Source organism: Synechococcus sp. BL107 (assembly GCF_000153805.1).
Lineage (GTDB): Bacteria > Cyanobacteriota > Cyanobacteriia > PCC-6307 > Cyanobiaceae > Parasynechococcus.
Genome location: NZ_DS022298.1, coordinates 8,616 through 63,463, shown reverse-complemented (window position 1 = coordinate 63,463; position 54,848 = coordinate 8,616). Strand labels below are relative to the sequence as shown.

The 54,848-nt window shown below is 56.4% G+C and carries 59 protein-coding genes, 1 tRNA gene and 1 pseudogene (1 of these 61 only partly in view); 29 read left to right on the top strand and 32 right to left on the bottom strand.

Annotated features, from left to right (window positions below; all coding sequences use genetic code 11):
- A protein-coding gene (gene pds, locus BL107_RS00340; RefSeq protein WP_009788257.1) for a 15-cis-phytoene desaturase crosses the window boundary here: on the top strand, positions 1-263 show its end. Its footprint begins 1,156 nt before the window's first position; 263 of the gene's 1,419 nt are visible here — the last part of the coding sequence; its start codon lies off the left edge, out of view; its stop codon occupies positions 261-263.
- A gap of 4 nt (positions 264-267) precedes the next feature.
- Positions 268-1,182, top strand: coding sequence for a phytoene synthase (locus BL107_RS00335; protein ID WP_037987803.1), 915 nt, complete (start codon positions 268-270; stop codon positions 1,180-1,182).
- Positions 1,183-1,256: 74 nt separating this feature from the next.
- On the opposite strand, the gene BL107_RS00330 is transcribed toward BL107_RS00335, so the two are convergent.
- The gene (locus BL107_RS00330; RefSeq protein ID WP_009788255.1) at positions 1,257-1,694 is read right to left on the bottom strand and encodes an RNA-binding protein; all 438 of its coding nucleotides are present in this window, start codon (positions 1,692-1,694) and stop codon (positions 1,257-1,259) included.
- Between the two features lie 55 nt (positions 1,695-1,749).
- Positions 1,750-2,946, bottom strand: a complete 1,197-nt coding sequence (locus tag BL107_RS00325) for a CCA tRNA nucleotidyltransferase (RefSeq protein ID WP_156779349.1) — start codon at positions 2,944-2,946, stop codon at positions 1,750-1,752.
- 31 nt (positions 2,947-2,977) lie between these two features.
- On the opposite strand from BL107_RS00325, the gene BL107_RS00320 reads away from it, so the two are divergent.
- The 3 genes from BL107_RS00320 to BL107_RS00310 are packed head-to-tail and all read left to right on the top strand — an operon-like array spanning position 2,978 to position 4,424.
- Positions 2,978-3,229, top strand: coding sequence for a Ycf34 family protein (locus BL107_RS00320; protein ID WP_006169872.1), 252 nt, complete (start codon positions 2,978-2,980; stop codon positions 3,227-3,229).
- Positions 3,226-3,849, top strand: coding sequence for a tRNA (adenosine(37)-N6)-threonylcarbamoyltransferase complex dimerization subunit type 1 TsaB (gene tsaB, locus BL107_RS00315; RefSeq protein ID WP_009788253.1), 624 nt, complete (start codon positions 3,226-3,228; stop codon positions 3,847-3,849). Before BL107_RS00320 ends, tsaB begins: the two co-directional genes overlap by 4 nt.
- Positions 3,849-4,424, top strand: a complete 576-nt coding sequence (locus BL107_RS00310) for a YdcF family protein (protein ID WP_037987801.1) — start codon at positions 3,849-3,851, stop codon at positions 4,422-4,424. Before tsaB ends, BL107_RS00310 begins: the two co-directional genes overlap by 1 nt.
- Here BL107_RS00310 and BL107_RS00305 read toward each other — a convergent pair.
- The 5 genes from BL107_RS00305 to rpaB are packed head-to-tail and all read right to left on the bottom strand — an operon-like array spanning position 4,387 to position 9,048.
- The gene (locus BL107_RS00305) at positions 4,387-5,046 is read right to left on the bottom strand and encodes a 1-acyl-sn-glycerol-3-phosphate acyltransferase (RefSeq protein WP_009788251.1); all 660 of its coding nucleotides are present in this window, start codon (positions 5,044-5,046) and stop codon (positions 4,387-4,389) included. The two genes, BL107_RS00310 and BL107_RS00305, sit on opposite strands and share 38 nt — an antisense overlap.
- Positions 5,043-5,939, bottom strand: a complete 897-nt coding sequence (gene fabD / locus BL107_RS00300) for an ACP S-malonyltransferase (protein WP_009788250.1) — start codon at positions 5,937-5,939, stop codon at positions 5,043-5,045. The genes BL107_RS00305 and fabD overlap by 4 nt, the downstream gene beginning before the upstream one ends.
- Positions 5,940-5,967: 28 nt before the next feature.
- The gene (locus tag BL107_RS00295) at positions 5,968-7,017 is read right to left on the bottom strand and encodes a beta-ketoacyl-ACP synthase III (protein WP_009788249.1); all 1,050 of its coding nucleotides are present in this window, start codon (positions 7,015-7,017) and stop codon (positions 5,968-5,970) included.
- Complete coding sequence (gene plsX / locus BL107_RS00290; protein WP_009788248.1) at positions 7,014-8,321, bottom strand: phosphate acyltransferase PlsX; 1,308 nt, start codon at positions 8,319-8,321, stop codon at positions 7,014-7,016. Before plsX ends, BL107_RS00295 begins: the two co-directional genes overlap by 4 nt.
- On the bottom strand, positions 8,302-9,048 hold the full coding sequence (gene rpaB / locus BL107_RS00285; protein WP_009788247.1) for a response regulator transcription factor RpaB: 747 nt from the start codon (positions 9,046-9,048) through the stop codon (positions 8,302-8,304). Before rpaB ends, plsX begins: the two co-directional genes overlap by 20 nt.
- 89 nt (positions 9,049-9,137) lie before the next feature.
- On the opposite strand from rpaB, the gene radA reads away from it, so the two are divergent.
- The gene (gene radA, locus BL107_RS00280; RefSeq protein ID WP_037987799.1) at positions 9,138-10,535 is read left to right on the top strand and encodes a DNA repair protein RadA; all 1,398 of its coding nucleotides are present in this window, start codon (positions 9,138-9,140) and stop codon (positions 10,533-10,535) included.
- 4 nt (positions 10,536-10,539) lie between these two features.
- On the opposite strand, the gene BL107_RS00275 is transcribed toward radA, so the two are convergent.
- A complete protein-coding gene (locus BL107_RS00275) occupies positions 10,540-11,103 on the bottom strand; it encodes a photosystem I assembly protein Ycf3 (RefSeq protein WP_011359140.1) in 564 nt (187 codons plus the stop codon).
- A gap of 45 nt (positions 11,104-11,148) precedes the next feature.
- On the opposite strand from BL107_RS00275, the gene BL107_RS00270 reads away from it, so the two are divergent.
- The 3 genes from BL107_RS00270 to BL107_RS00260 are packed head-to-tail and all read left to right on the top strand — an operon-like array spanning position 11,149 to position 15,043.
- A complete protein-coding gene (locus BL107_RS00270; RefSeq protein WP_009788245.1) occupies positions 11,149-13,464 on the top strand; it encodes a cation-translocating P-type ATPase in 2,316 nt (771 codons plus the stop codon).
- Positions 13,461-14,090, top strand: coding sequence for a dTMP kinase (gene tmk / locus BL107_RS00265; protein ID WP_009788244.1), 630 nt, complete (start codon positions 13,461-13,463; stop codon positions 14,088-14,090). Before BL107_RS00270 ends, tmk begins: the two co-directional genes overlap by 4 nt.
- Positions 14,087-15,043, top strand: a complete 957-nt coding sequence (locus BL107_RS00260; RefSeq protein WP_009788243.1) for a DNA polymerase III subunit delta' — start codon at positions 14,087-14,089, stop codon at positions 15,041-15,043. Before tmk ends, BL107_RS00260 begins: the two co-directional genes overlap by 4 nt.
- A 5-nt stretch (positions 15,044-15,048) precedes the next feature.
- Here the strand turns inward: BL107_RS00260 and BL107_RS00255 are convergent, their stop codons facing one another.
- The 4 genes from BL107_RS00255 to BL107_RS00240 all read right to left on the bottom strand — a co-directional run bounded on the left by BL107_RS00255 (position 15,049) and on the right by BL107_RS00240 (position 17,145).
- On the bottom strand, positions 15,049-15,828 hold the full coding sequence (locus BL107_RS00255; RefSeq protein WP_009788242.1) for a response regulator transcription factor: 780 nt from the start codon (positions 15,826-15,828) through the stop codon (positions 15,049-15,051).
- A 286-nt stretch (positions 15,829-16,114) separates the two neighbouring features.
- Positions 16,115-16,186: transfer RNA gene (locus BL107_RS00250), tRNA-Asn, on the bottom strand.
- A gap of 16 nt (positions 16,187-16,202) precedes the next feature.
- Entirely contained in the window at positions 16,203-16,892 is a 690-nt protein-coding gene (locus BL107_RS00245; protein ID WP_009788241.1) for an ABC transporter ATP-binding protein, read from the bottom strand.
- Positions 16,882-17,145: a hypothetical protein gene (locus BL107_RS00240; RefSeq protein ID WP_037987794.1), complete on the bottom strand. Its 264-nt coding sequence runs from the start codon at positions 17,143-17,145 to the stop codon at positions 16,882-16,884. Before BL107_RS00240 ends, BL107_RS00245 begins: the two co-directional genes overlap by 11 nt.
- 165 nt (positions 17,146-17,310) lie before the next feature.
- Between BL107_RS00240 and psbD the strand changes: the two genes are divergently transcribed.
- Both psbD and BL107_RS11985 read left to right on the top strand, forming a co-directional pair.
- On the top strand, positions 17,311-18,366 hold the full coding sequence (gene psbD / locus BL107_RS00235; protein WP_009788239.1) for a photosystem II D2 protein (photosystem q(a) protein): 1,056 nt from the start codon (positions 17,311-17,313) through the stop codon (positions 18,364-18,366).
- Between the two features lie 29 nt (positions 18,367-18,395).
- Entirely contained in the window at positions 18,396-19,013 is a 618-nt protein-coding gene (locus tag BL107_RS11985; RefSeq protein ID WP_156779348.1) for a TIGR02466 family protein, read from the top strand.
- Between the two features lie 205 nt (positions 19,014-19,218).
- Here the strand turns inward: BL107_RS11985 and BL107_RS00225 are convergent, their stop codons facing one another.
- Positions 19,219-19,893: a hypothetical protein gene (locus tag BL107_RS00225; RefSeq protein ID WP_009788237.1), complete on the bottom strand. Its 675-nt coding sequence runs from the start codon at positions 19,891-19,893 to the stop codon at positions 19,219-19,221.
- Positions 19,894-19,962: 69 nt separating this feature from the next.
- On the opposite strand from BL107_RS00225, the gene BL107_RS00220 reads away from it, so the two are divergent.
- Positions 19,963-20,913: a hypothetical protein gene (locus tag BL107_RS00220; protein ID WP_009788236.1), complete on the top strand. Its 951-nt coding sequence runs from the start codon at positions 19,963-19,965 to the stop codon at positions 20,911-20,913.
- Positions 20,914-20,966: 53 nt separating this feature from the next.
- Here BL107_RS00220 and BL107_RS00215 read toward each other — a convergent pair whose 3' ends face one another.
- From BL107_RS00215 to BL107_RS00205, 3 genes are all read right to left on the bottom strand, one after another.
- Entirely contained in the window at positions 20,967-22,364 is a 1,398-nt protein-coding gene (locus BL107_RS00215; protein ID WP_037988602.1) for a DUF2079 domain-containing protein, read from the bottom strand.
- Positions 22,349-23,845: a glycosyltransferase family 39 protein gene (locus tag BL107_RS00210; protein WP_009788234.1), complete on the bottom strand. Its 1,497-nt coding sequence runs from the start codon at positions 23,843-23,845 to the stop codon at positions 22,349-22,351. Before BL107_RS00210 ends, BL107_RS00215 begins: the two co-directional genes overlap by 16 nt.
- Positions 23,846-24,127: 282 nt before the next feature.
- Positions 24,128-25,774, bottom strand: a complete 1,647-nt coding sequence (locus BL107_RS00205) for a DUF2079 domain-containing protein (protein WP_037987792.1) — start codon at positions 25,772-25,774, stop codon at positions 24,128-24,130.
- 354 nt (positions 25,775-26,128) lie between these two features.
- Between BL107_RS00205 and BL107_RS00200 the strand changes: the two genes are divergently transcribed.
- The 5 genes from BL107_RS00200 (at position 26,129) to BL107_RS00180 (ending at position 33,222) form a co-directional block, all read left to right on the top strand.
- Positions 26,129-27,670: an iron uptake porin gene (locus BL107_RS00200; protein ID WP_009788232.1), complete on the top strand. Its 1,542-nt coding sequence runs from the start codon at positions 26,129-26,131 to the stop codon at positions 27,668-27,670.
- Positions 27,671-27,887: 217 nt separating this feature from the next.
- Positions 27,888-29,435 carry an iron uptake porin gene (locus tag BL107_RS00195; protein WP_009788231.1) on the top strand — a complete coding sequence of 516 codons (1,548 nt, stop codon included), beginning with the start codon at positions 27,888-27,890 and terminating at the stop codon, positions 29,433-29,435.
- A 97-nt stretch (positions 29,436-29,532) separates the two neighbouring features.
- Complete coding sequence (cysK, locus tag BL107_RS00190) at positions 29,533-30,501, top strand: cysteine synthase A (protein WP_009788230.1); 969 nt, start codon at positions 29,533-29,535, stop codon at positions 30,499-30,501.
- A gap of 10 nt (positions 30,502-30,511) precedes the next feature.
- Complete coding sequence (locus tag BL107_RS00185; protein WP_009788229.1) at positions 30,512-31,180, top strand: J domain-containing protein; 669 nt, start codon at positions 30,512-30,514, stop codon at positions 31,178-31,180.
- On the top strand, positions 31,177-33,222 hold the full coding sequence (locus BL107_RS00180; RefSeq protein ID WP_037987789.1) for a glycosyltransferase family 39 protein: 2,046 nt from the start codon (positions 31,177-31,179) through the stop codon (positions 33,220-33,222). The genes BL107_RS00185 and BL107_RS00180 overlap by 4 nt, the downstream gene beginning before the upstream one ends.
- Here BL107_RS00180 and BL107_RS00175 read toward each other — a convergent pair.
- Both BL107_RS00175 and BL107_RS13300 read right to left on the bottom strand, forming a co-directional pair.
- On the bottom strand, positions 33,213-33,467 hold the full coding sequence (locus BL107_RS00175) for an NAD(P)H-quinone oxidoreductase subunit O (RefSeq protein WP_009788227.1): 255 nt from the start codon (positions 33,465-33,467) through the stop codon (positions 33,213-33,215). The genes BL107_RS00180 and BL107_RS00175 overlap by 10 nt on opposite strands.
- 68 nt (positions 33,468-33,535) lie before the next feature.
- Positions 33,536-33,763, bottom strand: a complete 228-nt coding sequence (locus BL107_RS13300; RefSeq protein WP_369791558.1) for a hypothetical protein — start codon at positions 33,761-33,763, stop codon at positions 33,536-33,538.
- Positions 33,764-33,776: 13 nt separating this feature from the next.
- Between BL107_RS13300 and BL107_RS00170 the strand changes: the two genes are divergently transcribed.
- Together BL107_RS00170 and BL107_RS00165 are read left to right on the top strand one after the other, a co-directional pair.
- The gene (locus BL107_RS00170) at positions 33,777-34,757 is read left to right on the top strand and encodes a cation:proton antiporter (RefSeq protein ID WP_009788225.1); all 981 of its coding nucleotides are present in this window, start codon (positions 33,777-33,779) and stop codon (positions 34,755-34,757) included.
- 27 nt (positions 34,758-34,784) lie between these two features.
- Positions 34,785-35,714, top strand: a complete 930-nt coding sequence (locus BL107_RS00165; RefSeq protein WP_009788224.1) for a TIGR01777 family oxidoreductase — start codon at positions 34,785-34,787, stop codon at positions 35,712-35,714.
- Here the strand turns inward: BL107_RS00165 and BL107_RS00160 are convergent.
- The 5 genes from BL107_RS00160 to BL107_RS00145 all read right to left on the bottom strand — a co-directional run bounded on the left by BL107_RS00160 (position 35,662) and on the right by BL107_RS00145 (position 38,226).
- Positions 35,662-35,934 (bottom strand): hypothetical protein, encoded by a 273-nt coding sequence (locus BL107_RS00160; RefSeq protein WP_009788223.1) that lies wholly within the window; start codon positions 35,932-35,934, stop codon positions 35,662-35,664. The genes BL107_RS00165 and BL107_RS00160 overlap by 53 nt on opposite strands.
- On the bottom strand, positions 35,931-37,112 hold the full coding sequence (locus BL107_RS00155; protein ID WP_009788222.1) for a lipid-A-disaccharide synthase-related protein: 1,182 nt from the start codon (positions 37,110-37,112) through the stop codon (positions 35,931-35,933). The genes BL107_RS00160 and BL107_RS00155 overlap by 4 nt, the downstream gene beginning before the upstream one ends.
- Positions 37,113-37,271 carry a hypothetical protein gene (locus tag BL107_RS12810; protein WP_198002369.1) on the bottom strand — a complete coding sequence of 53 codons (159 nt, stop codon included), beginning with the start codon at positions 37,269-37,271 and terminating at the stop codon, positions 37,113-37,115.
- 86 nt (positions 37,272-37,357) lie between these two features.
- Positions 37,358-37,777, bottom strand: a complete 420-nt coding sequence (locus tag BL107_RS00150) for a hypothetical protein (RefSeq protein WP_009788220.1) — start codon at positions 37,775-37,777, stop codon at positions 37,358-37,360.
- A gap of 56 nt (positions 37,778-37,833) precedes the next feature.
- Complete coding sequence (locus BL107_RS00145) at positions 37,834-38,226, bottom strand: iron-sulfur cluster assembly accessory protein (protein ID WP_009788219.1); 393 nt, start codon at positions 38,224-38,226, stop codon at positions 37,834-37,836.
- Positions 38,227-38,296: 70 nt separating this feature from the next.
- Here BL107_RS00145 and zds point away from each other — a divergent pair, with 70 nt between their 5' ends.
- The 3 genes from zds to BL107_RS00130 are packed head-to-tail and all read left to right on the top strand — an operon-like array spanning position 38,297 to position 40,715.
- Entirely contained in the window at positions 38,297-39,763 is a 1,467-nt protein-coding gene (gene zds / locus BL107_RS00140; RefSeq protein ID WP_009788218.1) for a 9,9'-di-cis-zeta-carotene desaturase, read from the top strand.
- On the top strand, positions 39,764-40,204 hold the full coding sequence (locus BL107_RS00135; protein ID WP_009788217.1) for an SRPBCC family protein: 441 nt from the start codon (positions 39,764-39,766) through the stop codon (positions 40,202-40,204). It abuts the gene before it with no gap.
- On the top strand, positions 40,167-40,715 hold the full coding sequence (locus BL107_RS00130; protein ID WP_232192706.1) for a hypothetical protein: 549 nt from the start codon (positions 40,167-40,169) through the stop codon (positions 40,713-40,715). Before BL107_RS00135 ends, BL107_RS00130 begins: the two co-directional genes overlap by 38 nt.
- On the opposite strand, the gene BL107_RS00125 is transcribed toward BL107_RS00130, so the two are convergent.
- The 5 genes and pseudogenes from BL107_RS00125 to BL107_RS00105 form a co-directional block, all read right to left on the bottom strand.
- Positions 40,691-41,509, bottom strand: a complete 819-nt coding sequence (locus BL107_RS00125; RefSeq protein WP_009788215.1) for a uroporphyrinogen-III synthase — start codon at positions 41,507-41,509, stop codon at positions 40,691-40,693. The genes BL107_RS00130 and BL107_RS00125 overlap by 25 nt on opposite strands.
- Positions 41,506-42,708 carry a glycosyltransferase gene (locus tag BL107_RS00120; protein ID WP_009788214.1) on the bottom strand — a complete coding sequence of 401 codons (1,203 nt, stop codon included), beginning with the start codon at positions 42,706-42,708 and terminating at the stop codon, positions 41,506-41,508. Before BL107_RS00120 ends, BL107_RS00125 begins: the two co-directional genes overlap by 4 nt.
- Positions 42,709-42,744: 36 nt before the next feature.
- Positions 42,745-44,361 (bottom strand): annotated as a pseudogene (locus tag BL107_RS00115) (glycoside hydrolase family 3 N-terminal domain-containing protein).
- Positions 44,342-44,746 carry a 30S ribosome-binding factor RbfA gene (gene rbfA / locus BL107_RS00110; protein WP_009788211.1) on the bottom strand — a complete coding sequence of 135 codons (405 nt, stop codon included), beginning with the start codon at positions 44,744-44,746 and terminating at the stop codon, positions 44,342-44,344. Before rbfA ends, BL107_RS00115 begins: the two are co-directional and overlap by 20 nt.
- Positions 44,746-44,952: a DUF751 family protein gene (locus tag BL107_RS00105; RefSeq protein WP_009788210.1), complete on the bottom strand. Its 207-nt coding sequence runs from the start codon at positions 44,950-44,952 to the stop codon at positions 44,746-44,748. Before BL107_RS00105 ends, rbfA begins: the two co-directional genes overlap by 1 nt.
- 59 nt (positions 44,953-45,011) lie before the next feature.
- Here BL107_RS00105 and BL107_RS00100 point away from each other — a divergent pair, with 59 nt between their 5' ends.
- Positions 45,012-45,737 carry a glutathione S-transferase family protein gene (locus tag BL107_RS00100; RefSeq protein ID WP_037988599.1) on the top strand — a complete coding sequence of 242 codons (726 nt, stop codon included), beginning with the start codon at positions 45,012-45,014 and terminating at the stop codon, positions 45,735-45,737.
- On the opposite strand, the gene BL107_RS00095 is transcribed toward BL107_RS00100, so the two are convergent.
- Positions 45,703-46,377, bottom strand: coding sequence for a DUF6816 family protein (locus BL107_RS00095; protein WP_009788208.1), 675 nt, complete (start codon positions 46,375-46,377; stop codon positions 45,703-45,705). The two genes, BL107_RS00100 and BL107_RS00095, sit on opposite strands and share 35 nt — an antisense overlap.
- Here BL107_RS00095 and BL107_RS00090 point away from each other — a divergent pair.
- A complete protein-coding gene (locus tag BL107_RS00090; protein WP_009788207.1) occupies positions 46,376-46,636 on the top strand; it encodes a chlororespiratory reduction protein 7 in 261 nt (86 codons plus the stop codon). The two genes, BL107_RS00095 and BL107_RS00090, sit on opposite strands and share 2 nt — an antisense overlap.
- A 31-nt stretch (positions 46,637-46,667) precedes the next feature.
- Here BL107_RS00090 and BL107_RS00085 read toward each other — a convergent pair whose 3' ends face one another.
- Positions 46,668-47,243 carry a shikimate kinase gene (locus tag BL107_RS00085; RefSeq protein WP_009788206.1) on the bottom strand — a complete coding sequence of 192 codons (576 nt, stop codon included), beginning with the start codon at positions 47,241-47,243 and terminating at the stop codon, positions 46,668-46,670.
- A gap of 51 nt (positions 47,244-47,294) precedes the next feature.
- On the opposite strand from BL107_RS00085, the gene BL107_RS00080 reads away from it, so the two are divergent.
- The 4 genes from BL107_RS00080 (at position 47,295) to BL107_RS00065 (ending at position 50,770) form a co-directional block, all read left to right on the top strand.
- Positions 47,295-48,215 (top strand): 6-carboxytetrahydropterin synthase, encoded by a 921-nt coding sequence (locus BL107_RS00080; RefSeq protein ID WP_037987786.1) that lies wholly within the window; start codon positions 47,295-47,297, stop codon positions 48,213-48,215.
- The gene (locus tag BL107_RS00075; RefSeq protein ID WP_009788204.1) at positions 48,196-48,894 is read left to right on the top strand and encodes a dihydrofolate reductase family protein; all 699 of its coding nucleotides are present in this window, start codon (positions 48,196-48,198) and stop codon (positions 48,892-48,894) included. The genes BL107_RS00080 and BL107_RS00075 overlap by 20 nt, the downstream gene beginning before the upstream one ends.
- Positions 48,895-49,180: 286 nt before the next feature.
- Entirely contained in the window at positions 49,181-50,356 is a 1,176-nt protein-coding gene (locus tag BL107_RS00070; RefSeq protein ID WP_009788203.1) for a GNAT family N-acetyltransferase, read from the top strand.
- A 9-nt stretch (positions 50,357-50,365) separates the two neighbouring features.
- On the top strand, positions 50,366-50,770 hold the full coding sequence (locus BL107_RS00065; RefSeq protein WP_009788202.1) for a DUF4346 domain-containing protein: 405 nt from the start codon (positions 50,366-50,368) through the stop codon (positions 50,768-50,770).
- 306 nt (positions 50,771-51,076) lie between these two features.
- On the opposite strand, the gene BL107_RS00055 is transcribed toward BL107_RS00065, so the two are convergent.
- Both BL107_RS00055 and rimO read right to left on the bottom strand, forming a co-directional pair.
- On the bottom strand, positions 51,077-52,303 hold the full coding sequence (locus BL107_RS00055) for an MFS transporter (RefSeq protein ID WP_009788200.1): 1,227 nt from the start codon (positions 52,301-52,303) through the stop codon (positions 51,077-51,079).
- Positions 52,300-53,712 carry a 30S ribosomal protein S12 methylthiotransferase RimO gene (gene rimO, locus BL107_RS00050; protein WP_037987783.1) on the bottom strand — a complete coding sequence of 471 codons (1,413 nt, stop codon included), beginning with the start codon at positions 53,710-53,712 and terminating at the stop codon, positions 52,300-52,302. The genes BL107_RS00055 and rimO overlap by 4 nt, the downstream gene beginning before the upstream one ends.
- Positions 53,713-53,797: 85 nt before the next feature.
- Between rimO and BL107_RS00045 the strand changes: the two genes are divergently transcribed.
- Positions 53,798-54,727 (top strand): vitamin K epoxide reductase family protein, encoded by a 930-nt coding sequence (locus BL107_RS00045; RefSeq protein ID WP_009788198.1) that lies wholly within the window; start codon positions 53,798-53,800, stop codon positions 54,725-54,727.
- The last annotated feature ends 121 nt before the right edge of the window (positions 54,728-54,848 follow it).

Below are 54,848 nucleotides of genomic sequence, written 5' to 3'. Positions count from 1 at the left end.
ATAATCCAGCAAAATTGCGTAAATCTAAGGTCGTTAAAACTCCCTTATCGGTTTATAAGACAACCCCTGGTTGTCAGCAACTCCGCCCAGATCAAACTACTCCAATTAAAAATTTCTTCTTGGCTGGTGATTACACGATGCAGCGCTACCTCGCCTCGATGGAAGGTGCTGTACTCAGTGGCAAACTCTGTGCTGGTGCGGTTGATGCAAAGACAGATCAGCTGTCCCAGTCATCTTCTGTTGGCGAGCCTGTGACAGTCTGAAGCGATGCCAATCGCATCTATGGCCACGGACCTCGACGGTGCCTACGAAGCGTGTCGTCTCGAGACGGCTGAGTGGGCAAAAACCTTTTACCTCGGAACGCTGCTGTTACCGCTTGAGAAACGTCGGGCGATCTGGGCGATTTACGTCTGGTGTCGCCGCACTGATGAATTGATGGATAGCGTCGAGGCGCAATCACGCTCAGTGGAAGAACTAGCTGAGCGATTGGATTGCTGGGAGCAGCAAACGCGTGATCTTTTTAACGGTCGTGTGTCGAATGATCTCGACGCCGTCATGGCCGACACGCTGGAGCGTTTTCCGCAAGACATTCAGCCTTACCTCGACATGATTGAGGGGCAACGCATGGATCTCACGTGGACTCGATATCCCACGTTTGAAGATCTCAAGTTGTATTGCTATCGCGTCGCAGGGACGGTGGGTTTGATGACCCAAGGCGTGATGGGTGTGGATCAGGCCTATACCTCGGCTCCTTGGAGTGATAGTCCAGACACCTCGGATGCGGCGGTTGCTTTGGGGATTGCAAACCAGCTCACCAATATTCTCCGAGACGTTGGTGAAGATCGTGGCCGTGGTCGTATTTATCTTCCTCAGGAAGATTTAGATCGCTTTGGTTATTCAGAATCCGATTTGATGGCCGGGAAATTGAACGAAGCTTGGCGTGAGTTAATGGCTTTCCAGTTGGAACGGGCAAGAGAATGGTTCTCTCGTTCTGAGTCTGGGGTTCGTTGGCTTTCGGGTGATGCTCGCTGGCCAGTGTGGACGTCTCTTAGGTTGTATCGAGGCATTTTGGATGCCATCGAACGCATTGATTACGACGTCTTTAATCGACGTGCCTACGTTGGCAAGGTGTACAAATTGCTTGATTTACCTCGTTCCTATGCCCTAGCGCAATTCCGGTAAATCAATCAAATAAACGCGAATAAAAAATCCTGTCAGGGCCTCCCCTGACAGGATAAATCTGTGTTGGAAGTGATCTAAACGGCTGTTTTCTGGTTGCCAAGCAAATCTTTCAATTTGGAGAGCTCTCCGGCCCAGCGTGGGTCGGGTGCGCCTTCTCCAGGGGCATCGCTATGCACCACCTTGTTTACGGTTTTGCGTGCCACTTGAGGTTGGCCTGCGCCCATTGGTGCGGGGGCGCCACCACGGCGGTTGTTACCGCCAGATTCGCGGCGCTCGGAACGCTCAACACGAAGGGTGCTGCCGCCGAACTCTTTGCCGTTGAGTTGCTCGATGACTGCATCGGCAACCTTAGGGTCGTCAACGTTGGCGAAACCGAAACCACGGCAGCTACCCGTGTCTCGATCAAGCACTGACTTGAACCGGATCCCTTCTCCAATGCCTTTCAAAAGAGCCGCAAGCTCCTGTTCTTCAAAGGTTTGCGGCAAATTGCCGATGTAAAGGCGGATGCTCATGAAGGAGGGGAGGCGATCTGTCGGTGTCCGATTGTCATCATTGACACATGCAAAGTTAATCACAGACCGCCTCAATTTCGGCGCATAGGCGATGGGCCGTTTTGAGTGCTTCGTCGCGAGTCTGGATTCGTCCAAAGGCTCGCTCAAGGCGAAGTTGGGCGAGAACTTTCCCCATGGTCGGTCCAGCCGACAACCCCAGTTCTTTTTGAAGGCTGCCTCCATCGAGGGGCATGGTTGGGTGAAACAAGGGATCGTTTGGATCACGCCAGCGTTTCAGCCATTGCGGCTGCAGCTCCTTTGGTAGATCAAGGATCAAAGCTGCAAGATCGCCTTCGAGCTCCAGATGCAGTTGGAGTCGTTCCTGTTCTGGTAAGGCCTCAGGTTGCTGTTTTGCTTGCAGACCCCAGTGGCGCAGTCGTGCACAGCGCTGTTGCAGCATCTTGCTGGCCTTGAGCCGCTTGAGGCCGTCGTCGCTGATGAGCTTTGTTAAGCGAGCCAGGGGAAGGGCAATAGTCGCCTCCTCGGCGTTCAACAGCGTTGTGTCGTACGAAGCGGCTGTTGGTGTTGTTGTGGCCCATGGTTGGAGCAATGGCCATTGCTCCAGGAGGTGAAGGGCTTGGTCTGCATGGGGGCCTTTCACGAGCCGTTGCAGTTCAGCCAGGATGCGTTCAGGGGCTGACACCACGAGGGCTTGGCGATGTCGCTGGATCCACTCCCCCGTTTGGGCATCGAGCACCAGAGGGATCTCCGCCAGAAACCGCAGGCCTCTTAGAAGGCGTAGAGGGTCGTCGAGGAGGTTCTGTTCGCGTACAGCGCGCAAGCGTCCATGCTTCAGATCTTCTAAGCCTCCTGTCGGGTCACATAGCGGGGCAAGCGGCTGGAGTGGGAGAGCAAGGGCATTGAGGCTGTAATCACGTCTCCACAGGTCGTCTTCAAGGCCATCACCCTCCTGTCGGGCCACATCGATGGTCCATCCATTGATCACGAGTCGGGCGATGTCTCTCTGCTCATCCAGCACTACATGCTTGCCCCCGAAAGTCTTCGCAAGACGGGCGGAGTGTCGTAGAGCATCGCTGCGCACAACGAGATCAAGATCGGGATGTGGGTTGTGGCGGCCAAGAAATGCATCACGCACAGCACCGCCCACGAGAGCTGTGCCTTCCGGCAGCTGGTCGATGGAGATCGGCCAGGCGTCTGGATCGAGCTGTCTCAGCAAGAGCCGGGCCTGCTCGTCGGGAGCAGCGTCAGCCATCAGAATGGAATCTCTGTCGACATTGGGAGGCATGTGCATCTGCGTGGATTGCCGCTGGGTCGACCGTTGTCAGGCCTATCACGCAGTCGAGCGTCAGCATGGTGTTGATCACCTTTCTGCTGAGCCAGACCTGGAACCGAAAGCTCCCAAAATTCATATTTCTGTGATGGATTTACCCGATGGCCAGGTGGGGGTTGAGTGGGATGTCAGGGCTTGCGACAGCTTTGAGGCTGAAGTCGGTCGATGGCAGCGTCTACGCCCTGGTGAGGCGATTCCTACATGAGTGGTAACCCCCTTTTGATGGCGTTGCATAGCTCCACGGAGAGCTTTGGTGTCGCAGTGATTGATCCGACGTCGTCGACCGGCACTTCAGCTGTGGAGGTGTTCGATGACGGCCGTGGTTTGTCCAACACCTTGATCACCCGTGTTTCGGCGATGGTGCCGCGGGAACGTTGGACCAATTTCAAGGGTCTTGCTGTTGCGACCGGCCCCGGTGGATTTACTGGAACGCGTTTATCGGTGGTGATGGCCAGAACCTTGGCCGAACAGTTGCGCTGTCCGCTTCTAGGGATCAGCAGCTTTGCGTTGATGGCGCCACGCCTTCACAACCAGTTACCCAAAGAACAACGCGGTCAGCCGTTTTGGATTGCGCGGGAGCTGCCGCGTCGAGGCTTGGTGGCCGGTTGTTATTGCCTCGAGGGCAATGACGTCAACGAAATCGAGGAACCTTCTTTGGTGGCGAAGGGACGCTCGTTGGGCCCGATCGTTGAGGCGGCGGAGGATGTTCACGCCGATGTTTTGCGTTTATTGGAACTGTTGCGCCGTGCCCACTTAGCTGGCAAGGCGATGCCATGGTCGGAGGTGTTGCCGATTTATCCCACTTCACCCGTCGGCCAGGTCTGATGGCAGGCCTAAGGACAGGCATGGTCTTGGGCGTTGCCCTGACGGTTTGGTTGTTCGGTCCTGGCCCCATGGCCCCGTACAGGCGCGCTTTGTTGAATCGCCGCGCACCTGAGTTGGTTCTTGTGTTGGGCGGTGATGTGGATCGAGAGCGGATGGGAGCGCGATTGGCGCGCCAATTGGAGTTGCCCTTACTTGTGAGTGGGGGCAGTAATCGGGAATATGCCACCTGGCTGTTGCAGGAGGAACGCTTGAACCCTGAGCGGGTCACCCTCGATTACCGGGCTCGCGACACCCTCAGTAATTTCACCTCCCTTGTTGATGAGCTCCAGAGCGAGGGAATTCAGCATGTTCTGCTCGTTACGAGCGAAAACCATTTACCCCGATCGATGGCAGTGGGTCAGGTGGTGGCAGGCAGTCGGGGAATTCACCTCACTGGTGTGCCCGTGGCCTGTTCCCCAGATTGCGAGCAGGAGGGTCGCTTAAAACAAATCAGCGACTGGCTGCGAGCGATGGCTTGGGTCATCACAGGCCGAGATCTCAGGGATGCTGCAAACCCTGGTCCAGAAGCGCGTTAATGCGTTCTTGGAGAAGAGCGGTCGTTGCGTCGAGATCAGCACGACGTCGGCTGACTGGAGGCGGAATAGGCGTGCCGATCCGCAACTGAATTGGAACGAGGCGCGGCAAAAACTGACGACTCCCGAGGGCACGATGGCTGTTGAGAATCGCGACCGGCAGCAGTGGAGCACCGCTGCGTGCCGCGAGTAGGGCAGCCCCTGGTAACGGGGCGTTCACCCGTCCATTGGCCTGTCGGGTGCCATCGAGGAACACCCCCGTCGCCCAGCCGGCTTCGAGGGTGGCCGTTGCGGTTCGAATGGCCTCCCTGTCGCTGGCACCCCTACGGACGGGATAAGCCCCAAGGGCTCGAATCAGCCGTCCAAGCAACGGCACATCAAACAATTCAGCTTTGGCCATAAAAGCCACTGGGCGCCCTAGGGCATGCCCAAGGATTGGAGGATCAAGATGGGACCCATGGTTGGCCGCCACCACGAGAGCACCCTGCTTAGGAACATTCGCATTGCCATGGGTTGATCCCCGGAAGAGGCCCCGAAAGATGGGGAAAACCAAGAGTCCGCTCACCAGCCGATAGGTGAGGCTTGGCGACGGTGACGTGGACATGATCTGGGAGCTGTTGCTCATTGGCCGAGATCACCCGATGAACTGATTTGTGCTGTGGTGACGCCTTTCATGCTTCGTTTCGCCAGACCGCTGAGCACGTTGCCGGGGCCGATTTCCACCAGGGTGTCGACGCCTTGTTCGGTCATGGCTGCCATGGTTTCTCGCCAGCGCACACCTGTGGTCATCTGTTGTTTAAGCCGGTCTTTCAGTTCGCTCCCTGTGTTGGTGGCACGAGGGTCGCAGTTGCTCAACACCGGGATGCTGGTGTCGTGAAAGGCCATGGCATCCAGAGTGGCTGAGAATTGCTGTGCCGCTTCTGCCATGAACGGCGAGTGGAAGGCTCCCGATACCGCGAGGGGGATGGCACGTTTGCAGGTGAGTTGTTCGCTGACCGCTGCAACGGCATCGGGACGACCAGAAATCACCACTTGGGCGTCGCTGTTGTCGTTCGCGATGCTTACACCTTCCGTTGAACCCACAAGCTCCTCCAGCTGGTTTCGGTTAAAACCAATCACCGCTGTCATGGCGCCCCCACCAGCTGCAGCCATGAGCTCTGAACGCACCTTCATGAGCTGGAGGCCTGTCTCCAAGTTGAAGGCCCCTGCCCCATAGAGAGCCACGAGTTCTCCCAGGCTATGACCAGCAACCAAAGAGGCATCTCGGCCCTGCTGGATCAAATTGTCGACCAGAAGCGACTCGATGACAAAGAGAGCTGGTTGGGTGTTTCGGGTGTCGTTGAGGTCATCTGGACCCTCCCCACGGCCACTGTCTCCCTGGCAGATAGCGAGTAGATCGCGTCCGAGCAGCTCTGAAGCCTGGCTAAACCGTTCATTGGCCCCGCTCAAGCTGAGAAGAGGATCGGCCATGCCCACTTTCTGCGAGCCCTGACCAGGGAACACCCAGGCGATTGCCATCGTTGATCAACGCAGATAGTGCCGGAGATTAGGCGGGCCCGCTCCATTGCAGAAGCGCTGCTCCCCAACTCAACCCTGCACCGAAGCCACTGCTGGCGATGCGATGCCCCGGATGGATACGACCATCGCGGACGGCTTCATCCAGCATGAGTGGAATGGTCGCAGCAGAGGTGTTGCCATAGGCGGCGAGGTTGCTGAGCACTTGTTCGTTGGGAATCTTGAAGCGCTCGGCGACCGCATCAAGGATGCGTTGGTTGGCTTGATGCAGCAACAACCAGTCGATGTTTTCTGGGCTAGTTCCAGTGCTGTTAAGCAACGACGCAAGGATTGCTGGCACTTCCCGCACTGCGAATTTGTAGACCTCTTGGCCGTTCATTTGGATTGGTTCAAATCCACCGCGTTGATGGCTGGCGTCTCCGATCAGTTCGCGTCGTTCTGTCACCTGCGGAAGTTGTAAGACTCCACCCCGACTTCCGTCCGATCGCAATAAAAATCCTTCTAGATCGTCTTTGCCGTCGGTCGAGGCTTCCATCACAAGTGCTCCTGCGGCATCCCCGAAGAGCACACAGGATCGACGGTCATCCCAGTCCACCCAGCGGCTGAGTTGATCAGCACCGACAACCAAGATGCGGCGCATGGCACCGCTGCGGATGTACTGAGCTGCGGTAACGAGACCAAATAAAAACCCACTGCAGGCCGCGGTGAGATCAAAGGCCACGGCATTGACGGCCCCAATGCGGGCTTGCAGACGCGGTGCGGAACCGAAAAGATCGTCGGGGGTTGAAGTGGCCAGCACGATCAAGTCGAGGCTGTCCGCTTGCCAGCCCGCCATTTCAAGGGCTCGCTCTGCCGCCAAACCACTTAGTTCTCCTAAGGATTCATCGGCACCCACCACCCGACGAGCGGCAATGCCAGTCCGGCTGCGGATCCACGCATCGTTGGTGTCCACGCGTTTGCCCAATTCGTCATTGCTGATCGATCGCGTTGGGGTGGCACTCCCGCTTCCCCGGAGCAACACACCGCTGGTGTTGTGGAGCGGCTCGACCAAAGCGGTGGGATCCAAGTTGGCGTCAGTCAATCACAGCCGCTCTGCAATGCAGCCAGATCGTCCATAACGCCATGGCTTGCGGCCGAATGGGCGATGCGTAGGGCACTCACGACAGAAAGAGCCTTGCTGCTGCCGTGCCCGATCACGGCGATGCCGTTCACTCCCAAGAGAAGAGCTCCGCCGTGTTCGGCGTGATCAAGGCGTTTTTTGATGCGTTTGAGGTTGCTGATCAGAAACGCTGACCCCACCTTGCCGCGACGTCCTCGAGGAAGTTCTGCCTTCAAAACACCGAGCAAAACGCTGCCCACCGACTCCAAGAATTTCAAGAGCACATTGCCGGTAAAACCATCGCAAACCACCACGTCAAATTCACCCGACAACACATCGCGGCCTTCGCAATTGCCGGCGAAGTTGAGCCTGGACTCCTCTTTAAGCAGTTCGAAGGTTTTCAAAGAGAGTTCGTTCCCTTTGCACTCCTCTTCTCCGATGTTGAGAAGACCAACCCTCGGTTTTTCAACCTGAAGAACATCTCGGCTGTAGATGTTTCCGAGCAGGGCGAATTGATGCAGATAGGTTGGTTTGCAATCCATGTTGGCCCCCGCATCAAGCACCAGTACTGGTTGTCCAGGGTCTTTGGTGGGAAACAAGGCGCCAATGGCAGGCCGGTCGATTCCTTTGAGTCGTCCAAGACGGAAGATTGCAGAAGCCATGACAGCTCCGGAGTTGCCGGCGGAGTAAACCGCCGTGGCACGACCTTGCTTCACTAGGTCCATCGCCACGTTGATGCTTGCATCGCGTTTTCGGCGAACGGCCGTCGCTTCGTCATCCATGCCGATAGAGGGGCCGCTCGGCACTAACTCCAAGTGGCCTGATGCTTGAGCTCTTTCCAAGGTGGCTTCAAGTTCTAGATCGGCTGCTGCAGCGCGCACCCGATCCTGCTCGCCAACAAACCGAATTTTTAAGGGCAGGCGCTCAATCGCCTGGAGGCATCCCTCAAGAATGGGACCAGGGGCATTGTCGCCTCCCATGCCATCAACAGCGACCCAAAGGCGATCTTCGTCTTTGATGTCGTTTTCATCATTCCCACCCTGCAGGCGGCGAAGAGGATCAAACACCAAGGGCTGAAGAACGCTGCTCGCAACAGTGCCGGCACCAGAAACAACAGTCCCTGCAACGGTTCCTGCTGCAGACGCTGAGCTGGCCGCACCATCAACAATTGTGGTCACGGCGGAGTTCCGCCGGTACCAAATCACAAGACGGCGGATGGCACGCGGTCTTGTGCTCTTGCTCCGGGGCTCAGGGGCCCGGGAGGAATCAGGGTCCTTCGGAAGCAACGGAGTCGATGATGCGCTGGAACAGGTAGCCGGTACCGCGAGCCGTGAGGATTAACTCAGGGTTGGCGGGATCATCTTCCAGTTTGGAACGAAGCCGGGAGATATGAACATCAACCACACGAGTATCAACGTGGCGCTCAGGGGTATAACCCCAGACTTCTTTGAGAATTTCGCCACGGTTAAACGGTTCTCCTGAGCGACTCACCAGGAGTTCCAACAGGCTGAATTCCATGCCCGTGAGCCGGATGCGCTCGTCGTTGCGAAACACCTGGCGTTTGTTGGTGTCGATGCGTAGGTCGGATACCTGAATCACACCGGAGTTGGGTATCCCGGCGATCGCTTCCTTCTCAACCCGGCGAAGAACGCAGCGGATCCTCGCTTCTAGCTCTTTCGGGCTGAATGGTTTCACCACATAGTCGTCAGCCCCGAGCTCAAGGCCGGTGATCCGGTCGGCGACATCGCCGAGGGCTGTCAGCATCACGATCGGAACATCCGATTCCTTGCGGAGTTCCTGGCAAACGCCATAGCCATCAAGCTTTGGCATCATCACGTCGAGCACCACCAGGTCGGGCATGCAGTTGGGAAACAACTCCAGGGCCTCCGTGCCGTCGCAGGCGGTCACGACGTTGTACCCAATCATGGAGAGTCTGGTTTCCAGAATCCTTCTGATCGAGGCCTCGTCATCGACCACGAGAATTGTTTCCTTAGAGGGAGCCGTGGCCGTCATGAAGGCTGTGACGCAGCGTGGGTCACGTAACAAATAAAAGGGCAGACCCCCTTTGGTTCACGTAACAGCAACTTTCTTCACAGTTCGCATTGCCTAAGCCCACCGCCATTTTTGTTTGTCAAGCCTGTGGTGCGAAGGCGCGACAGTTCTTTGGACGTTGTCCTGAGTGCGGGAGTTGGAACTCCCTGGTTGAGCAATCCCAGCCATCCACCGATGGCCGCCGCCGCCGTGCTGCGCCCAATCAGGAGAGTGCTCCTTCCCCCCGACGTTCCACCGCGATGGCGTCGCTGGACGACCAACCTCTGCAGCGTTTGCAGACGGGATCGACTGAGTTTGACCGCGTTTTGGGGAGCGGTTTGGTGCCCGGGTCGCTTGTGCTCGTTGGAGGGGATCCAGGCATTGGCAAAAGCACCCTTCTTCTGCAAAGCGCTTCGGCCATGGCAGCTCACAGTTCTGTGCTCTATGTGAGTGCTGAGGAATCCGCGCAACAAGTGAAATTGCGTTGGCAGCGCTTGGCAGGGGAGACCTCCGATCTACAACTGCTGGCCGAGACCGATCTCGACTTGGTTTTGGAGGAACTTGAGGCCCTCCGCCCGGCGGTCGCGATCATTGACAGCATTCAGGCGTTGCACGACCCCAACCTCACCAGCGCCCCAGGATCCGTTGGTCAGGTACGGGAATGTGCTGCATCACTGCAGCGCTTGGCCAAGCGCCAGAACACGGCCCTTCTGTTGGTGGGACATGTCACGAAGGAAGGGATGTTGGCGGGTCCCAAGGTGCTTGAGCACTTAGTCGATGCGGTGCTCACTTTTGAAGGTGACCGATTTGCCAGCCATCGATTGCTACGTGCGGTGAAAAATCGTTTTGGTGCCACCCACGAATTGGGCTTGTTTGAGATGCAGGCAGGAGGTTTGGCGGAAGTGGGGAACCCCAGTGAGCTGTTCCTCAGTGATGCCCGTGCATCAGGGGTGGCCACCATCGTGGCCTGTGAGGGCACCCGGTCCCTGGTGGTGGATCTTCAGGCGTTGGTGAATGTCACCAGCTACGCCAGTCCACGCCGAACGGCTACGGGCATCGGCACCAATCGGTTGCACCAGATCTTGGCGGTGTTGGAGAAGCACATGGGTATTCCCCTGTCCCGTTTCGATTGCTATCTCGCCGTGGCTGGCGGTTTGGATGTGGAGGAGCCAGCTGCCGACCTTGGAGTGGCAGCTGCGGTTGTGGCGAGTTTTCGAGACCTCACCCTCCCCCCGGGAACCGTGTTGATCGGAGAACTCGGGTTGGGGGGGCAACTCAGACCAGTCGGTCAACTTGAACTGCGGTTGCAAGAAGCGGCTCGGCTGGGGTTCCGTCGGGCTGTGGTGCCGTCCGGCAGTGGTTTAGGGGCACTGGCTTCTGGGTTGGATCTGGCCTTGCTTGAGGCCGCCAATGTCACCGAGGCGCTTGTTTTAGCGCTCGGCGATGAGGTGCGGACTGACCAGAATTAGCCCTCTAGAAGTACACGTCGACGTTGCTGCGACCGGTGGATTTCAACCAGTTTTCGATATCGAGATAACCACCGGGATTGAGTCGTACCGCTTGAGTCCAGACGTCTGCAGCTTGGTCAAACCAGCGATCCGCATCATCCTGTTGACCACTTTCTTCAGCGATACGGCCCCACTTCTCAAAGATCAGCCCCATGTTTTTGAGGCATGAGGGTTGTTTTGGGTTTTCATCCAGAGCTTTCTGGTAGGTCTCGATCGCCCGTTCCTCCTCACCGTTCGACATGTAAATGATGGCCATGTTCTTGAGGGTTTCACCACGGTCGGTGGGGTCGGTTTCAAGCTTTAGGGCTTCGTCGTAGTTTTCAAGTGCTTCGGCATAGTCACCATCGTTTTGGGCGGACAGTCCGTCTCGGTAATAGACGTAGGCCTCTTTCGAGCGGGCATTGATCGGCAGCAGCTTGACGATTAAGTCCGCCATCACCGTGAAGCTTTTGTCGATGAAGTTGTCGTTGCGGTTGCTGCGGGGCACGGCGCGCCGGTTGATGTCACTCCATCCTGACGGGCCTGTCATCCGACCTAGCGTGGTCGTAACGATTGATCGCTTGTGAGTTCTGCGATGCAGACCGTCGTCCTGGATGTGGAAGGGATGAAGTGTGGCGGTTGCGTGTCCGCGGTTGAACGCACGTTGCTTGAGCAGCCGGGTGTGCAGCGGGCTGATGTGAACTTGGTCAGTCGTGCTGCTTGGCTGGATTTGGCTGAGTCAGACGGCAATGTCGACGATGTACTGGCAGCTTTGGCGGCGCGGGGATTCCCAGCCCGTGAACGTTCCTTGGAGTTTCAGCCGGGTCTTAACGGGACGACTGGATCCCCTGGCTTGAGTTGGTGGCGTCAGTGGCGTCAGTTGATGGTTGCGCTGGTGCTGCTGCTGCTGTCGGTGATGGGGCACCTCAGCGAAGCCGGTCAATTGTCGGTGCCGGTGATTGGCAGCCTTTCGTTCCACGCTGGCTTGGCGACGGTCGCCTTGTTTGGCCCAGGCCGCCAGATCCTGGTTGGGGGCATAAAAGCAGCCCGTGTCGGAGCCCCGAGCATGGACACCCTGGTGGGGCTGGGGGTGGGTAGCGCTTATCTGGCCAGCTTGGTGGCCTTGGTGTGGCCCAAGGTGGGTTGGCCGTGCTTTTTCAACGAGCCGGTGATGTTGCTGGGATTCGTGCTTTTGGGGCGCTTCCTCGAAGAACGGGCTCGTTTCCGAACGGGGCAGGCGTTGCAGCAACTAGCGCAATTGCAGCCCGAAACGGCTCGTTTGGTTTTGACGGATGGAGAGATTCGTGAGGTCCGAGTTGGTGCTCTGCGGCCAGGAGAACGTGTCCAGCTTTTGGCTGGAGATCGCATTCCTGTTGATGGAGTGGTTCGCGAGGGGCTTTCTGCGGTGGATGTTTCCAGCCTCACCGGAGAACCAATGCCCCTCCAAGTGGAACCTGGTACTGAACTGTCGTCCGGCAGTTTGAATTTGGAAGCGCCGCTTGTTCTTGAGGTGAGCAGGGTGGGTTCCGACACCGCTCTCGCTCGCATTATCCGGTTGGTTGAGCAGGCCCAGGCGCGTCGAGCACCCATTCAAGGGTTGGCGGATCGGGTAGCAGGACGGTTCTGCTACGGCGTGATGGCCTTGGCCCTTGCAACCTTTTTGTTTTGGTGGCTGTTTGGTGCGTCGCATTGGCCCCAGGTGTTGCAGGCCGATGCTCCAGGTCTGCCCCATGCCCATGGCATGGCTCACGGCATGGTCCATGGCGCTCAGTCCCATCACAGTGGATTGGGCAGTGGTGCCACCACGCCGATCGGCTTAGCGCTCCAACTCACGATTGCGGTGCTTGTGGTGGCATGCCCCTGTGCGTTGGGCTTGGCAACTCCCACCGTGATCACTGTGTCCACCGGTTTGGCAGCGCGACGCGGTTGGTTGTTTCGGGGTGGAGATGTGATCGAAACCGCAGCAGCCCTGGATCAGGTGGTCTTCGATAAGACCGGCACGCTCACGTTGGGGCGGCCGTTGGTCACCGACGTGTTTGGTGATGATCCCGATCGCTTGTTGCAGTGGGCCGCGAGCCTGGAGCAGAGCAGCCGCCATCCGCTGGCCTACGCGCTGCTGCAAGAGGCGCAACGGCGTGAATTGGCGTTGATCGATGCCACCCGTGTGTCCACAGTGTCTGGGGAAGGCCTTTGCGGTGAGCTGGATGGGGTGGCCGGTGACCTACGGGTTGGTAAGCCAGCTTGGTTGCAGAGTTTCGGTGTCGACTTCTCCGCTGCAGCAACGGCTTGGTTGGCCGCGGCTCAGGGATCGGTGGTCGCGGTTTCGGTTGGACAAGTTTTGGTCGGATTACTGCAAGTTGAAGACCAGCAACGGCCTGATGTAGCCCCGTCATTGGATCGGCTTCGTACCTCCGGTCTCAAGCTCGCCATCTTCAGTGGTGATCGTGAAGTGGCGGTACGTCGCCTCGGCGAGAGGCTGGGCTTTGCCGAAGCTGACCTGGGTTGGCAGATGCTTCCTCAACAGAAACTCGAGCGATTGGAGCAGCTCCGTCAAGAAGGGCGAGTGGCGATGGTGGGTGATGGCATCAACGACGCTCCTGCTTTGGCCGCGGCTGATTTGGGCATTGCCATTGGCACAGGAACACAGATTGCTCAAGACACCGCCGATCTTGTTTTGCTTGGCGATCGTTTGGACAACCTTCCTGAAGCGCTTTCATTGGCGCGGCGAACTCTGAATAAAGTCCGTCAAAACCTCTTTTGGGCTTTTGGGTACAACCTGATTGCTCTTCCCATTGCAGCCGGTGTGTTGCTGCCAAGTCAGGGTTTGTTGCTCTCCCCCCCTTTCGCGGCATTGTTGATGGCTTTGAGCTCGATCACAGTGGTGGTGAATGCTTTGGCATTACGGATATGACTGGCCGCTTCATCGTTCTCGACGGGATCGACGGTTGCGGTAAATCCACTCAGATTCGTCATCTAGCCCAATGGTTGCCGGCGAGTGGCCTAATGCCTTCCACGGCGCGATTGGTCTGTACCCGTGAGCCTGGCGGGACTCCCTTGGGTCAGTCGATTCGCGAGTTGTTACTGCACACCGAAGCTGATCAGGTGCCATCGGTGACAGCGGAGCTTCTTCTCTATGCCGCAGATCGTGCCCAGCACGTGGATTCGGTGATTCGACCGGCTCTTCTACGGGGGGATTGGGTGTTGAGCGATCGCTTCGCAGGATCCACTCTTGCTTATCAGGGCTATGGCCGCGGCTTGGATCGTCCGTTGATTACACGTTTGGAATCGATTGCGACCACTGGCTTAGAGCCAGATCTAACCGTCTGGTTGATGGTGCCCGTGGAGGTGAGTTTGCAGCGTCGTCATGGGGAGAAAGAGGATCGAATCGAAGCCGAGGGTCGTGCTTTTTTGCACCGCGTCGCTGATGGTTTTTCAGCCCTTGCTGAGCAACGCAATTGGTGTCGGTTGGATGCACAGCAGTCCGTGTCGCAACTCAGTCAGGAGTTGGAACAAATCTTGCGGGAGTCCTTGCAGTGAGTGCACTGTTTGATGGCTTGGTTGGGCAGCCGTTAGCTGTTCATTTGCTTGATGCGGCCCTTCAACACAAGCGTGTTGCTCCCGCTTATCTGTTCGCTGGGCCAGACGGGGTCGGGCGACGTTTAGCGGCGTTGCGTTTTCTAGAGGGAGTATTAAGTGAGGGTGCGGGTTGCGAGCGTGCGAGGCGTCGTCTTGAGGCGCGAAACCATCCTGACCTCGTTTGGATTGAGCCCACCTTTCAGCATCAAGGTCGGCTTCTCACGCGCGATGAGGCGGTGGAGGCTGGAGTGAGCCGACGAACACCACCACAGTTGCGGCTCGAGCAGATCCGTGGCGTCAGTCGTGCGCTTGCTCGTCAGCCTGTGGAATCCACCCGTGGAATGGTGGTGATTGAATCCGCTGAAGCCATGGCGGAAGCCGCGGCGAATGCTTTGCTCAAAACGTTGGAGGAGCCTGGGCACGGACTCTTGATCTTGCTAACGGCCGCTCCTGAGCGCCTTCTCAGCACAATCCGTTCGCGTTGCCAGTTGATCCGGTTTGTTCGGCTCGATGTTGCTTCGGTTGCTCAGGTCTTACATCGTTTGGATGCTGTCGAGCACGATCCGCCAGAGCTCCTGGCTATGGCGGCGGGTTCTCCTGGAGCACTTCTTGACCATCGGAGTCGCTGGGCTGCTCTTCCGACGGAGTTGATGCCTCGGCTACGGCAGTTGCCCAAAGAACCCATGCATGCCCTCGGTTTGGCACGCGACGTGTGCGAAGCGTTGGATGGCGAGCAGCAACTGTGGCTGATCGATTGGTGGCAACAAGCGTTATGGGCGGCTTCTGGAGATGTTCACTCCCTCAAACGGTTGGAGACATTACGGCGTCATTTGTTGTCGTTCGTACAACCAAGACTGGCCTGGGAAGTGGCGCTGTTGGATCTAACGACAGATGCAAACGCTGCTTTGGCTTAATAGTTTTATGCGGTTGCGCGGTCGCCCTGCTGTTTGCGCTCTTCCCGAGCAAGCGACACCACATCATCGAGTTGTCCACCGGAGGGAAGCTCTAGGCAATAACCCGCCCGATACACCGTTTTGATGAACCGAGGTTTGCGTGGATCGGGCTCGAGTTTGGTGCGTAGGTGTCGGACATGTACACGGATTGTTTCGATGTCGTCATCGGGTTCGTATCCCCAGACTTCCTTCAAAATCAATGATGGGGCCACAGTTTGTCCATGGCGCTGCAGGAGGCAATGCAGCAATTCGAATTCCAGATGAGTTAAACGAACTGGGCTGTCAAACCAGATCGCTTCAAATCTTTCAGGAACAAGGGTGAGAGGGCCGTAGCTGAGGATTTCGTTCTGATTGCTGGCTCCCAATGGAGCGCGATCACTGCGGCGGAGCAGAGCCTTGATACGAACTTGAAGTTCCTCAAGGTCGAAAGGTTTGGTGAGGTAATCGTCGGCACCGGAGTTGAAACCGCTCACTTTGTCTTTGGTTCCACCGAGAGCGGTGAGCATCAAGATTGGAATGCCTGCGGTGCGCTCGTCTCGACGCAAGCGTTGGCACAAAGTGAGGCCGTCCACTTTGGGCAGCATCAGATCAAGAAGGATTAAATCTGGGATGTATTGCAAAGCCAGCGCCTGCCCTTTGATCCCGTCGTCTGCGCGCTGAACGTCGAAGCCGCTGTGCTCTAAGTGGCCGCTTACCAGGTCGCGCATGTCCTGGTCGTCTTCGATCAACAGGATGCAGGGCTTCATCGGTTCGGCAGAGGAACAGTTGGAGGATTGAGAGCGTGGTTCGGATGGTTGAGCAACGCTGCGCAGATTCTCTCAAGCTTTTCTGGTTTCTGCAGATTTCAGTCGGATGCAGCTGTGTCTTGTTAGGAGATGAAAACCATTGCGCTGCAAAGCATATGGTCGTTTCTCCCCTTGGGCTCGCCGTCGGATCTGTTCAGGAAGTCTTCCGCTTCCAGCAACCAGCTGTCATGAAATTTCTTTTGCCGTCAATAAAAAAGCCACAGCGTGGGCTGTGGCTTACAAAAAACTCCCCGGGCGGGATTCGAACCTGCGACCAATCGATTAACAGTCGACCGCTCTACCGCTGAGCTACCGAGGAATGAGACTCGAAGAACTTACCTGTCAGACCTCCCAGACTGCAAGCGTTGGCGAAGTTCTCGCCCAGTGCTCCAAGGGCCAATGCGTCCATGGTCCATCTGCGCAGCGCCGTCCGCTTCATCGAGTTCCTCCAGTCGATGGGTAATCCAAAGGGCGGTGATCGGTCTTGTGGGGTGATGGCAAAGCGTGTGGACCGCCGTAAGGACGGTGCGCTGGCTTTGCGGGTCAAGCAGAGCGGTGGGTTCGTCTAGAAGGAGAAGTCCAGCATTGCTAGCCAGGGCGCCGGCGATGGCAAGCCGTTGTTTCTGCCCTCCGCTGAGGGTATGGATAGGCCGGGTTGCTAGGCCATGAAGCCCAAGTTGATCAAGGCAGGCTTCCACCTTCATCCGCCGTTGATCCATCGATTGATTCGATCCGATTCCTAATAAAACGTCGCTGCCACAACTCGGAAGGAGTAATTGGTGATCAGGATTTTGAAAAACCAGCGCAGCCCGTTGTTTGCATTCGATGGACCCAGCTTGCAGTTCAAGCAAGCCAGCGATCAGGCGAAATAACGTGCTTTTGCCGCTGCCATTGCTGCCCACCAACATCCAAAGGCCTGGCCTCTGGATTGTCAGGTTGCAGCGATTCAGAACAGGGTCACCGTTCTGCCAGCGATGGCTGACTGAATCGACATGAAGTTCGGCGTGTCCTTGATCAGGACTCAAGGGAGAAGCCAGGCCGTTTGCTGCCACCTGCTGCTGAAGCTTTCTCATAAAGCTGAACAGCGAGAACTTCACTGATGAGGAGCGAGGCTTTTTTCCCCTCTACTTTCTCGCAAGTGAGATCGATGAGGCGGGGCTGCCCGTGATCGATGGCTTGGCGAATCTCTTGATAAAGCGCCTCTGCATCGCTCGGTTCTTTTCGTTGCACAGACACTGGAATTGGGCTCATCCGAAGAGTTAGCTCGATGACGTACACAGCAATCCGTTCAATGTGTATGCATCTTCGCGAAGGGAGCGCAGCTTCGGCTGTTCATGCGTAGGCATTTTCACTTATCCCTACGAATCAGCGCAAAGAGCAGTCCCCATTTCGCATTTCTGCCCCTAGGCTCGCAGATGTAACGCTTCATGAAGCGCCTCTCTCATGACAATTGCTGTAGGACGCGCGCCTCAGCGGGGATGGTTTGACGTCCTCGATGACTGGCTCAAGCGCGACCGCTTCGTATTCATTGGCTGGTCTGGCCTTCTTCTGCTCCCGACGGCCTACATGGCTATCGGTGGCTGGCTGACCGGCACCACGTTTGTCACCTCCTGGTACACCCACGGCATCGCGTCGTCGTACCTCGAAGGTTGCAACTTTCTCACCGCTGCTGTTTCGACCCCCGCTGACGCGATGGGTCACAGCTTGCTGCTGCTCTGGGGCCCAGAAGCCCAGGGCGATTTCGTCCGCTGGTGTCAACTCGGCGGCCTCTGGGCTTTTGTTGCCCTGCACGGTGCTTTCGCACTGATCGGCTTCATGCTGCGTCAGTTCGAAATTGCTCGTCTCGTCGGCATTCGTCCTTACAACGCCATCGCCTTCTCCGGCCCGATTGCGGTGTTCGTCAGTGTTTTCCTGATGTACCCCCTCGGCCAGAGCAGCTGGTTCTTCGCGCCATCCTTCGGTGTGGCAGCGATCTTCCGCTTCCTCCTCTTCTTGCAGGGCTTCCACAACTGGACGCTGAACCCCTTCCACATGATGGGAGTGGCCGGCATCTTGGGCGGCGCTCTGTTGTGTGCGATTCACGGTGCAACCGTGGAAAACACACTGTTCGAGGATGGTGAGCAAGCGAACACCTTTAAGGCGTTCGAACCCACCCAGGAAGAAGAGACCTATTCCATGGTCACCGCCAACCGCTTCTGGAGCCAAATCTTCGGAATTGCGTTCTCCAACAAGCGCTGGCTGCACTTCTTCATGCTGTTCGTGCCAGTGATGGGCCTCTGGACTAGCTCCATCGGCATCATCGGTCTGGCCCTCAACCTGCGTGCCTATGACTTCGTGTCACAGGAAATCCGCGCTGCTGAGGACCCCGAATTTGAGACCTTCTACACCAAGAACATTCTTCTGAATGAAGGTCTGCGTGCCTGGATGGCACCGGCTGACCAGCCGCATGAAAACTTCGTCTTCCCTGAAGAGGTTCTGCCCCGCGGTAACGCTCTCTAATTAGATTTTTTCTTAACCTATAAAGTGCCTTGACAGGCACTTTTTTTATGGGCAAAAATATTTCAAGTCGTTCAATGATCTTCTCAACGCCTATATGGAAAAGCATTTATCCGCGTGCTAAGGAAGAAAACTCGCGTTTTGGTGAATTCCTATTAGATCAAATGGCCGATGCTGGTCTTGATAATACTTCACGATCTCTTGTGAATGGTTGGAAATCCGCTGAAATTGATGACTTGAGAGAGAATCCTCTTTGGGCGTCTTTGGGAGCTTTTGTTGCTGAGGTTTGTTCTGAAATTCTGTCTGTAAATATTAAAAGCCTGAGAGTACAAAGTTCAGGTGCAAATATTCAGGGATTTGGTGGATATAATACTGCCCATAATCATGCAAATGCGATACTGGCCAGTGTCTACTATATTTCTGCTCCTCCTGGAGCCGGGTCACTAGTTTTCCATGATCCGCGCTCTCAGGCTTTTTTTGCAAATCATTATGATTGCTTCCAGGGAAAAATTTTGGGCAGACAAAAGCTGGGCATTAAACCTGATTCGGGTTCATTATATATTTTCCCGGCATGGTTGATGCATGAAGTTGAGCAAAATAAGTCCAGAGATTTGAGGATCTCGATCCCAATAAATATCATGAATCAATAGCTTTTCCCTGTTACGGTTTAGTAATTTTTAATTTTGCGTGCCTGTGGTAAGACTCTTGACTTTAGTTTGCTTTAAATCTTATAATGGAAAAGGATCCCATCTTTTTGATAAAAATTTGCTTCGAGAATGTGCTCTTAGCTTTTGCTGGAAAAAACTAGATTTCAGCTCTATTTTAAAAAATTAGCTCAAGAATCATTGCACATGTTCAGATGTATATTGATACATCTAAATGGATGGCTCCATTCTTCTTGATTAAATAGTTTGCAAGGGCTATTAGGAACATGATGAGGCCTAGAAGCTCAAGTAATTCCTCTAGTCCTGTGATGGACCCGTACCAGATGCTATGCAATCGAATATTTCCAGATCGAACCAAATAACTGCCAACCACCTCCATTCCGACAGCACCGGTTAAAAAGATAGTGGCTGATTGCAGAAATTTTTGACGAGTTTGTTTTTTGAGAGAGCGTAAAAACTTGTTAAACCTCCAACCCAAGTAGATCACAAGTGCTGTGTAAGGTATCACCCAGGTTGATCCCAGCGCTGGGGATAGATAAGGCCTTAAGTCTGGGATGATGAAAATCTCATGAATTTGAAAGAGTTCATCGATTGCAAGAAAGATAAAAATCTTGCTAAGAAGTCCCCAGTCTTTGGATGTATGTTTTTCTGAGACTTTTTTGATTTCGTTCAGTGTGTATGCACAAGCCAGCATGATGCTGCTGGAAAATAAAGTCGGTATGTTGAACTCACGGTCCATGTTGAATGGAAGAAGCCAGTTTTTGTCGGCATCAAAGGCGTAGATGCCAACCTCACCCACTAGGTGTGCGGCAAAGAGAGTGCCGCTGATGGTCAGCAGAATGGCTCTGAGTTTGCGTGTCGTCATGGCCCCAGGGCAATCGGCGCGAAAGGCCCGTGTTTAAATCCAAGTTAAAGCTTGGTGCGTGGTGAATTCATGGGTGCGGGGATGAGTCGATCAGCTTTGGTGGAAGAGCGAAAGCATTTTTTGGCTCGATCATTGGGCATTTTTATTGCATTGTTGGGCCTTGCAATGCTTGGTGTTCTCGTGGCAAATGTGCTCGGGAATGGCACCGCAGGAGTGCGAAACGTTTCGTGGGCGCAAATTCTTCAGGGGTGCCTTGGGGCGCTATTTCTTGCGCTTGTGATTCGTGGGGATGTGGCGAGAGCTGTGTTGGCACTAGCGAATGACTCTGCCAAGCGACTTAATATATTTTTAATTCCCCTAATGATTTGGCCCTTCTTTCTGCTTTATAGGGTGCAGATCTCTGATCTGAAGAGCTATCTGAGGCGAATATCGGAAGGAAGTTTGGTGGAATGGTTGGGCTTTCTTCTCCTGCTGGCGGCTGCGTGCTTGTTGTGGAAAGCCGCTGTTCAGGCTTCTAGCAATGGATTGAAGCTGTTGATTCGATCTGGAAGCGTAGGTCTATTTGTCTTGTCGATGGAGGAGATGAGCTGGGGGCAGATGATTTTTAATTGGGGTACGCCAGCAACTTTAAATGAGCACAATGTTCAGCATGAAACCAATATTCATAATCTTTCTTTTTGGCACTCTCATACATGGACTGTCGCAGCCTGTGTGTTTACTCTTTTGTTCCTCCTTTCGGTTTGTGGATTTTTAGTTCGGTGCTCAGGCTCAATCCGATTGGGGTCTTGGATAGATGTCATTTTGCCCCTTGGTTGTACGGCTAGTTACTTCGGAGTTGCTGCTTTGATGTATTGGGGTGTGGTGGCTGAAAAAAATGGTATCGATCTGATTTATCTGCACACGAGAGAGCAGGAAATTGCTGAATTTTTATTTGCTGTTGGTGTGTTTATACATGTTGTTTATTTATATTTAAGTCAGCCTGATATGTCCTCCGTTGATTCCGTCTCTTCAGGTAATTAGAACGATCAAGTTCTCTAGTTGTCTTGGCAAAGGTTTGGCTTTGACATCAGGTCTCAAGGTTTAGAGGCGTTGGTCTTGGTCTCACCTTTTTGGCAAAGGCTCAGGTTTGAGGGCCAGGTTTGGCAGGTCCAGCCATTGGTTTGGGCTTGATTGAGGAGTGATCGTTGCACCCGCGCCGATGATCCCCAGCCTGGGTCCTTTGGATTCAGGAGCAGAACCGACCAGTTGGTGTCCGAGAGGGAGTGTTCGAACGATCGTTTTGGAAATGCGATTGTTTCGCGATGGCTGAGTTGGGGGACCAAATAACTGGTGGTGAGAACGGAATCGTTTTGTTGGATCAGTGAGATGGCATTTTTGACGTCCCCAACATCGGATTGGCGCTCAAGATATGGACCAGTGAAAAACCAAGGTTTTGCCAGGGCTAGCCAGCAGGCTGTTGCCCAAATCAAACCCCAAGTCGGAGTACCGCGACGAGAGGGTGATTGGAGCCCCCCTCGGATGGCTGCAACCACAGCAATCAGGGCCAAGGGCAAGCTGTAGTGGTGCACCAAGGTGCGATAACTGGCCGATGCTGAGAGCAGATTCACAAGTAGAAGTGGGCTTCCGATCAGCAAGGTTGATCGTGACGACCGGCGCCAAAGCCAGCCCAACGGCAGGCTGAGAATCAGCAGATAGAACGCGATTTCTCCCCACTCAAGGCTGCTGAGAAGGCTTAAAAATCCACCGCCGAGATGTCCGAACATGCGTTCGGCAGCCTTGGGTCCGCTCCCACCTCTGAGCAAGGGATAGAGGCCTTGGCTCAGGATCAATAGCCATCCGACGGATAGCCCTCCTGCTGCTGCGCACCAACGCCACCGTTGACGCCAGCCCAAGTCAAGGGCCATCCCGGCGATCACCAGGATGAGACCATCGCGGGCTCCCAGCATCAGTAAAAGCAGGGCCAACCAGAGCCGCGGTTTTGCGGCGCGTTCAGCCCAAAGCGCCAGGGCAAACGCAGGCATGACCCATGTTTCAGGGTGGAAATCAAACAGGATGGTGTTGAACACAACCGGCTGCAGCCACCAAAGTGCACAAGCGAGCCAACAGTGTTTGGGTGTGAGTCCCGCCTGCTGGCCAAGCCACCAAATTGGAATTGCGGTGAAGCTCAGGGCGATGGCTTGTGAGGCCAATAGCCAATGCACTCCAGGCAGAAGGCCATAGGCCGCCCCAGCTCCATAGAGCAGCCAGGCGCCGTGGTCCGCCAACACGTGCACGTGTTCCATGGATGACACAGGCTCGAGTCCACGCCCGATCAGCCAGACCCATTGATCAAAAAGTCCTAGGTCATAGGCATTGCTCTGCAGCAAGTCATGGCGCAGTGCAGAGCAACCCCAACCCAAAAAACCCAAGACGGCGGAACACCACCAAAGTGCTGCTGGGGTGCGGCGATGGGGCGTCAATCGCACTGCCAAAGCTGCCATCCACTATCGACGCTTGGATCATGCCGTCGACATCCAGATATTGGACGGTTGCTCACCACCCAATGTTCTCCATCTGGACGATCGTTTTGGCGAAATCGGCCGAGCTCCTTGTTGGCATACCAACCGAGCGAGGGACGGGTTGGCCCCTTCAGGAATACCTCAGCTTCTGAGGGCAAGGTTTTGATTGCTGCTGCCACAGGCCTGGGATCCCAGCTTTCATTGAGCTCCCACAACCAAAGTTGGCTGCTCCATAGAGCCAGTAGTGCTAACCCCCAGCCAACCACAAGAATCCCCAACCCTTGCAATCGACGCCGTCTTGCGTTGGCTTGCAGTGTCCATCCGCCCACTGCAATCCCAAGCCCTGCCAATCCAAGGCTGAGTCCTGGAACTGTGCTGCTTTGGTTGACGATCACAACGCAGCCGACGATGGCGAGAACGCTTCCCATCACCTGCCACGTTTGAGAAACCCAATGGGGCCGTCCTTGTTCCAGCAGCTTGTGCAGCCCTTCGGCACAAATCAAGGCAATTGGTGGCCATAAAAGATGGCTGTACCAGGGGAGCTGAGTGCGTAGAGGCAACACCATCACTGCGCTACCGACCAGTAGGACCAATTGCCAGCGGGCTGCGCTCTCGCGGCGATGGGCCCAAGTCCAGCCGATTCCAGCTGGTAGAAGCAGCAACCAGGGCCATCCACCTTCCAACAGTTCGACCCAGGGCGTCCACCAACCGAAGCCATCTCCCACCGTTGTGGTGAGTCGGGCCAAACCCTGTCCTCCCCACATCAAAAAAGCGTTGTCACCGCGAACGAACCAATGCCAAAGGTGCCAGCCCGCGCCGGGTAGGAGCCCAACGATGAATGCCCACCATCGGCGTCCTGTGGGGTGGAGGTGGATACCGCCTGCGAACAGGGCGATCACAGCGAATCCCAAAAGTGCGGGGGGCTTCAGTAGAAGGACGCCGCTACATGCCAAGCCTGCTGCTAACGCTCGACCGGACGACCGTCTGCAGCCAAGCCAGCCCCACCAGAGCAAAAGACTGCAGCTGATCAGGGTGCCATCGAGCATGGCGAGTCGTCCATGGCGAGCCATCGGCAACAGCGTCATCAGCACGAGTCCAGATAGCAGGGCGGATTGATCACGCCCCTGTCCCCCCAGGCTCCGTCGAAGCAACACGATCAAGGGGATCGCCAGGCTGGAGAAGAGGGCTGGTAACAGCCTTACAACGCTCTCCTGCTCACCCTTGGTTCGAATGAGTTGGCCCATCGGCCAATGCAGACCTGGGGGCTTGTTGAGATACGACCGCTCCCATTTCATCGGAAGCACTCCTGTGGTGGATCGCGCCACCGTCGCGACGCGTCCTTCATCCCAATCTCGGAGTGGCAGGTTGCCGAGACCCGGCAGCCAGAGGCAGAGAGTGATGATCCACAGAAGAACTGGTGTCAACCAGCGACGGCCTTGCTGCGGACGTTTCATCTCCTGGACACTTCCGTTAGTGTTCAAGTGTCCTGATCGCAGTGATGTGGTGGCATCTTCGGACCTTCGGGTTCTGGACACCACCGAATGCATCGCCGGCGCTCAACAATCCACTTAGGAGGAGGTGTCCATGATTTCCAGTTCTTTGATTCAGGGTCTGCTGATCGCGGAGAACGCCGGCTGAACGGCGCTTTCTGATTGATCATCCGGTTCCGCGACAAAAGCGGACCCGGCGAGAGCCCCCGGCCAGTTTCTGGTCGGGGGCATCGTTTTGTTTGCCTGTCAAGGTTTTGAGCGCCGTTTGGGGTCTTTGGGAAGTGGTGTCGCCAGAAGTTCGTTAAGGGCGCTTTCAAGCTTCAGGTTGTGGCTTGCTTCACGCTTGGTCGTCCGTTCCATCACAACGACGCCATCCTTCAAGGCTTGAACGCTGTAGGTGTCTCGGTTGTTTTCGATCCAGCGTTTGCTGTTGCGAAGTTGCTTCCAATCCCCCCGGAAAGCAACGCCATAGCGGTTTAAAAAATCAAGATCAACCGCGATCCAATCAACGGCTTTGATGGAACCTTCTCTGTCTTGATAGTCCGTGCTGAATGGAAAGCGCACCACCACCGACCGTCGAGCGAGCAGCGGAATTAGTGGTGTGTTCGCCGCAACAGAGGCCGTTGCAGGAATCACTTGCAGGGCGTCTCGAGCGGCTTTCCCGTGAGCCCACTGGTTTGACCAATCACTGTGAACCCACGGATCAATGCTGTCGGGGATCAAGACGGAAAGGCTTCTGTGGGGATTGCTGCTAATCGTTAGAAGTAGCGAGAGGGTTAACGCACAACCCCAGGCCAGACGAACCTTGGACCCAAGGTTTGGATTCGGCCGACGAGCCCACCAAAACAGGGCTCCTAGGGCAAACCCTGGCACCACAAGCAGGGTGTAGCGGATCGTGATCGATAAGGGATCGTTGGCCCCTTGGGCTAAGAAGAGGCCGAGCAGGCTGGGACCCGCCAACAGCGCTGTATCCAGGCTGATTAGGGGGATAAATAGAAAGGGCAGCCCTTGCCCGAGCAGATAAAGAAGGGTTTGACCTGGAGGGTCGACAAGCTGTTGAAGCAGCAGGGCGGGCTGGCTTAAAACCTGTCGCAGTGTTCCAAGGCTGCTACTCCCGCTTGCATGATCTTCACCGAGGTACTGACCAAAGTTCTCCACCATGAAGCGCTTGGCATTGTCGTCGGAGAACATCGGCATCAGCAGGTTGGTACAGGCCATTACCCAACCCCCACCCCAGGCGATGAAGGCCAAAGCCAGCGGCCAACGATGACGCTCACGCACCGCAAGCCAGGCTCCAATGGCGACCAAAAGCACGCCTGTGTCTTCACGGATTAGGGGCATTAATAGGGCAGAAAGCACAACCAACCACCGCCGCTTTTCCTGCAAGCCGAGCAGCAGTGCAAACACCGCCAAGGGCAACTGGCAGAGATCGGTGAAATTTCCCAGCGTTGGGCCGATTAAGGCATTGCCTGCGAAATAGCCGTAGGTGATCCAATGGGCTGTGCGTTCAGGCACGAGCTGATTGGCCAGCCGGTGAAGCACAAGTCCAGCCGCCGTGATCAGCCCTACCTGAACCAAGGGAAGGGCCGCTCCGCCGATGAGCCCCACCAAGGGCGCCCAAATCAACAAGGTTGGTGTGAAGTGTTGACCAAGACGTGCGTAGCCGACGGAAGGCACTGCGCCGTCGTGGATGACGTTGGTGGAGAGCTGAGAAGAAAGAGTGCTTTCAAGCCAGTGCCCATCAAGGCTGTTCCAAAGCACTTGTTGAAAAATTCCCTGGTCGTAGCTCGCGAGTAACACCCATGAACGCCAGCCCTGAAGCGCAAGCAGAGCCAAGGAAAACCCTGTCGCTACGAGAAGGATCCGGCGAGATACGAACGGCCGTTGAGGCACTGCGATCAGGGTGCGTACTTATTCAAATATTGTTGCCTGTGCAACTAAAAAGGTTCTTTTGATGCGACAAAGCCTTAGGTGCATGAAGTCAAGGGTTTTGAGCGGATAATGTTTGATTTGCTACCAAAGTTGCACGCTTTTCAAGCAATGAGTCCTGTAATTGTGCCCAATAGAGCCTCGCGATTTGTCCCAAATTCCCTGGCAATTTGTAGTCAAATGAACCAAGTCGCCTTTTTTCTGTCGTTTTCGATACCAGACATGGCCCCTTGTGTCACATCTTCTGCTGAAAGTTGATCATTGAAAGGATTAATGGTTGTGGGTATTAAGCCCACTTCCTGTGTGAGGAACTATTCAATGAAGCTTTTCCAGCAAATGCTGGTGGCTCCTGCCGCCCTGGGCCTTCTGGCCTCCGGCGCCAATGCCGCCGAGCTCAACATCAACGGCGTTTCTGACTACGCGGCTTCTGCCGATCAAGTCACCAGCGTTACCCAATTCTCCGACGTTTACCCAACTGACTGGGCCTATCAGGCGCTCAGCAACTTGGTTGAGCAGTACGGCTGCGTCGCTGGTTACCCCAACGGCACCTTCCGCGGCAACCGGGCGATGACCCGTTACGAGGCTGCAGCACTGCTGAACGCATGTCTCGACCGCATCACTGAAGTCACCGACGAACTGCGTCGCCTTCTTGAAGAATTCGAAACCGAGCTCGCCATCCTCCGCGGACGCGTTGACGGCCTCGAAGCTCGTGTTGGCGAACTGGAAGCAACCCAGTTCTCCACCACCACCAAGCTCAAGGGCACCACGCACTGGGTTCTTGGCGCTGCCAAGTACCACGGCGAAGGAAGCAAGGCCGAGGCAACTGCTAACGGTGGTACGTCCTTCAGCTACGACCTCCGTCTTGCTCTTGAGACCAGCTTCACCGGCAAAGACAGCTTGGTAACGCGTCTGCGTTCCGGCAACATGAATAACATCTTCGGTGGCGGTGGCGTAGGCCTGTTCGGCCAGGAGTACGGCGTGGATACAGGAAACGCTGTCGTCATCGACCGTTTGTTCTATAGCTTCCCCCTCGGTGACGAGTTCACCATCGTTGGTGGCCCTCGCGTCCGTATGGACAACATGCTGCCCGTATGGCCTAGCGCCTATCCGTCAGACATGACGATGGACTTCTTCACCTACGCCGGTGCACCTGGTGCCTACAACCTCGCCCTCGGCGGTGGTGCAGGTATCTACTGGCAAACCGAAGGTGGTTTCAGCATTTCCACCAGCTACCTCTCAACAGATGCTGAACTCAGTGACCCCAATGCTGGTGGTTTGCTGACGGATGCAGCAGGTACAAGCGCCACCACTCAGATCGCTTATGCGCCTGAGAATTGGGGTATTGCTGGTGCATTTACTTATGCATCCGGTGGTGAGGGCGGTGGTGCCCTTTATGGCGGTAATGGCACTCCTGGTGCTGTTGCTCTTTCTGGTTCCGGCAACACCTATAGCTACGGATTGAGCGCTTGGTGGATGCCTGAGGATTCTGGATTGATCCCTTCTATTAGCGCTGGTTGGGGCTTGACGGATATTCCTGATCCCGCCATCAGCGGGGTAAAGGACGCAACCACCCAGTCCTGGTATGTCGGCTTGGAATGGAGTGATGTGTTCGTTGAGGGCAACTCCCTCGGTATGGCGGTTGGTCAGCCCACCTTCATCTCCGACGTCGATACCAAGAAGGGTGTTGACGATTTCGTCGCTGGTTCAGGCTACGCCTGGGAATTCTTCTATAAGTTCCAGGTCACCGACAACATCACAGTTACCCCTGCCATCCACTACCTGAGCAAGCCTTACGCAAGCCAGGATTCCGATGGCCTCAACGCCATGAGCGGTCTGATCAAAACTACCTTCAAGTTCTGATCAACCCTCGTTGGGCAACTTCGGTTGCTCAGGCAGTTGGCCCGCAACGAACATCTTGAACGTTGCGGGCCTCTTTCAAAGAAAGACAACGGCTATGCATCAATTGATGCATAGCCGTTGTGCTTTCTGTCACATCCGTATTGGGTTATACCGTTCGGTTCTTCCACAATTCACATGTGGCGTAGTTGCGCCCATTTCCTGTGTGAGGAACTATTCAATGAAGCTTTTCCAGCAAATGCTGGTGGCTCCTGCCGCCCTGGGCCTTCTGGCCTCCGGCGCCAATGCCGCCGAGCTCAACATCAACGGCGTTTCTGACTACGCGGCTTCTGCCGATCAAGTCACCAGCGTTACCCAATTCTCCGACGTTTACCCAACTGACTGGGCCTATCAGGCGCTCAGCAACTTGGTTGAGCAGTACGGCTGCGTCGCTGGTTACCCCAACGGCACCTTCCGCGGCAACCGGGCGATGACCCGTTACGAGGCTGCAGCACTGCTGAACGCATGTCTCGACCGCATCACTGAAGTCACCGACGAACTGCGTCGCCTTCTTGAAGAATTCGAAACCGAGCTCGCCATCCTCCGCGGACGCGTTGACGGCCTCGAAGCTCGTGTTGGCGAACTGGAAGCAACCCAGTTCTCCACCACCACCAAGCTCAAGGGTGTCACCAACTGGGTTCTTGGCGCTGCCAAGTACCACGGCCAGGGCAGCAAGAACGCAGCTAAAAACAACGGCGGCACCTCTTTCAGCTACAACCTCGCCCTGAACCTGGAAACCAGCTTCACCGGTAAGGATTTGCTGTATACGCGCCTGCGTTCCGGCAACATGAACAACATCTACGGCGGTAACGGCGTAGGCCTGTTCGCTCAGGAGTATGGCTTCGACTCTGGCAACACTGTCAAAGTCAACCGCCTGTACTACAGCTTCCCCGTTGGTGACGAGTTCACCATTGTTGGTGGCCCTGTTGTGCGTATGGACGACATGCTGCCCGTGTGGCCTAGCGCCTATCCGTCAGACATGACGATGGACTTCTTCACCTATGCAGGTGCGCCTGGTGCTTACAACCTGACCCTCGGCGGTGGTGCAGGTGTCTACTGGCAGACCGAAGGTGGTTTCAGCATTTCTACCAGCTACATCTCGACTGATGGAAATCTGAGCGACCCCAACGTTGGTGGTGTTGCTACCGATGCTGCTGGTACTAGTGCAACTACCCAGATTGCCTATGCACCAGAGGGTTGGGGCCTTGCTGCTGCCTATACCTACGCTTCGGGCGCTGAAGGTGGTGGAGCTCTTTATGGCGGTAATGGCACTCCTGGTGCTGTCGCCATCTCCCAGTCCGGCAACACCAATAGCGTTGGCTTGAGCGCCTGGTGGACACCCGAAGATTCTGGTTGGATTCCTTCAATCTCCACTGGCTGGGGCTTAACGGATGTCTCAAACAGCAATCTGTCTGGAGTTCGCAGCGCTACCTCCCAGTCCTGGTACGTCGGACTTGAGTGGAGCGACGTATTCATCGAAGGTAATTCCTTCGGTATGGCCGTCGGTCAGCCCACTTTCATCACCGATATTGATGTCAAGGGTCGCAAAAACGAGAGCGATTACATCGCTGGATCTGGCTACGCTTGGGAATTCTTCTACAAGTTCCAGGTCACCGACAACATCACGGTTACCCCTGCAGTCCACTACCTGAGCAAGCCTTACGCAGGCCAGGATTCCGATGGCCTCAACGCCATGAGCGGCCTGATCAAAACCACCTTCAAGTTCTGATCAACCCTCGAAGGGCAACTTTGGTTGCCCTCACGTTGTTCCAAACCCCCCACTTCGGGGGGTTTTTTTATGGTGTACGAGACCACAAGCTGCCTCCATGGCGATCGCTGCAGATATCACGGCTTTGATCGGCGGAACACCGTTGGTTCGGCTGAATCGTCTGCCTCAGGCCTGCGGTTCACAAGCTGAGATTCTGGCCAAATTGGAGAGTTTCAATCCTTCGGCTTCAGTGAAGGACCGCATCGCTAGCGCCATGGTGCTTGAGGCGGAGCAGGCCGGCACGATCGCCCCTGGCCGCACTGTGCTGGTAGAGCCCACAAGTGGTAATACCGGTATTGCCCTGGCGATGGTGGCTGCCGCAAGGGGGTACCGCTTGATTCTCACCATGCCCGAATCGATGAGTACCGAGCGTCGAGCGATGCTCCGCGCCTATGGCGCTGAGTTGCAGCTCACCGATGGATCGGAAGGGATGAGGGGTGCGATTGCTTTAGCTAAAGACCTCGTGGCTGAGATTCCCGAGGCCTATCTGCTTCAGCAGTTTGATAATCCCGCCAACCCAGCAGTGCATGAGCGCACCACAGCGGAGGAGATTTGGACCGACTGTGATGGGGCGCTCGATGTTCTTGTTGCCGGTGTAGGTACCGGAGGCACAATTACCGGCTGCGCCCGCGCTTTGAAGCAGAGAAATCCTCAGTTGCAAGTAGTGGCAGTGGAGCCAGAGGCGAGTCCGGTGTTGTCTGGCGGGTCGCCTGGGGCCCATCGGATCCAGGGCATTGGGGCTGGTTTTGTCCCCGAGGTTTTGGACTTCGATCTCATTGATTTGGTCGTCACCGTGAGCGATGACGACGCCATGGAGATGGGGCGACGGTTGGCGAGAGAGGAAGGTTTGCTCTGCGGAATAAGCAGTGGTGCAGCCATCGCAGCTGCTCTTCAGTTGGCGCAACAACCAGCGATGGCCAACAAGCGAATGGTGGTGATCCTGGCCAGTTATGGCGAGCGATATTTATCCACGCCGATGTTTAGTCGGGGCTCAGTTCTGCCAGCGCGACGCGATGGACAGGTGTAAGGACTGAACGATGAATGATCCCTACACGGTGCTCGAAGTCAGCAGTCATGCATCAGCGGCCGAAATCAAGGCTGCTTATCGACGCTTGGTGAAACAGCACCACCCGGATGCGGGTGGCGATGATCAACGGATGTTGGCGCTGAACGCTGCCTGGGAGGTTTTGGGCGATCAAGACCGTCGCCGCAAGTTTGATCGCACTCGGATTTCTCCACCCTCAGCATCCCGACAACCTGATCTTCGTCGAGCCAGATCGGCCCACAATCATTCGGTTGCGGCAGACGATGCTTTGGTGGAATGGCTGCGTCGGGTGTATGCCCCGATTGATCGCATGATCGGAGAGGTGATCAATCCCTTTCCTGCGCAGTTCAAGGCGTTGTCGGCAGACCCCTATGACGACGAGCTGATGGAGGCCTTTTGCAGTTACTTAGAAACCAGTTCCCGCAAGATGGAACGGGTGAAGACGTTATTTCAGTCGCTACCAACCCCGGCTTCGGCGCGTGGCTTCGGTTTGAGTGTTTATCACTGTTTATCGGAGGTGGAGGATGCCCTGGCTGAACTCGAGCGCTACACGATGGGGTACGTGGACAATTACCTCCACGATGGTCGCGAGATGCTGAGGGAAGCCAAACAGCGCCGAAAACGGCTGCAGGACGAACGTCGGCGCCTGGACATTCTGTGAGCCAGCGTTGCCGCTTTTGGGGAGGAGTGGCCCTGATTTGGCTCCTTGCCACCCTGGCGGATCGGCTGTGGTGGACTTTGCAGGGTGGCGTTCCCGCCTGGGACCAGGCTGACTATCTCAACAGCGCCCTGGATCATGGTCGTGCGCTCGGACTGCTTCCTGGAGGTGGCTGGCAAGGGTGGAATGCGCTGTTGGATCTGTCGCCAAAAATTCCACCTCTCGCGTCCTTGGTGAACGGCAGCGTGATGGCAGTGAGCGGCGGAGCACCTGATCAGGCGGCGTGGAGTCTCAGCCTTTGGCATGGCCTGCTCTTGATCGCTGTTGCGGGGTGGGGCCGTCGTTTGTATGGCCCAGGTTTTGCTTGGCTGGCCTGCGGACTCATCGCAATGGTTCCAGCGTTCCTGGAGCTGCGAACGGATTACGTCTTAGAGATGCCACTCACAGCTGTTTGCACCTTGGCGCTTTGGCGGCTGGATGTGTGGTGTGACCCCTCCGGCGGAGGGCGTTGGAACCAGGCATGGGGTTGCACGCTTGCCGCCTTGGCGGCGTTGTTGGTGAAGCAAAGCGCTTTTCTGGTGCTCACCCCTGCTGGCCTGGGTGCCTTGTATGTCGTGTTCCGTCGTCGGGGCCACTGGTTGCGGCAAGCCATGCTTCTGCCGTTGATGGGTGCGGCCCTGCTCGGACCGTGGTTGCGTCATAACTGGATTACGAGCTTGGGAGGTACCAATCGAGCCGTGTTCGAATCGGCTGTGCGGGAGGGGGATCCCGGCGTTCTTAGTTGGGCGAGTTGGCTCTGGTATCCCCGCTTACTGCCGGAGCAGCTCGGGGTGGTGCTCCTCGCTGTTGGTGTCTCCGGACTGATGCTCTGGTGGCTCCGCCGCCATGATCCCAGTACAGATCGCACTTGGTCTTGGCGCTGGCTGGTGATCAATCTTTTGGCAGCTTGGATCCTCACCACGTTGAGTCCGAACAAAGGAGACCGCTACATCGCTCCGCTGTTGCCCATGCTGGTGCTGTTGTTGGCCCGTGGTTGGTGGCAGTGGGGCCTTTGGTGGCAGCACAAGGGCCTCCGTTGGATGCGTCCATGGCTAGCGGCAGGCTTGCTGGCATGTACTCCAGCCGGTTTTTCAACCCAGCTGGAACGCTTGGGGGATCGCCCTCGGGGTCCCCTTGAGGCGCTGGTGGATGCCGCAGGTGGTGCTGACGCTGCAGTGCCAGCGCGCACTTTGATTGTGGTGCCGAGTACGCCAGATCTCAACCAGCACAACGTGTCTTACTACGGCCGTCGCCATGGAGGGCATGTGGTGGGTCGCCAATTGGGGGGCAATGATGCAGACCGCGACCCTGTGTTGGCACGAGCTGACTGGGTTGTCCTCGCTGAAGGCGATCAGGGTTCGGTCCGGAAGGCTGCCCGTCGTCTCGATCGCGCCGTCCGTCGTAGTGGTGTCTTCGAGCAGGTGGAGCAATTTCAGCGCCCCCAAGGAGGGAGTTATTCCCTATGGCGTCGGCGCGGCAACCAGCCTGTGAGCGGGCCAAGTTTTGCCGAACGTTTTCCACAGCTTGCCCTCGGCATGGCCAAGGGACCTGCGGGTCTCGATCCTGTTTTCAGCGCCGTTGCGCTGGAACACATGCTGGATGGCCATTTCAGTTATCGACAGCCGGTGTTCCTTGAGGCGACCCGGCGCTTAAAGATCAATCCCAAGGATCAACAAGCTCGTTGGACCCTGGCCTTACTGGCCGTCTTGGCGAATCGGCCGAATGAGGCTTCAGAGCAATTTGCTCAGCTTCAGACGCTGATCCCTGAGAACCCCTGGCCTGCGGCGTACCGCAGCGTTGTGAATCTCGCTGGATGGAATCCATGGGCGGCAATGTCTGTCGCTGACAGCGCCGTAAAACAGCACCAGGAACCTGTGCTCCGGGCCCTCGGTGATCTGAGCGGTGTGTTGTCCGGAGCTGTTTGGAGATTTCCCGCTGCTTTGAACAGTGTTCCCGCCGCTGTGACGTCCGTTGAAGCGGGCTTGGAGAGCTCCGATCAGGAGTAGGCCTCTAACTGATCCATGCGTAGCCATACGTCCGGTACGGGGCGATTCCAGCGCACTTGTCCGTAGTCACCCTTCACGACAAGCAGTTCTCCAGGACCATCAAAGATGTAGTCCGGTGGTGTGGGATCACTGGCAGCAGCTTCGATGCTGGCGGAATAGGCCTTCCGGTTCACTTTCACCAGCGCACCTTTTCGTAGGGCTGCCGGTTTGGCTTTCGCGGGTGCGCTGGTGTCGGAGTCGGCCATTTCAGGTCCAGAAGACATCAGCAGGCTAAAACCAACGGGATGAAGCCACCAACCCTGTGCACGATCACTTAGCCCTCTACTTGATGGCATTTGGCGGTCTGCTCTTGGCGGCAGTGCTGCTTGATGACCTGGCTGATCGCGTCAAATTGCCAGGAATTCTTCTGGTGTTGGCCTTGGGATTGCTGGTCGACAACGACTTGCGCTCGACCAGTGAGCCATTGCTGTCGCTCGTCCGGGCGGATCGGATCACCCAGTCGGCTTTGATTCTGGTGCTCTTTTTTTGGAGGGCTCACCACCAATTGGACGCGGATGAAATCTGTGATCCGACCAGCAGCTCGGCTCGCCAGTCTTGGTGTGTTGCTGACGGCTGGGTTGCTCACGCTGATTGGCGTGGGGGCTCTCATCGTCCAGGGGAAATGGCAGGTGGGATTGCTCGCTCAGGTGTTGTTTGTTGGGGCCATGTTGAGCAGTACAGATGCTTCAGCAGCCCTTTCACTGTTGCGACCACTGGCTGGTCGCTTGCCTCAGCGGGTCCTCGATTTGATCGAAATGGAATCCACCATTAACGATCCAATGGCGGTGGTTTTGGCCAATGTTGCCTTGGCCTTAGCCGGTGGGACGGGTTTGGCCACAGCCGATTTGGTGACGGATGTGATCCGGCAATTCCTTTTGGGTGGACTGCTTGGATTTATTGGCGGCAGCATGATTTCCCAGCTGCTGATGGGCAGTCAATCGCTCACCCGGGGCTCCATGCTGCCGGTGGTGAGCTTGGCTCTCCTGTTGGTGTTGTCAGGGGGCACAACGTTGATGGGCGGAAGTCCGCTCTTGGCGGCCTATGTGGCGGGCCTTGTGTTGGGCAATAGCCGTGCTGCCGCCCAAGAGGTGCTCGAAGAAGCCCATTCCAGCTTCGCGAAAATGGCTGAGCTGCTGCTTTTTTTATGTCTGGGCTTGGTTGTCGCCCCCCAAAATGTTGTTGAGGCTGCCGGATGGGCTCTCCTTCTGGTGCTGGCGATGCAGCTGGTGCGGTGGCTGATGGTGCAGCTGTTGTTGCTTCGAGCGGATTTTCAAAGCAGTGAAAAACGCTTTGTGGCATGGACGGGTTTACGTGGGGCGGTTCCCATTGCAATGGCAATTCAGGCTTGGGCATCGCCCGCCCCCTGGGGGAAGTTGATGCCACCCCTCGCCTTGGCCGTGGTGTTGTTTGGCTTGCTACTTCAAGGATTTGCATTGGCGCCGATCGCCCATCGTTTGGGGCTGGTGTTGCCGTCGGAAGAAGCGGAACCCACTTAACCTTTCGTCCTCTGGAATTCCCGCCCCATGCGTCTGTTGCTGCTTGGCTGCACTGGCTTTGTTGGCCGTGAGCTGGTCCCAGCCTTGTTGGAGGCGGATCATCAGCTCACGTTGGTGAGCCGACGCTTGGCGCGGGGCTACGAGGCAGAACGCGCCGATGGACGACTCATGTGGTTGCAGCTGGATCCCTCTAAATCTGTTTCATGGCAAACCCCTGAGCTGGTTAAGGCCCTCTCCACTTCGGATGCCGTCGTGAATCTGGCCGGTGAGCCCATCGCCGAAAAACGTTGGACAGCCCCCCATCGCAAGGTGTTGGAAGACAGTCGCTTGGAGACAACCCGCTTTTTGGTCGATGCGATGGTCGCTTTAGCGTCACCCCCGGCTGTTTTGATCAATGCATCAGCGATCGGCTTTTTTGGCACCAGCCCCACCGCCAAATTTGTCGAGTCCAGTCCAGCAGGGGCCGATTTCCTCGCCTCGTTGTGTCAACGCTGGGAGACGGCTGCTTCCGCAGTGCCAAATTCTGTCCGTCAGGTGAGCCTTCGGATCGGCATCGTTTTGGCTTCTGATGGCGGTGCACTCGGAAAAATGTTGCCCATTTTTCGCACTGGTTTTGGTGGGCCGATTGGAAGTGGCAAGCAATGGATGAGCTGGATCCATCGCAGCGATCTATGCGGCCTGATTCAGACAGCGCTGACTGATCAGTCTTGGTCTGGTGTGGTGAATGCGGTGGCGCCGGAACCCGTGTCGATGACTGTGTTCTCGAAGCAGTTGGGACGCAGCCTTAATCGCCCCAGCCTTTTGCCTGTTCCCGGACCCGTGCTGCAGCTTCTCCTTGGCGATGGTGCCAAGGTCGTGCTTGAAGGTCAGCAGGTGGCCTCTGAGCGGCTGGACTCCTTGGGATTTAGCTTCCGCTACCCGACCTTGGCTTCAGCCCTCGCCGCTGCCACCAGCTAAGGATTCCACTCAAGACAGCCGCCATGATCAACAGGCTGATTGCTGGGGTGAATAAGGGTTGCCATAGCTGTTGAAAAAGATCCATCAGACCTGACTGTCCCTGGCTTTGGGCAACCACAGCCGCTACAAAAAATCCTGCGCCAAGAAACACCACCAGCACATTCAGCATCAGGAGCCGATCCAGCCAGCGTTTCCAAGTGGGTTCCGTTCCTGCCGTCATGGTGCTGTTGATGGACAAAGGCCGCCAATGGCTGAAGCCATTCTCAGGCCTCCTCCGCTGCTGCCCAACCTGCGCTGTGCTTCGGTGTGGCACTGCTGTTGGAAGTCAATGTTGTGCTGGATTCGCTTCAGCAGCTGTAAGGCCATTTGTGCAGAGGTGGAAAGGTTGTCCTGACTTCCGCTATCGCCTGGGGCGCAGAACACTGTGGGTCCGAGAAGGCGTCGCTGCGCTTCAGCAAAGGATGCTGTGAACTGGGGCCCCTGGCCTGGAAGTTGCAGAACTGGTTTGGCTAGGCCAACGGCCTGTTCGGCTGCCGTGCCGGCCATGCTGATCACGAGATCACTCTGTTGTAAAACCGCTTGAAAGGCCCCACGACGAACCCGAACGGCAGGGCATCCATGGCGCTCAAGTCGACCATCCCGAAGTTGCCAGCCAACACCTTTTGCACAACGATTTAAACCCGTGTCATCAAGGCTGGAAACGAGGGCTAACTCAAGTGAGATCCCCATGTTGTCCGGGAGTTGAGCGCTCATCCTGAGAAGCAACTGGAGGTTGGCCTCCAGCTCTGGGCGACGGCTGCCGGGTAGCAGACCGATTTGTGCTGGAGTGTTGGCTGTCGATGGTGTTGGGAGCAACACCGGGTCCATAAAAGGATTGCCGAGAAATTGCACAGGTCGTCCCAGCTGTTCACTCAGATCGTCTGCAGTGAGTTGATCCCGGCTGAAAACGGCACGAAAATTCTTTCCAGACAGCATGGGCTTACAGGGCCAGGGCAGTCGAAGCTGGCCCTCGTAATGGCTGGAGTAGGCCACGAGATAGGTCGCCACTGGACGACGGGTGAGCCACGCAGCAATCACAGGAATCACGTCTCCCACCACCACAATCAGATCAAACCGATGGGCGTGCCGTAGGAGGCGAAGCAGACGACGCAGCAGATACAGAATTTGTCCTTGGATGAGTTCTGTCAGACGTCCCTGCAGGCTGGTGTATCCGATCCCGCCTGTGCTGAATTCATGGCTGCTGCCCAGTAAAGGGATCGTGGCTTGGGCGTAAGGGTTTCCCAGGCCGGCTAGGGGAAGGGCGGTGACCTCATGGCCAAGGGTCCGAAGCGCACTACCAAGTAACGATCCGGACAGATCTTCGCCGTGGCCATTACTCAATAAAAGAATGCGTCCCATTCACCACATCCAGGTGGAAGGATCAGGAATGCCATTGGCTTCCCTTGTCATTTTGAGTCGTTGGGCCGCCCGGGCCAAGTGTTCGTCGCGACGTTGATTGGCCCGTTCTTTTGCGGCGTGGCGGCTGGACTCGGAAGGAAGTCGGGTGATCGTCCACATCCCAACCATTCTGCCAAGACTGGATTCAAATCAGAACGGTCCTCGAATCCAAAAACGATCTGATCCCTGGGAAGGATGTACTGGATTTAGAAATCGAGCCAAGCCTTGACTTTTTCAAGCGCTTTCCATCCCGGTTTCCGTTGCAAGCCATCGTTAATCGAAGTTTTGAGGTCGCCGGCAGCTTCCGGAGCAAAGGCGATTACCTGTTGAACTACCTGGATGTGATCGCGGACTCCCTTGGACTTCGTTTCGAGTAGCGCCAGGCTGAGATTGATTCTTGCTTGAGGGTCTTGAGCATTGAATTTCACGGCGAGCCGAGCCGAGCGAAGGGCATCCTCCGGCTGGTCACAAAGCAATTGCAACCAAGACAAACAGGTCCAACCTGCTGATTGCCCTGGTGAAGCTTCGGTGATCTGTAGAAAGTCAGGCAGCACCTCAGACGCTGCTGCACCCGCCTGATAACGAGCCATGGCCTGATCGAACAGGTTGTCCGCGGAGGTCTCCATCGACGGTGAAGAGGCGTTGTATCTATTCAGATTCCCATGCGACTTCCTCGTTTCAATCAAACAGCGAACGAACTTCCACAGCCGCAGGTTTGCGTGGCGTTGGGGTTGGTGAAGTTGAAGCCACCGCCAATCAGTGCGGTACTGAAGTCCAACTGCATGCCGTAGATGTAAAGCAGGCTCTTTGGATCACAGATCACACGGAAACCTTGGCCATCGGATGATTCGTAGTCGTAGCTCTCGTCGTCGTCCAGGGTGTCGGAGGCAGGCACGAAATCCATCGTGTAGCTCATGCCGCTGCAGCCACCGGAGCGCACACCAACGCGCAGAACCTGATTGGTGCCTTGCTCTCCGCAGAGCTTTGCTAGCTGTTGCATTGCCGGTTCTGTAATCAAAATGCCCTTGCCGTCTTTGGCGGTATGGGCCGGCATCGTGGTGGGTGTGGTGGTCATCGTTGCCGCGTGCTCGACTCCCACTCTATGGAGGTTCATACATAGAGTCGACTGAGTTGAACGTCTCAAGGTGCGGGTCGCGATTGTCGGTTCCGGTCTCGCTGGCCTTACCGCAGCAGTAGATCTTGTCGATGCGGGCCATGAGGTGAACCTCTACGAGGCACGTCCTTTTATGGGCGGCAAGGTAGGCAGTTGGGAAGACCCCGATGGCAACCACATCGAGATGGGGCTCCACGTCTTCTTCTTCAACTACGCCAATCTCTTCGCCTTGATGAAGAAGGTGGGGGCTTTCGAAAATCTCCTGCCGAAGGACCACACCCATTTGTTCGTGAATGAGGGCGGTGACTTACGTGAACTTGATTTTCGCTTCCCGATTGGTGCTCCGTTCAATGGTCTGAAGGCGTTTTTCACAACGCCGCAGCTCAGTTGGATCGACAAGCTGCGCAACGCCCTAGCGCTAGGTACCAGCCCAATCGTGCGTGGGTTGGTGGACTACGAGGGTGCGATGCGTACGATTCGCGCCTTGGATTCAGTCAGCTTCCAGGATTGGTTTGTGGGCCATGGCGGGAGTCCTGAGAGCATTCGACGGATGTGGAATCCAATTGCGTATGCGCTGGGATTCATCGATTGCGAGGCGATTTCGGCCCGCTGCATGCTCACGATTTTCATGATGTTTGCTTCGAAAACCGAAGCATCGAAGTTGAATTTGCTTAAGGGGTCACCCCATCGCTGGCTTACGGGTCCAATCCTCGACTACATCCAGGCCCGTGGCGCCAAATTGCATTTGCGCCATCGGGTGAAAGATGTTCAGTTTTCGGACGGTGAAAATCCAGTCGTGACAGGTCTTTTGTTGGGAACACCGGAGGGTGAAACTAAGGTTGAAGCTGATATTTATTTGGCCGCATGTGACGTTCCGGGCATCCAGAAACTATTGCCCGAGGCTTGGCGCAAATTCCCTCAATTCGAGGCAATTCACCAGCTTGAAGCCGTACCAGTGGCCACGGTGCAGCTGCGTTACGACGGGTGGGTGACGGAACTCAATGAAGAGCATGAGAGCCAGCGTCGAGATCTCAACAACCCCACCGGGTTAAACAACTTGCTCTACACGGCTGATGCGGATTTCAGCTGTTTTGCTGATCTCGCTCTCGCTAGTCCCGAGGATTACCGCAAAGAGGGGGAGGGATCGCTTTTGCAATGTGTGCTCACACCAGGTGATCCTTGGATCCCCAAGTCGGTGGATGAAATTGTTGCCCATACAGATCGCCAGGTGCGCGCTCTTTTTCCCTCCGCTCACAACCTGAAGCTCACCTGGAGCAATGTTGTGAAACTGGCTCAATCGTTGTATCGCGAGGCTCCTGGTATGGAGCCCTATCGCCCCGATCAGCGCACCCCCATTGGTAATTTCTTTTTGGCTGGCAGTTACACCAAGCAGGACTACATCGACTCCATGGAAGGGGCCACGATGAGTGGCCATTTGGCGGCCGCTGCCATTCTCGATCAGCCGGTCAGGTTGGCGACCAACGCAGCGGTGGCCTAGATGGGACGCTGGCTAGAAAATACGGTCACAACGGAAGTCCAGGCTTCTGCAGAGAAGGTTTGGGCGGTGTGGAGCGACCTTGAGGCGATGCCGAAGTGGATGCGCTGGATCGAATCGGTGAAAACCCAAAAAGATGATCCCGATCTCACTGATTGGATTTTGGCGGCCCAGGGTTTTCGTTTCACCTGGAAAGCGCGGATTACCCAGCGGGTAGAAGAGCAACAACTGCACTGGGCATCCGTCGGTGGGCTGCCTACCAAGGGTGCTGTGCGCTTTTACCCCCAGACGCAGGACTGCACCGTGGTGAAGCTGAGCGTGAGTTACGAACTCCCCAGGGTCTTGGCACCGTTGATGGACCCAAGCATCTTGGGTGGGATTGTGACGAAGGAGCTTCAGGCGAATCTTGACCGTTTCCGTGATTTGGTGGAAGTCGTCGACTAATGCACGCCTGGTGCATTCCCTTGGATGGCTGTTGCTCGCCCTCGGCCTCTCGTCCTGTGGAGACCAGTCGTCCATTGCCCCCTTTGCTGAACAAGACGCTCCAGCATTGGCTCCGCAGTCCCAGCAGAGCAGCCCACCATCAACGCCGCCGTCATCGATTCCCGGGGCGACCGGTTTAAAGCCACTGCCGACAGCTCAGCAAGTTCAGGGTGCGGTCCCATCTGGCCGTGCTGATCCTTTTAGTCCCCTACCGGTTGCAACCGCTGCCGATCAACCTGCCGCGGGTGGTTCCCGTTTATTGGGTGTCCTCACCGTTGGCTCCCAAACGCGGGCGTTGTTCTCCTTCGGGACCAGTCGTGGTGAGATTTGTGTTGGCCCCCGCGGGCGTTGTTCTCAGGATCACCCCCTCGTCTTGCCTGAGGGTTGGTCGGTGTTGAACATTGATGGTCAAAAAGGGTGTGTTCAGCTGGCTGAAAATGGCAAAGCTCAGGATTTGCTCTGTATCGCTTGAGCGCAGGCCTCCACCAATCCTTCTAGGTCGTGCGGGTCGGCTTCTGCATCCACTCGGCCGAAGTGCTCACGGCAGCAGCGGCTGGTTTGAGGACCGATCGACACCACGGCCACTCCGTTAAAATGTTGTTCCCATTCGCTTCCGAAGCGTCTCTCCATGAGCTGGGCGGTATGCGTTGCGGTCTTACCACTGGTGAAGGCGATCACATCCACGGCACCATCGGCTAGGGCCGTGGCGGCTGGTTCCGCAATGTGGTCTGGGCAGCGGGAGTCGTAGGCAGCAACCTCCACGACGCGCACCCCCGCTTCACCGAAGGCATCTGCCAAGACCGTTCTGCCACCGTGCTGAACCCTGGGCAGAAGCATGGTTAACCCCCAGCCGGATACCGGGAAATGATCAATCAAACTCTCAGCAACAAAGCTGGGAGGAACGAAATCGGCAGGGGCTCCCAGCTCCTCGAGAAGTCTTGCTGTTTTGCGTCCAACGGCTGCAATTTTTAGGCTTCTCGGTAGCCGGCAGAGGCTGCGCTGCTGTCGTTGAAGTCGTTGTTCAACGGCCAAAACACCATTGGCACTGGAAAACACCAGCCAATGGAAGTTGTCGAGGTCAGCCAATGCATCGTCCAGTGGTCCCCAGTGATCTGGCGGAACAATCACCAAAGCTGGTAGGTCCAGAACGTTCGCACCCTTTGCCTCCAAGAGTTCTCTGGCTTCTCCCTGCTGCTCAGCCGCGCGGGTGACGACCACGGTGCGATGTTGTAGTGGCTGGTCCGATCTTGAGGCGGGGAGGCTCACGTCACCAGCTCCGTATCAAGTTTCACGATTCCTTGAACGTTGTCGCGCAGTTGGCGGGCCTCATCGGTACGACCTTGGGCCGCCAACAGTTCAATCGCTGTCCGAAACCCGTTGCGGGCGGCTTCGATATCCCCGCCGAGCAACCTGGCTACGGCATGGTTTTGATGACAAGCAGCATTGTTGGGATCCAAGGCAAGGGAACGGCCATAGGACTCGAGGGCCGCGGCGATCTCTCCTTTTTTGCGGAGCATCAAGCCGAGGTTGTACCAACCCAAGGCCACTTCCGGAGCCCGTTGCGTGGCGGTTTGCGTGAGCTGGATCGCCTCATCGAGTTGGTTCTGTTCCATTAATCGCGCTGCCAGGTTGAGGCGAGCACCAAGGGTGATGCGGGTGTCGAGCGGGATGTCCAGGGCTTGGCGATAGAAGGCCACGGCTTCGTCTGGATCGGATTCGCTGAGCGCTAAACCGAGATGAAGGAGTAATTCATAACGTTCGCTGCTCTGGGCGGTTGCATTTTCAAGGCCTTGTCGCAAGAGCGGAATGGCCTCGGACGCGCGGCCTTCGCTGATCAAGAGTCCACCGAGTTTGGCGCTTGCGTAGGGATCGCCAGGGTGTCGTTTGAGGTCGTCCTCCATGGCCTCACGCAGCCGATCGGCTTTGTCGGAGCCAGCGAGAAGTTCGGGCCTGTAACCGTCATGAAGGATGGCTGGTTCGCTGCAATTCGCGATACGCCACTGAGGCTCAGACGAAATCAGCGCCTGAACGCTCTCATCGATCATCGAGTGATAAGGGCGACTCCACTGGATGCTGGGATGACGTCGAAACAACCGACTGACGCTGGAATAGGGAGCCATGGCCGCCCCGATCTCATAGCGAAGCAGGTTGATCACCAGCACATCGGGCTGGGCCATCAGGGCTTTTAAAGACGGAATCACCTCAGGCCGAAGTTGTTCATCTGCATCCAGCACCAGCACCCAATCGCCCGTGAGGAATTTCAGAGCATGGTTTCGGGCAGGGGCAAAATCCCCAGGCCACTCCATCTGATCGATGCGGGCCCCGGCTTGTTCGGCGATTGCCACGGTGCCGTCAATGGAACCGGTGTCCACCACGACGATTTCATCGGCGAACCCCTCTACGGAGGCTAAGCATTTTGCCAGTCGTGCCTCTTCGTTGCGCACGATCATGGAAAGGCTGAGCATCAGTTGGGGCCGCTGGATCGGCCGAGGTTAAAGCGCCTAGTCGGTGAAATCAGCGTTACCCATTGCGCTGTGTGAGCGGTTCAGCAGACTCTTCAGCACTTGTCGTTGTGCTTCCGGCATTTGTCCTGGGCTGTAGGCAGCAGGGATGTCGGGCTTCAGGACGATTCTCAACTGCTCCCACACGTAGGGGCTGCCGTAGACGACAAGACCGGCCAGCCGATCGAGCTTTTGGAGCTGCTGCACTGCAGCCAACCAAGGTTCGATGCTGTCTTGCGAGCCGCGAAAAGGATTGCCACGGATAAATAGTTGCAGCAGCACCGGACCCTCCCCAAGTCGATCCAAGGCAAGGGGGTAATCCGGTTCTGGTTACCAAGGGGAGAGGCCTTGGCTGTGGATCACCAGGCTCTTGAATCCTTCAGCTTCGGGTAGGCGAAGCGCGGGCGCTGTTCCAGTGAGAACTGGGCAAGGAACGATGCCATCCACCCGAATCAGATTGATGCCTTGGCTGCTGTTGATGCCGGTGCCGGGTTGCAGATGAAGACAGGCAGTGACGAGCTCCTGTTCCAGTTGTCGCTCGGACTCTGATGGGATTGGGGTGTCCTGTGATGAGTCGTTTGGATGGTGCCGTTGGCTTCGCCTCAGCGCCTGATGGCGCCGCTCTCGTGAGTCCTCGAGTCGCTGCTTGGGTAGCCGGCCGCTGCGAAAGGCCTCACATAAACCCTGGATCGCCGCATCGGCATCGGCGGGCATCAAGATCAGATCAGCTCCGGCCTCAAAGGCCAACACCGCCGCCTCTGCAGAGCCATAGCGCTTGGTGATCGCTTCCATCACCAGGGCGTCCGTCACCACCAAGCCGTCAAAGCACAAGTCGTTCCGCAACAGGTTGGTGAGCACTGTCTTTGAGAGCGTTGCGGGATGGTCTTGATCTAATTCGGGAAGCAGTAGATGCGCTGTCATGACGCTGTCCACTCCGGCGGCGATCACCTCCTGAAAGGGTGGGAGTTCAATTTCGGCCAAGCGCTCCCGGTTATGGGGAAGGACGGGTAAGTCCAAGTGGGAGTCGCTGCTGGTGTCTCCGTGGCCTGGAAAGTGCTTGGCACAGCCCAGCACACCAGCTCGGCTGAGTCCCCTTTGGAATGCAGCAGCAAGGGCACCTGCTGTGGCGGCATCTTCACCCCAAGCCCGCACATTGATCACCGGGTTGGCGGGGTTGTTGTTGACGTCGCAAACAGGTCCAAGCACCCAGTTCAGTCCGCAGCGACGCGCTTGGTTTCCAGTGCAACGGCCGTAACGCTCAGCCAAGTCCAAGGCTCGCTGAGGCTCGCCCTTAAACAACAAGCCGAGGGCTAACGGTGGGACGAGCCAGCTTGCGCCTTCAAAGCGTTGGCCAACGCCCTCTTCAACGTCGGCACAAAGCAAAAGAGGTTGATCACTCCATCGCCGCAACATCTCAGTGCGCTGCTGTAATTCCACAGCGCTTCCCCCCAGGAGGATCACCCCCCCGACGCCCTGATGCAGGAGACGTGCCAGGTTGGCGTTGTTGAGTTCCCAGCGTGGGTAGCGACGTTGTTGGTCGCAGAGGTGGCCACTGGCTCGAACCACGATCAGCTCGGCAACCTGTTGCCCCAATCGATCAGTCGGGCTGTAGCTCATCGCTTCCCAGGGGGATTTCACCGCGTTCTTGGCGTTGATCTTCGAGTTGGTTAAGGAGCCCAAGCACGGATGTTCCCTTTTCGAGGCCGCGATCCAATTGAAATTTCACCTCCGGTGCCCGACGCATCTGGAGACGACGCCCAAGTTCACCCCTCAAATAACCGCTCGCGGCTTCAAGCCCCTCCATGACTTCATTTTGGTCGTTGGGTTCACCAAAAATGCTCACAAAAATCTTGCAGTGTTGAAGATCCCCAGCCACTTCCACGGAGGTGATGCTCACCATTCCTTTGTGCACCCGTTCGTCGCGGATGCCATTGATCAATAGTTCGCTGGTTTCTTTGCGGATCAGGGCTGCGACCCGCTCTACCCGACGCCCCTGAGCCATTACGCCATCGGTACTCCATTCACCATCGCACGGAGCACCAACGAGAGGCTGATGAAACCGCTGATGAGGGCTCCGATCATGGCTACCGCCGTCACCGGATTGCTGCGTCGCTGGGCGAGGGGTTCAGCCACGGAGTTCATCACCCCGAGCGTGAAGGTCACTAAATAACGCGGATAACGGGTGACGTTGAGGAAAAACTCCCGCATGGTGCTGGCGAGCTCTGGTTTCTAATAGCTACTCTGCCGGCCTCATGGGACCTTCGGTGATGATGGAACTGCATCAATTTCGCCATTCCGCTTTCTGCCTGAAGGTTCGAATGGTGCTACAGGCCAAAGGCCTCAGCTACCGCACCGTTGAAGTCACACCGGGGATTGGCCAGGTCGCTGTCTTTCGAATATCTGGCCAGCGCCAGGTTCCTGTCCTGGTGGATGGTGACGTTGTGGTGGCCGATTCGTCAGCGATTGCTCGACACCTCGAACAACGAGAACCCAGTCCTGCACTGATTCCTGACGATGTGCGTGAGGCGGCTCAGGTGCAACTGATTGAGGATTGGGCCGATACAACATTGGCCGCAGCTGGACGCTCTGCCCTCGTTCAGGCGGCGGCCATGGATCCATCGCTGCGTGTTGCACTACTCCCCGATGATCTCCCTGATCCGGTGCGCACGGTGATGGGTGCGATCCCCGGTGGCTGGGTTGGCAGCGTGACTGAGTTGGTGAATCAGAACGATCGTGCGGATTTGCTCACCAGCCTCGAGAAGTTGTCTGCCTCAGTTCAACAAAGTCCTTGGCTGGTGGGAGATGCCATGTCGATGGCCGACTTATCTGTAGCCGCTCAACTCTCGTTGTTGAACTTTCCATCGTCTGCGGGTGCTGCTTTGGCGGGAAAAGGTGTACCTGGCTTGAGCGACCACCCAAAGTTGCAGGCCCTTTTCCAATGGCGCGACTCACTCGAGCTCAAGTTGATGGAGCGGACGCTGGAAGAGGTGTGAATCGCAGCTGATAGTGGTGGCTGCTTTGAACGGAATCGCGCAACTTTTCTCCTGGTGGCGGGTAAACCCCTTGCCACTGTTCGGCGCAGATTCCTGAACCGCAGCGTTGATATCGGCTCAGGGTTTCCACCTGACTCAACCTTGGCGGCCCGGGTGCGTGGAGGATTTGGAGAACCAACTCATCGGCTAAAAACGTGTCGGAATTGGGGGACTGCTGCTGTCTGCCCGTCACGGTGGTTTCCAATCGTCGATCACCTGTGAGCTGCGCCATCTGACGATTGGATGACTTGGGGTCGTCTTCGACCCGCAGCAACTGTTCGCCGAGCAGGGCCCGACCGATGGCATTGGCGTTGAAGGCGCGATCCCCCACCAGCCTGTTTTGGCTGTCGGAAATGAAGCGCGCCTCGTGGGTGATGGCGGGCTGGTCAAGGTCGTCGAGGTCGACACTTTGCACCTCCCATCGGCCCTGGAACCATTGCGGATAGATCAGGTCATCACGGCTGGAGGGGCGGCTGAGAGGTGCCGGCAACGTCCAATTCGGCCAAAGCTCCAGCCTTTGCTCCAAAGGCGATGCCCATGCGGGGGATCCACCGAGCAGGATGGAGAAACCGATCAGAAGCGCAAGCAAATTACCGCCCATGTCTGATCCCTTGATTCGTGCTTGTGATGATTACGTGGTGCTGGAACCCGGCAAGCCAGAACAGCTGCTCGACGTCCCAAATACCCTGGCATGGCTGAGTCGATGGTTGCAGACGATGGATCAGTTGCCAGCTGACTTGGCCGATCTGTCGAGTGTGGAGGCTGCTGCCCAGCGATTGTTGGATACGGCCTGTGATTTGGAGCTCAGCCCGGGAGTCTCGATTCAGTGGTTCGCGGTTCGCTTAGAGCCACCGTCTTAGTCAAATTTGTCGCCGTGGTCGCTCCTGTCAATCAACGCTCGCGTTGTTGGGATGGGTCCTTGATGAGCGTTGGAAGGAGTTGCAGGATGCCATCAGCGACGTCATCGGGTGTTTCGTCTTGGATGACCACCGTGAGATCAGCTTCGTCATAAAGAGGGCGTCTTTGCAGGAGGAGGGCGTCTAAGGCTGCTTCGGGGTCTGGTTGTTGCAACAGCGGTCTTTGGGTTGCATCGCCCCGCAAACGTTCGATGAGCTGGAGCCGATCCACATCAAGCCAAACGACGATGCCGCTGTGTAGTTGTCCCCAGTTTTCTGGTTTGGTGACCACGCCCCCGCCTGTAGCCACCACCAAGGAATGGCGCTGACTGATCGCATTGAGCACTTGGCTTTCGATCAAGCGGAAGCCTTCCTCCCCATCCCGTTCAAAAATCTCCGGAATCGTGCAGTTGGCCACCTGTTCGATCACAGCATCGGCATCAACAAAGCCATACCCCAGTCTTTTCGCAAGGGGGCGTCCAGTACTCGTTTTTCCGCTCCCCATCATTCCGATGAGATAGATGCTGCGTCCGCCTAAGCGTTCTTTGAGAGAAAGAATGGGATCTGTCATCGCTCGAAAATGCAGCTAGCTCATTAGGATGCTCTCCGGCCGGAATGTCACATGACTGAAACGAAGTCGATTGCTCGGCACGGCCAGGGTCGTTCTTGCGTCATAACGCGGCGAGCCTGTTTTAGTGCCAGCCATCGTTACTGGTTGCCAGAGTTATCAGCAGATGACAATGCTGCTCGCTTTGGTCCTTGTAGTTTCGCGCCAGGTCATGGCCACAACTATGAGTTGATTGTTTCGATGGCGGGCGACTTGGACGCCGATGGCATGGTTTTGAACCTCTCTGAGGTGAAACATGCGATCCGTTCTGAGGTGACCGGTCAGCTCGACTTCCGCTTCCTAAATGAAGCTTGGCCGGAGTTTGATGTGTCGTGTCCGGAGGGCTGCCTCCCGACCACTGAGGCACTGGTTCGAACGATTTGGCATCGCCTTCGACCCCACCTTCCAATTACGGCTTTACGCCTCTACGAACAACCGGGCCTCTGGGCCGACTATCTCGGAGATCCCATGGATGCATTCCTCACCATTCGTACCCACTTCGCTGCAGCCCACCGCTTGGCTCGTCCGGAGTTGAGTCAGGAAGAAAACGAGCAGATTTACGGCAAGTGCGCGAGGCCTCACGGCCATGGCCACAATTATTTGGTGGACATCACCGTTCGTGGAAGCATCGACCCACGCACGGGAATGGTTTGCGATTTGTCGGCCCTGCAACGGTTGGTTGATGATCTGGTTGTTGAACCCTTTGACCACACCTTCCTGAACAAGGACGTGCCGTTTTTTGCTGAGTGCGTTCCCACTGCGGAAAATATTGCTCTGCATATTGCTGACCGACTCTCGAGTCCGATTAAAGCCATTGGAGCTCAGCTGCATAAGGTGCGCCTCCAAGAGAGCCCGAACAACGCTGCAGAGGTGTATGCCGAAGTGCCCCAGCTAGAGATGCTTCCGGCTGCGATGGATGCGGTTGCAGCGGTCTGACGACATCACGGCCCCAGCGCTAGAGCGGCCAGAAACACGGTTGGTTTTAGCCATATCGTTAGACGGTCGGCTAGCGCCTGCTGAAGGTGGTGCGGCCCAACTGGGGGGGCAGGGCGATCGACGTGTCCTTGATGCCTCGCTGGCCTGGGCGGACGCCTCTTTGATGGGAGCAGGGACGTTACGGGCGCATGAAAGCACTTGTTTGATCCGTGATCGGGCCTTGCTTCAACAACGCGTTGATCAAGGTCGATCCGTTCAGCCCGCAGTGGTGGTAGTGAGTCGCAGCCACGATTTCCCTCAGCAATGGCGGTTTTTTCGGCAGCCTTTAGAGCGGTGGTTGTTGGCACCGAAAGCGCCCGCTCAAGGTTTCGATCGCTGGATTCCATTGGGCAGCTCTTGGCCCGATCGCCTTGGGGCTCTGCGTTCGCTTGGGGTGCGTCGCCTCGTTCTGTTGGGGGGAGCATCCTTGGCGGCGGAATTGCTGCAAGCCGATTGCGTGGATGCTCTCCAGCTCACGCTGGTGCCGACTCTGCTGGGTGGAGACCACACGTGGTTGCCTGTTGAGCAGGGTCTACTCCCGGTTCAAATGATGGAGCTTGGGGCTTGGGGCTGTGATGGAGTCGAAGATTTGGGTGATGGCGAAATGATGCTTCGCTACCGGAGGCAACGGCTGCATTAGTTGACCCATCGGTCGCTTTCCGTTGCATGAAGGGCATAATCCGGAACAAAAATTCGGCTGCGAGTCGGAATTGGGAATAAAGACGTGATGATTGATCGGTCAGACAAACAAAAAGACAACTTAAGGGGGATGCCTGCCCCTAATAAACAGGCTCGCCGAACTGGATTTTGATGTCACTGTGGGTTTAATGCTTTTGCCGCAGACTGATCACATTGATCGGAATCGGGCTTCCGGGCTTGTTCTCTTTCGTTAGTGTCAATTAACTCCGAAGCTTTGGGTTGGACCTATGACCGCGCTTACTGCGCGCTGGCACCGCTCTGTAGCGGAAATCTCTCCACAGCAATGGATTGAGTTGCTGTGGAGAGATGCCCTGCCTTTTTATCAATGGGAATGGCTCCACGCTCTTGAAAGTTCAGGAAGCACCGTCCCTGATCAGGGTTGGCAACCGCTTCACCTTGCCCTTTGGCGGGAAGACACTCCCATTGCTGTTGCGCCCTTATATGTGAAGGGGCATAGCTATGGCGAATTTGTTTTCGATCAGACCTTTGCGCGATTGGCCGCAGATCTTGGTTTGCGCTACTACCCGAAGCTCTTGGGGATGAGCCCTGTCAGCCCAGTAACCGGCTATCGATTTCATATGCTCCCTGGGGAGGATGAAGCGCAGCTCACGGTTGTCTTGCTTCAAACAATCGATCAGTTTTGTGAGAAGAATGGGATCCTTAGCTGTAACTTTCTATATGTTGATCCGTCTTGGCGCCCTCTGGCTGAGGCCTCAGGTTGCGCGGCGTGGCTGAATCAACAGAGTCTTTGGAGCCGTGGAAATGATCAAACTTTTGGTGATTATCTTCAGGGTTTTAATGCTAATCAGCGTCGTAATATCAAGCGAGAGCGTAAGTCGGTTTTAAAAGCTGGTGTCATGGTGACGCCCCTCACTGGTGATCAACTTGATAGTGAACTTTTAGGGATCATGTATCGCTTCTATGAGCAACACTGTGCTCAGTGGGGACCATGGGGAAGTAAATATCTTGAGCCGAAGTTTTTTGCATCGTTGGCTGATCAATATTGCGACAATATTGTATTATTTTCGGCTCATCGAGGTGATCCGCGTGATCCGGTCGCGATGTCGCTTTGTGTGCGTGATGCCTCCCGTCTATGGGGTCGATATTGGGGGACGCATGAACAAATTGACTGCTTACATTTCGAGGTTTGTTACTACGCACCCATTGAATGGGCTCTTCAGCAGGGGATCGATTCATTTGATCCCGGCGCAGGAGGCAGCCACAAGCGTCGCCGTGGCTTTGTGGCACAGCCGCATGCCAGCTTGCACCGTTGGTATGAACCACAGATGGATGCATTGATCCGCGCTTGGTTACCCAAGGTGAACGGGTTGATGTTGGAAGAGATCGATGCGATCAATGCCGAGCTGCCCTTCAAGGCAGAGTCCCCCACCTTGACTTTGTAAATTCAGGCGATGGCGAAGCTTTCCGAAGTTGTCTCGCGATCCGAAGCTCGTGCAGAGTTGGATGATCGTTTGTCGCAGAGATTTATTGCGCTCGATCCCAAGGGTTACTTCCTGATCAAGGTGGACCATGCCTCAGCGGAGCTGGTGCTGGAGCATTACGGCAACACCATCGATGACAAGGGACTAGCCCATGATCCTGAGACGGGGGAAGTGCTGAGTTGTAAAGGCGGCAACGGACAAAGGAAACCGTCCCGTGTCTATCGAGGTTTGACTGCGAAACAAATCGGAATCCAACTCACCGAGAGTGATGGACCCCATCCGCTGAGTTCTCTGGACCATGCTTTCTATTTGGGGCGTGAGCTTCAGAAAGCTGAGGTTTGCTTGATCGAGGGAACGTCATACGTTCAGGATTGAGCTGCGCCTGTCCAAACTCCTGCTCGTGTGTTGGAGGTTCTGGCGGCAGTGATGTCTGCGGATTAACGATCGTCCCCGCAACGTTGAGCTGTGGTGAATGAGGTGTTCGTGATCGGAGATTGGCGACGTTTTTTAGAGGCAAACGTCGCAATTTCGCAAAGCCTGTCGGTCCTCACCCTCTTGCTACTGAATCTCTGATGTAATGGTGGGGACTTCCTTATTTGCTCATGGGCGTTGGTATCTACCTCGGACTCGTTGGAACTGGTCTCGTTGTTGCCTTCGTGCTCACCAAGCTTCTGAAGGGAATCAAGCTGATCTGATCGGATCCAGTGTTTTCTGGCCGCTGGTCGAGATCCAACGAATTGCCACCACCAGGCTGATTCCTCCGCATAGGGCAAAGGCTGTTGAAAGATTGCTCGCCACTACGACTCCAGCCACTAAGAGGCCACTGAGCCCTCCCCCGCCGAGAAAAGCGATTTGACTCAGACCGGCCATTCGTCCCCTTATCACTGGATCTGAGCCGATTTGAGTGATCAGGTTGCAGCTGCTCAAGAGACCTGCGGTGCCGGCACCGATCAGAAAGGCCATGGCCAGGCTGAACCCCACCCCTGGGCTTCTGGACATGCCCAGTTGGGCAATGGCTGTAATCATTCCGAACCCTCCGAGGGTGAGAAAGGGGCGATGGCTGAATTTGGCGCTGTTGCGTTGCAGCACTAGCCCACCAGCAATGCTGCCTGCAGCAAGCACGCTGGTGAAGAGGCCGAGGTCGGTGGGTTTTCCTCCCAGCACGTCAAAGGCAATCAGCGGCGCTAATCCAGGATGGAAAAAACCCACCAAACACATCACAGCCGTCAGGGTGAGCACGCCTTGCAACGTGGGTCCGCACTCGCGCCAAGCACTCATCAAACCTGCATTGTTTCCATTGGTGCTGCGTACTTCCCTCGAGCGATCAGGCTGCAGAAGAAACATCACGCTGGCAATGGGCAGTAAATAACTGGCAGCATCGATGCCCAATGCCCAAGCGGGTCCCGTTGCGGCCAGTAGCCAGCCGCCGATCGGCGGACCTACGAGTTTCCCAACGTTGAACACCACGGAAAAGCTTGTGAGGTAGCTCCCCAACTGCCTGGGTCCCACGAGGATTGAACAGTATTTGTTGCGTGCTGTGAGTTCATAGGCCCCTGCGATCCCCACAAGCAGCGTGCTGCTGAGGAGCAAAACCACCTGCGCCATGCCCTCAAAAAGGGGTATGGCTAGAGCCCCTAATCCTGCAGCGGCTAAGAGAGCCCATTGTGATTGCACAAGTACTCGCTCACAGCCAACACGATCGGTGCGGACCCCCGCTGGCCCACTGATCAGAAGCGTCGGCAGCGACAGCGCTGCAAAATTCAAAGCGAGCAGAAATGGATCGGCGCTGCCATCCATCAAGATCCAGCCTTTAGCGGTGATGCCAGCGAAAGATCCAGCGGTACTCACGCCAGAGGCGATTAAAAACAGCCGGCGTTGCTGCTCAGGCTGCAGTTGGAAAACGCTCAATCCTGCACTCTGGCTTCCGCCACCATCGCGCGAGCACCAACGATGTGTCCGGTCAGGTCGTAGATATCGGCGCCAGTAATTTTTACCGGAACAAAACTGCCTGGTGCGGCCTGTTGTCCGTCATCGCCAGGTTGAACATGTACTTCCCCATCCACCTCTGGTGCAAAGCGGGAGCATCGGCCGATCATCTCGCCGGTTTGTGGGTTGTGCTGTTCGATCAAGACATCAACCGTTTTGCCCACCCAGCGCTGGTTGCGCTCTGCTGCGATGGGTTGTTGCAGTGCCATCAGGGCATCTTTTCTGGCTTGCGCCACATCGGGGTCCACGCGATTTGGAAGATCGGCAGCGGCAGTCCCGTCTTCTGGTGAAAACGTGAAGATCCCCACATGATCAAAGCGTTGCGTTTCTAAGAAGGTCGCCAGGTGTTGGAAGTGTTCTTCGGTTTCGCCTGGAAATCCCACGATCAAGGTGGTGCGCAACACGGCATCCGGTAGTTGCTCTCTGATCTGATCGAGCAGCCTTTCATTCACATCCGCTTGCCAAGGACGGTTCATGGCCCGCAGCACATCAGGGTGGCTGTGTTGGAGCGGAAGATCCAGATAAGGCACCACGTTGGGTACGTCGCGGTACGCGGCCACAACTGCAGGTGTTAGTCCTGTTGGGTAGGCGTAGTGCACTCGTATCCAGGGAATTTCCACCTCGCCAAGGGCTCGCAAAAGCTCCGCCAACTTCGGTTTGCCGTAGAGATCCAGTCCGTAGTTGGTTGTGATTTGGCTAATCAGAATCAGTTCTTGAACCCCTTGCTCGGCCAATTGGTGGGCTTCGGCCACGATCGATTCGATCGGTCGGCTGCGCTGGTCACCTCTTAATTTGGGAATGATGCAAAAAGCGCAGCGGTAATCGCAGCCTTCTGCCACTTTGAGGTAAGCCACAGCTTGATCTGTGGTGCGCTGGCGTGGCAGATGCTCATCGCCCACAAAGCTCGGAACGGCGCTGACGCGGTTGACCCGTTCGCCAGATTCCACCCGCTGCAGCACATCCACGATGTGCTGGTAGTCGCCGGTGCCAACGATTGCTTTCGCTTCTGGAATCGACTCGAGCAATTCTTCCTGAAAGTGCTGCGCCAAGCAGCCCGCGATGATTAGCTCTTTTCCCTGTTCCGCGAGCCCCACGAGGGTGCGAACCGATTCTTCTCTTGCGTCTTGAATGAAGCTGCAGGTGTTCACCACAACAACAGAGGCATCCTCTTCATCGGTGCTGACGCCGTAGCCCGCCTCAGCCAGGAGTCCCACCATGTGTTCTGTGTCAACACGGTTTTTTTCGCAGCCCAAGTGGGCGAAGGCCACCGTTGGCTTTTCAGTGGGTTTCGCCATTGGTTGAGTCGTGGGTTCAGTTGTCGTGCTCGTCATCTCTGCGCCGTCAAGCCTCCCATCAGCCTAGGGAGAGGACGAATGGGGCACTAGCTGACAGAATTTGCCCACTTGTTGGTCATGGATGGGCAGCACCCGTCTCGTTAGTCGTCGTCGTCAAGACCCTGGAGCCAAGTGGGCCCGCATTGCGATGGCCGTGCTGGCCACGATCGGCGTCATTGATACGGGGTCGATCACGCTGAAGCGTTGGGGATTTCTTGGGGATCTCACCTGTCCGATGGGTGCTGACGGGTGCGACAAGGTGCTCAACAGTGCTTGGGGTTCGCTGGCCGATGGCATTCCGCTGTCGTTGGCCGGTCTGATTGCCTATGCCGCTGTGCTGTTGATGGCTTTGTTGCCCTTGTTGCCAGGGCTCCAGGAAAACAAGTCGGAATTGTCGCGTCGCACGTGGTGGGGACTGTTCATGGTCTCCACAGGAATGGCGGTGTTCAGCGGAGTTTTGTTGGGCCTGATGGTCTTCAAAATTCAGGCGTTTTGTTTTTTCTGTGTTCTTTCAGCAGTTCTGTCCCTCGCTCTTTTGGTGCTGTCGGTGGTTGGCGGTGGATGGGACGACCCTGGCACCTTGATCTTTCGGGGTGTGCTCTTAGCCCTTGCCGTGTTGTTAGGGGGACTGATTTGGGTGTCTGTGGTTGATCCAGACCGGCCTGAATCTGTTGCAACAGGGCCAGGCGTCGCCCCAGCGGTGACACAGGAAAGCACCCCGGCGACGGTGGCATTGGCTGAACATCTCACCGCTGGCGGTGCCGTGATGTACTCGGCTTATTGGTGCCCGCACTGCCATGACCAGAAAGAGATGTTCGGGAAGGAGGCCAGCCAGCAGTTGCAGGTGGTGGAGTGCGCCGCTGATGGCCAGAACAACCAGGCTGATTTGTGTCGTAGCAAGGGGTTGGAGGGTTTCCCAAGCTGGGAAATTAGTGGAGAGATCGATTCCGGTGTGAAGTCACTCGATACCCTCGCTGATCTCAGTGGCTACAAGGGAGATCGCGAGTTCTGATCTAGTGCCGTATGGCCCGGGTTCGGATCCCGTGCTGGAGGCATTGTCGAGAGTGGCACTGCCATTGAGGCAGGGCTACTGGGGCATCAATGCGAAAATGGCCTCCTCGGCTCTCGCGACG

Coding starts and splice junctions, on each gene's coding strand:
- cysK (WP_009788230.1), top strand. CDS start 29,533: ATGGCGATCGCTGCAGATATCACGGCTTTGATCGGCGGAACACCGTTG.
- BL107_RS00325 (WP_156779349.1), bottom strand. CDS start 2,946: ATGGCTGACGCTGCTCCCGACGAGCAGGCCCGGCTCTTGCTGAGACAG.
- BL107_RS00065 (WP_009788202.1), top strand. CDS start 50,366: ATGGCGAAGCTTTCCGAAGTTGTCTCGCGATCCGAAGCTCGTGCAGAG.
- BL107_RS00090 (WP_009788207.1), top strand. CDS start 46,376: ATGTCTGATCCCTTGATTCGTGCTTGTGATGATTACGTGGTGCTGGAA.
- BL107_RS00145 (WP_009788219.1), bottom strand. CDS start 38,226: ATGACCACCACACCCACCACGATGCCGGCCCATACCGCCAAAGACGGC.
- BL107_RS00100 (WP_037988599.1), top strand. CDS start 45,012: ATGATGGAACTGCATCAATTTCGCCATTCCGCTTTCTGCCTGAAGGTT.
- BL107_RS00135 (WP_009788217.1), top strand. CDS start 39,764: ATGGGACGCTGGCTAGAAAATACGGTCACAACGGAAGTCCAGGCTTCT.
- fabD (WP_009788250.1), bottom strand. CDS start 5,939: ATGGCAATCGCCTGGGTGTTCCCTGGTCAGGGCTCGCAGAAAGTGGGC.
- BL107_RS00200 (WP_009788232.1), top strand. CDS start 26,129: ATGAAGCTTTTCCAGCAAATGCTGGTGGCTCCTGCCGCCCTGGGCCTT.
- BL107_RS00095 (WP_009788208.1), bottom strand. CDS start 46,377: ATGGGCGGTAATTTGCTTGCGCTTCTGATCGGTTTCTCCATCCTGCTC.
- BL107_RS00305 (WP_009788251.1), bottom strand. CDS start 5,046: ATGAGCAACAGCTCCCAGATCATGTCCACGTCACCGTCGCCAAGCCTC.
- BL107_RS00085 (WP_009788206.1), bottom strand. CDS start 47,243: ATGACAGATCCCATTCTTTCTCTCAAAGAACGCTTAGGCGGACGCAGC.
- rimO (WP_037987783.1), bottom strand. CDS start 53,712: ATGACGAGCACGACAACTGAACCCACGACTCAACCAATGGCGAAACCC.
- BL107_RS00075 (WP_009788204.1), top strand. CDS start 48,196: ATGCGGTTGCAGCGGTCTGACGACATCACGGCCCCAGCGCTAGAGCGG.
- BL107_RS00310 (WP_037987801.1), top strand. CDS start 3,849: ATGGCAGGCCTAAGGACAGGCATGGTCTTGGGCGTTGCCCTGACGGTT.
- BL107_RS00045 (WP_009788198.1), top strand. CDS start 53,798: ATGGGCAGCACCCGTCTCGTTAGTCGTCGTCGTCAAGACCCTGGAGCC.
- tsaB (WP_009788253.1), top strand. CDS start 3,226: ATGAGTGGTAACCCCCTTTTGATGGCGTTGCATAGCTCCACGGAGAGC.
- BL107_RS00170 (WP_009788225.1), top strand. CDS start 33,777: ATGAAATCTGTGATCCGACCAGCAGCTCGGCTCGCCAGTCTTGGTGTG.
- BL107_RS00165 (WP_009788224.1), top strand. CDS start 34,785: ATGCGTCTGTTGCTGCTTGGCTGCACTGGCTTTGTTGGCCGTGAGCTG.
- BL107_RS12810 (WP_198002369.1), bottom strand. CDS start 37,271: ATGTGGACGATCACCCGACTTCCTTCCGAGTCCAGCCGCCACGCCGCA.
- psbD (WP_009788239.1), top strand. CDS start 17,311: ATGACAATTGCTGTAGGACGCGCGCCTCAGCGGGGATGGTTTGACGTC.
- BL107_RS00210 (WP_009788234.1), bottom strand. CDS start 23,845: ATGAAACGTCCGCAGCAAGGCCGTCGCTGGTTGACACCAGTTCTTCTG.
- BL107_RS00195 (WP_009788231.1), top strand. CDS start 27,888: ATGAAGCTTTTCCAGCAAATGCTGGTGGCTCCTGCCGCCCTGGGCCTT.
- BL107_RS00105 (WP_009788210.1), bottom strand. CDS start 44,952: ATGCGGGAGTTTTTCCTCAACGTCACCCGTTATCCGCGTTATTTAGTG.
- BL107_RS00275 (WP_011359140.1), bottom strand. CDS start 11,103: ATGACAGGCCCGTCAGGATGGAGTGACATCAACCGGCGCGCCGTGCCC.
- BL107_RS00175 (WP_009788227.1), bottom strand. CDS start 33,467: ATGGCCGACTCCGACACCAGCGCACCCGCGAAAGCCAAACCGGCAGCC.
- BL107_RS00155 (WP_009788222.1), bottom strand. CDS start 37,112: ATGGGACGCATTCTTTTATTGAGTAATGGCCACGGCGAAGATCTGTCC.
- rbfA (WP_009788211.1), bottom strand. CDS start 44,746: ATGGCTCAGGGGCGTCGGGTAGAGCGGGTCGCAGCCCTGATCCGCAAA.
- BL107_RS00220 (WP_009788236.1), top strand. CDS start 19,963: ATGGGTGCGGGGATGAGTCGATCAGCTTTGGTGGAAGAGCGAAAGCAT.
- BL107_RS00150 (WP_009788220.1), bottom strand. CDS start 37,777: ATGGAGACCTCCGCGGACAACCTGTTCGATCAGGCCATGGCTCGTTAT.
- BL107_RS00335 (WP_037987803.1), top strand. CDS start 268: ATGCCAATCGCATCTATGGCCACGGACCTCGACGGTGCCTACGAAGCG.
- BL107_RS00255 (WP_009788242.1), bottom strand. CDS start 15,828: ATGAAGCCCTGCATCCTGTTGATCGAAGACGACCAGGACATGCGCGAC.
- BL107_RS00080 (WP_037987786.1), top strand. CDS start 47,295: ATGACTGAAACGAAGTCGATTGCTCGGCACGGCCAGGGTCGTTCTTGC.
- BL107_RS00070 (WP_009788203.1), top strand. CDS start 49,181: ATGACCGCGCTTACTGCGCGCTGGCACCGCTCTGTAGCGGAAATCTCT.
- BL107_RS00270 (WP_009788245.1), top strand. CDS start 11,149: ATGCAGACCGTCGTCCTGGATGTGGAAGGGATGAAGTGTGGCGGTTGC.
- tmk (WP_009788244.1), top strand. CDS start 13,461: ATGACTGGCCGCTTCATCGTTCTCGACGGGATCGACGGTTGCGGTAAA.
- BL107_RS00120 (WP_009788214.1), bottom strand. CDS start 42,708: ATGCTCAGCCTTTCCATGATCGTGCGCAACGAAGAGGCACGACTGGCA.
- BL107_RS00185 (WP_009788229.1), top strand. CDS start 30,512: ATGAATGATCCCTACACGGTGCTCGAAGTCAGCAGTCATGCATCAGCG.
- BL107_RS00160 (WP_009788223.1), bottom strand. CDS start 35,934: ATGACGGCAGGAACGGAACCCACTTGGAAACGCTGGCTGGATCGGCTC.
- BL107_RS00330 (WP_009788255.1), bottom strand. CDS start 1,694: ATGAGCATCCGCCTTTACATCGGCAATTTGCCGCAAACCTTTGAAGAA.
- BL107_RS00320 (WP_006169872.1), top strand. CDS start 2,978: ATGTGCATCTGCGTGGATTGCCGCTGGGTCGACCGTTGTCAGGCCTAT.
- BL107_RS00225 (WP_009788237.1), bottom strand. CDS start 19,893: ATGACGACACGCAAACTCAGAGCCATTCTGCTGACCATCAGCGGCACT.
- rpaB (WP_009788247.1), bottom strand. CDS start 9,048: ATGACGGCCACGGCTCCCTCTAAGGAAACAATTCTCGTGGTCGATGAC.